At 45.1% G+C, this 57,006-nt stretch carries 56 protein-coding genes (2 of these 56 cut by a window edge); 31 read left to right on the top strand and 25 right to left on the bottom strand.

The window, feature by feature from the left end:
- Together nfuA and R7R24_RS11750 are read right to left on the bottom strand one after the other, a co-directional pair.
- Nucleotides 1-581, bottom strand: partial view of a Fe-S biogenesis protein NfuA gene (gene nfuA / locus R7R24_RS11755; RefSeq protein WP_005379313.1) — the 5' portion only. 4 nt of this gene lie to the left of the window's left edge; only the first 581 of its 585 coding nucleotides appear in the window; the start codon lies at nt 579-581; the stop codon falls past the left edge of the window.
- Between the two features lie 97 nt (nt 582-678).
- Complete coding sequence (locus tag R7R24_RS11750) at nt 679-1,404, bottom strand: amidophosphoribosyltransferase (RefSeq protein ID WP_033905914.1); 726 nt, start codon at nt 1,402-1,404, stop codon at nt 679-681.
- Between the two features lie 84 nt (nt 1,405-1,488).
- On the opposite strand from R7R24_RS11750, the gene bioH reads away from it, so the two are divergent.
- Nucleotides 1,489-2,256, top strand: a complete 768-nt coding sequence (gene bioH / locus R7R24_RS11745) for a pimeloyl-ACP methyl ester esterase BioH (protein ID WP_005384724.1) — start codon at nt 1,489-1,491, stop codon at nt 2,254-2,256.
- A gap of 124 nt (nt 2,257-2,380) precedes the next feature.
- Entirely contained in the window at nt 2,381-2,845 is a 465-nt protein-coding gene (locus R7R24_RS11740) for a hypothetical protein (protein WP_005379316.1), read from the top strand.
- Between the two features lie 104 nt (nt 2,846-2,949).
- Here R7R24_RS11740 and R7R24_RS11735 read toward each other — a convergent pair whose 3' ends face one another.
- On the bottom strand, nt 2,950-5,271 hold the full coding sequence (locus R7R24_RS11735; protein ID WP_005379317.1) for a Tex family protein: 2,322 nt from the start codon (nt 5,269-5,271) through the stop codon (nt 2,950-2,952).
- Nucleotides 5,272-5,500: 229 nt separating this feature from the next.
- Here R7R24_RS11735 and R7R24_RS11730 point away from each other — a divergent pair, with 229 nt between their 5' ends.
- From R7R24_RS11730 to envZ, 5 genes are all read left to right on the top strand, one after another.
- A complete protein-coding gene (locus R7R24_RS11730) occupies nt 5,501-7,381 on the top strand; it encodes an ATP-dependent zinc protease (RefSeq protein ID WP_155486323.1) in 1,881 nt (626 codons plus the stop codon).
- A 117-nt stretch (nt 7,382-7,498) separates the two neighbouring features.
- Complete coding sequence (gene greB / locus R7R24_RS11725; RefSeq protein WP_005379321.1) at nt 7,499-7,990, top strand: transcription elongation factor GreB; 492 nt, start codon at nt 7,499-7,501, stop codon at nt 7,988-7,990.
- Nucleotides 7,991-8,095: 105 nt separating this feature from the next.
- Nucleotides 8,096-8,491: a DUF1090 domain-containing protein gene (locus tag R7R24_RS11720; RefSeq protein ID WP_017635004.1), complete on the top strand. Its 396-nt coding sequence runs from the start codon at nt 8,096-8,098 to the stop codon at nt 8,489-8,491.
- Nucleotides 8,492-8,620: 129 nt separating this feature from the next.
- A complete protein-coding gene (gene ompR, locus R7R24_RS11715) occupies nt 8,621-9,340 on the top strand; it encodes a two-component system response regulator OmpR (protein WP_005379333.1) in 720 nt (239 codons plus the stop codon).
- 102 nt (nt 9,341-9,442) lie between these two features.
- Nucleotides 9,443-10,735, top strand: coding sequence for a two-component system sensor histidine kinase EnvZ (envZ, locus tag R7R24_RS11710; protein ID WP_017820700.1), 1,293 nt, complete (start codon nt 9,443-9,445; stop codon nt 10,733-10,735).
- A gap of 72 nt (nt 10,736-10,807) precedes the next feature.
- On the opposite strand, the gene R7R24_RS11705 is transcribed toward envZ, so the two are convergent.
- From R7R24_RS11705 to R7R24_RS11645, 13 genes are all read right to left on the bottom strand, one after another.
- Nucleotides 10,808-12,196 carry a uracil-xanthine permease family protein gene (locus R7R24_RS11705; protein WP_005379335.1) on the bottom strand — a complete coding sequence of 463 codons (1,389 nt, stop codon included), beginning with the start codon at nt 12,194-12,196 and terminating at the stop codon, nt 10,808-10,810.
- Between the two features lie 228 nt (nt 12,197-12,424).
- Nucleotides 12,425-14,506 (bottom strand): ATP-dependent DNA helicase RecG, encoded by a 2,082-nt coding sequence (gene recG, locus R7R24_RS11700; protein ID WP_182038430.1) that lies wholly within the window; start codon nt 14,504-14,506, stop codon nt 12,425-12,427.
- Between the two features lie 253 nt (nt 14,507-14,759).
- Nucleotides 14,760-15,443: a tRNA (guanosine(18)-2'-O)-methyltransferase TrmH gene (gene trmH / locus R7R24_RS11695; protein WP_017820702.1), complete on the bottom strand. Its 684-nt coding sequence runs from the start codon at nt 15,441-15,443 to the stop codon at nt 14,760-14,762.
- Between the two features lie 52 nt (nt 15,444-15,495).
- On the bottom strand, nt 15,496-17,616 hold the full coding sequence (gene spoT, locus R7R24_RS11690; RefSeq protein WP_005379340.1) for a bifunctional GTP diphosphokinase/guanosine-3',5'-bis pyrophosphate 3'-pyrophosphohydrolase: 2,121 nt from the start codon (nt 17,614-17,616) through the stop codon (nt 15,496-15,498).
- 39 nt (nt 17,617-17,655) lie between these two features.
- Nucleotides 17,656-17,928, bottom strand: a complete 273-nt coding sequence (gene rpoZ / locus R7R24_RS11685) for a DNA-directed RNA polymerase subunit omega (protein WP_005379346.1) — start codon at nt 17,926-17,928, stop codon at nt 17,656-17,658.
- Nucleotides 17,929-18,109: 181 nt separating this feature from the next.
- Nucleotides 18,110-18,733 (bottom strand): guanylate kinase, encoded by a 624-nt coding sequence (gene gmk, locus R7R24_RS11680; protein WP_005379347.1) that lies wholly within the window; start codon nt 18,731-18,733, stop codon nt 18,110-18,112.
- 448 nt (nt 18,734-19,181) lie between these two features.
- On the bottom strand, nt 19,182-20,405 hold the full coding sequence (locus tag R7R24_RS11675) for a tetratricopeptide repeat protein (protein WP_054579406.1): 1,224 nt from the start codon (nt 20,403-20,405) through the stop codon (nt 19,182-19,184).
- Between the two features lie 9 nt (nt 20,406-20,414).
- The gene (locus R7R24_RS11670) at nt 20,415-21,047 is read right to left on the bottom strand and encodes an energy transducer TonB (protein WP_005379353.1); all 633 of its coding nucleotides are present in this window, start codon (nt 21,045-21,047) and stop codon (nt 20,415-20,417) included.
- Nucleotides 21,048-21,051: 4 nt separating this feature from the next.
- A complete protein-coding gene (locus tag R7R24_RS11665) occupies nt 21,052-21,459 on the bottom strand; it encodes an ExbD/TolR family protein (RefSeq protein WP_005379359.1) in 408 nt (135 codons plus the stop codon).
- Between the two features lie 25 nt (nt 21,460-21,484).
- Nucleotides 21,485-22,012 carry a MotA/TolQ/ExbB proton channel family protein gene (locus tag R7R24_RS11660; RefSeq protein ID WP_005379363.1) on the bottom strand — a complete coding sequence of 176 codons (528 nt, stop codon included), beginning with the start codon at nt 22,010-22,012 and terminating at the stop codon, nt 21,485-21,487.
- Between the two features lie 9 nt (nt 22,013-22,021).
- Nucleotides 22,022-23,383, bottom strand: a complete 1,362-nt coding sequence (locus R7R24_RS11655) for a MotA/TolQ/ExbB proton channel family protein (protein ID WP_017634999.1) — start codon at nt 23,381-23,383, stop codon at nt 22,022-22,024.
- A 3-nt stretch (nt 23,384-23,386) separates the two neighbouring features.
- Nucleotides 23,387-24,151, bottom strand: a complete 765-nt coding sequence (locus tag R7R24_RS11650; protein ID WP_047103763.1) for a DUF3450 domain-containing protein — start codon at nt 24,149-24,151, stop codon at nt 23,387-23,389.
- A 65-nt stretch (nt 24,152-24,216) separates the two neighbouring features.
- Entirely contained in the window at nt 24,217-26,817 is a 2,601-nt protein-coding gene (locus R7R24_RS11645) for a TonB-dependent receptor plug domain-containing protein (protein ID WP_017634998.1), read from the bottom strand.
- Nucleotides 26,818-27,637: 820 nt separating this feature from the next.
- On the opposite strand from R7R24_RS11645, the gene R7R24_RS11640 reads away from it, so the two are divergent.
- The 6 genes from R7R24_RS11640 to R7R24_RS11615 all read left to right on the top strand — a co-directional run bounded on the left by R7R24_RS11640 (nt 27,638) and on the right by R7R24_RS11615 (nt 33,908).
- Nucleotides 27,638-28,663 carry an ABC transporter permease subunit gene (locus R7R24_RS11640; protein WP_005384771.1) on the top strand — a complete coding sequence of 342 codons (1,026 nt, stop codon included), beginning with the start codon at nt 27,638-27,640 and terminating at the stop codon, nt 28,661-28,663.
- Nucleotide 28,664: 1 nt separating this feature from the next.
- On the top strand, nt 28,665-29,708 hold the full coding sequence (locus tag R7R24_RS11635; RefSeq protein ID WP_005379369.1) for an ABC transporter permease: 1,044 nt from the start codon (nt 28,665-28,667) through the stop codon (nt 29,706-29,708).
- 37 nt (nt 29,709-29,745) lie between these two features.
- Complete coding sequence (locus R7R24_RS11630) at nt 29,746-31,572, top strand: extracellular solute-binding protein (protein WP_005379370.1); 1,827 nt, start codon at nt 29,746-29,748, stop codon at nt 31,570-31,572.
- 9 nt (nt 31,573-31,581) lie between these two features.
- Nucleotides 31,582-32,439, top strand: a complete 858-nt coding sequence (locus R7R24_RS11625) for an ABC transporter ATP-binding protein (protein ID WP_081008271.1) — start codon at nt 31,582-31,584, stop codon at nt 32,437-32,439.
- 35 nt (nt 32,440-32,474) lie between these two features.
- Nucleotides 32,475-33,314: an ABC transporter ATP-binding protein gene (locus R7R24_RS11620; protein WP_005379372.1), complete on the top strand. Its 840-nt coding sequence runs from the start codon at nt 32,475-32,477 to the stop codon at nt 33,312-33,314.
- Between the two features lie 168 nt (nt 33,315-33,482).
- A complete protein-coding gene (locus tag R7R24_RS11615) occupies nt 33,483-33,908 on the top strand; it encodes a phosphate-starvation-inducible protein PsiE (RefSeq protein WP_025768316.1) in 426 nt (141 codons plus the stop codon).
- A 55-nt stretch (nt 33,909-33,963) separates the two neighbouring features.
- Here R7R24_RS11615 and R7R24_RS11610 read toward each other — a convergent pair whose 3' ends face one another.
- Nucleotides 33,964-34,830 (bottom strand): YicC/YloC family endoribonuclease, encoded by an 867-nt coding sequence (locus R7R24_RS11610; RefSeq protein ID WP_005379378.1) that lies wholly within the window; start codon nt 34,828-34,830, stop codon nt 33,964-33,966.
- A gap of 184 nt (nt 34,831-35,014) precedes the next feature.
- Between R7R24_RS11610 and rph the strand changes: the two genes are divergently transcribed.
- On the top strand, nt 35,015-35,731 hold the full coding sequence (gene rph, locus R7R24_RS11605; RefSeq protein WP_005379382.1) for a ribonuclease PH: 717 nt from the start codon (nt 35,015-35,017) through the stop codon (nt 35,729-35,731).
- A gap of 104 nt (nt 35,732-35,835) precedes the next feature.
- The gene (gene pyrE / locus R7R24_RS11600) at nt 35,836-36,477 is read left to right on the top strand and encodes an orotate phosphoribosyltransferase (RefSeq protein WP_005379384.1); all 642 of its coding nucleotides are present in this window, start codon (nt 35,836-35,838) and stop codon (nt 36,475-36,477) included.
- A gap of 84 nt (nt 36,478-36,561) precedes the next feature.
- Here pyrE and R7R24_RS11595 read toward each other — a convergent pair whose 3' ends face one another.
- From R7R24_RS11595 to coaBC, 3 genes are all read right to left on the bottom strand, one after another.
- Nucleotides 36,562-37,512 (bottom strand): Kdo(2)-lipid IV(A) acyltransferase, encoded by a 951-nt coding sequence (locus R7R24_RS11595; protein WP_005379385.1) that lies wholly within the window; start codon nt 37,510-37,512, stop codon nt 36,562-36,564.
- A 6-nt stretch (nt 37,513-37,518) separates the two neighbouring features.
- Nucleotides 37,519-38,109, bottom strand: a complete 591-nt coding sequence (gene slmA, locus R7R24_RS11590) for a nucleoid occlusion factor SlmA (RefSeq protein WP_005379386.1) — start codon at nt 38,107-38,109, stop codon at nt 37,519-37,521.
- Nucleotides 38,110-38,280: 171 nt separating this feature from the next.
- The gene (gene coaBC / locus R7R24_RS11585) at nt 38,281-39,480 is read right to left on the bottom strand and encodes a bifunctional phosphopantothenoylcysteine decarboxylase/phosphopantothenate--cysteine ligase CoaBC (protein ID WP_005379387.1); all 1,200 of its coding nucleotides are present in this window, start codon (nt 39,478-39,480) and stop codon (nt 38,281-38,283) included.
- A gap of 193 nt (nt 39,481-39,673) precedes the next feature.
- On the opposite strand from coaBC, the gene R7R24_RS11580 reads away from it, so the two are divergent.
- The 8 genes from R7R24_RS11580 to R7R24_RS11545 all read left to right on the top strand — a co-directional run bounded on the left by R7R24_RS11580 (nt 39,674) and on the right by R7R24_RS11545 (nt 46,013).
- Complete coding sequence (locus R7R24_RS11580; RefSeq protein ID WP_054579404.1) at nt 39,674-41,347, top strand: methyl-accepting chemotaxis protein; 1,674 nt, start codon at nt 39,674-39,676, stop codon at nt 41,345-41,347.
- A gap of 114 nt (nt 41,348-41,461) precedes the next feature.
- Nucleotides 41,462-42,136: a RadC family protein gene (gene radC, locus R7R24_RS11575; RefSeq protein ID WP_025768320.1), complete on the top strand. Its 675-nt coding sequence runs from the start codon at nt 41,462-41,464 to the stop codon at nt 42,134-42,136.
- Between the two features lie 302 nt (nt 42,137-42,438).
- A complete protein-coding gene (rpmB, locus tag R7R24_RS11570) occupies nt 42,439-42,675 on the top strand; it encodes a 50S ribosomal protein L28 (RefSeq protein WP_005384783.1) in 237 nt (78 codons plus the stop codon).
- A 13-nt stretch (nt 42,676-42,688) separates the two neighbouring features.
- The gene (gene rpmG, locus R7R24_RS11565) at nt 42,689-42,859 is read left to right on the top strand and encodes a 50S ribosomal protein L33 (protein ID WP_004410866.1); all 171 of its coding nucleotides are present in this window, start codon (nt 42,689-42,691) and stop codon (nt 42,857-42,859) included.
- A gap of 274 nt (nt 42,860-43,133) precedes the next feature.
- Complete coding sequence (locus R7R24_RS11560; protein ID WP_054579415.1) at nt 43,134-43,610, top strand: hypothetical protein; 477 nt, start codon at nt 43,134-43,136, stop codon at nt 43,608-43,610.
- A 102-nt stretch (nt 43,611-43,712) separates the two neighbouring features.
- Complete coding sequence (gene mutM / locus R7R24_RS11555; protein ID WP_047103785.1) at nt 43,713-44,522, top strand: bifunctional DNA-formamidopyrimidine glycosylase/DNA-(apurinic or apyrimidinic site) lyase; 810 nt, start codon at nt 43,713-43,715, stop codon at nt 44,520-44,522.
- An 86-nt stretch (nt 44,523-44,608) separates the two neighbouring features.
- Nucleotides 44,609-45,091, top strand: coding sequence for a pantetheine-phosphate adenylyltransferase (gene coaD, locus R7R24_RS11550; protein WP_017820709.1), 483 nt, complete (start codon nt 44,609-44,611; stop codon nt 45,089-45,091).
- The gene (locus tag R7R24_RS11545; RefSeq protein ID WP_017820710.1) at nt 45,078-46,013 is read left to right on the top strand and encodes a glycosyl transferase family 90; all 936 of its coding nucleotides are present in this window, start codon (nt 45,078-45,080) and stop codon (nt 46,011-46,013) included. Before coaD ends, R7R24_RS11545 begins: the two co-directional genes overlap by 14 nt.
- Nucleotides 46,014-46,044: 31 nt before the next feature.
- Here the strand turns inward: R7R24_RS11545 and R7R24_RS11540 are convergent, their stop codons facing one another.
- From R7R24_RS11540 to R7R24_RS11530, 3 genes are read right to left on the bottom strand one after another with little or no spacing between them, the layout of a single operon-like run.
- Entirely contained in the window at nt 46,045-46,833 is a 789-nt protein-coding gene (locus tag R7R24_RS11540; protein ID WP_017820711.1) for a glycosyltransferase family 2 protein, read from the bottom strand.
- Entirely contained in the window at nt 46,830-47,597 is a 768-nt protein-coding gene (locus R7R24_RS11535; RefSeq protein ID WP_054579414.1) for a glycosyltransferase family 2 protein, read from the bottom strand. Before R7R24_RS11535 ends, R7R24_RS11540 begins: the two co-directional genes overlap by 4 nt.
- Nucleotides 47,598-47,632: 35 nt before the next feature.
- Complete coding sequence (locus tag R7R24_RS11530; protein ID WP_017820712.1) at nt 47,633-48,688, bottom strand: glycosyltransferase family 9 protein; 1,056 nt, start codon at nt 48,686-48,688, stop codon at nt 47,633-47,635.
- A 107-nt stretch (nt 48,689-48,795) separates the two neighbouring features.
- On the opposite strand from R7R24_RS11530, the gene R7R24_RS11525 reads away from it, so the two are divergent.
- From R7R24_RS11525 to R7R24_RS11490, 8 genes are all read left to right on the top strand, one after another.
- Complete coding sequence (locus tag R7R24_RS11525) at nt 48,796-49,203, top strand: diacylglycerol kinase (protein WP_005395798.1); 408 nt, start codon at nt 48,796-48,798, stop codon at nt 49,201-49,203.
- An 11-nt stretch (nt 49,204-49,214) separates the two neighbouring features.
- Nucleotides 49,215-49,925, top strand: a complete 711-nt coding sequence (locus R7R24_RS11520; protein WP_017820713.1) for a 3-deoxy-D-manno-octulosonic acid kinase — start codon at nt 49,215-49,217, stop codon at nt 49,923-49,925.
- Nucleotides 49,926-50,069: 144 nt separating this feature from the next.
- Nucleotides 50,070-51,134, top strand: a complete 1,065-nt coding sequence (gene rfbB / locus R7R24_RS11515; RefSeq protein WP_017820714.1) for a dTDP-glucose 4,6-dehydratase — start codon at nt 50,070-50,072, stop codon at nt 51,132-51,134.
- Nucleotides 51,134-52,018 (top strand): glucose-1-phosphate thymidylyltransferase RfbA, encoded by an 885-nt coding sequence (gene rfbA / locus R7R24_RS11510; RefSeq protein ID WP_054576842.1) that lies wholly within the window; start codon nt 51,134-51,136, stop codon nt 52,016-52,018. Before rfbB ends, rfbA begins: the two co-directional genes overlap by 1 nt.
- A complete protein-coding gene (locus R7R24_RS11505) occupies nt 52,008-53,090 on the top strand; it encodes a DegT/DnrJ/EryC1/StrS family aminotransferase (protein ID WP_054576843.1) in 1,083 nt (360 codons plus the stop codon). The genes rfbA and R7R24_RS11505 overlap by 11 nt, the downstream gene beginning before the upstream one ends.
- Before the next feature lie 21 nt (nt 53,091-53,111).
- Nucleotides 53,112-53,801 (top strand): WbqC family protein, encoded by a 690-nt coding sequence (locus R7R24_RS11500; protein ID WP_054576844.1) that lies wholly within the window; start codon nt 53,112-53,114, stop codon nt 53,799-53,801.
- A complete protein-coding gene (locus tag R7R24_RS11495) occupies nt 53,798-54,598 on the top strand; it encodes a sulfotransferase family protein (protein WP_054576845.1) in 801 nt (266 codons plus the stop codon). Before R7R24_RS11500 ends, R7R24_RS11495 begins: the two co-directional genes overlap by 4 nt.
- Nucleotides 54,599-54,610: 12 nt before the next feature.
- A complete protein-coding gene (locus tag R7R24_RS11490) occupies nt 54,611-55,486 on the top strand; it encodes a glycosyltransferase family 2 protein (protein WP_054576846.1) in 876 nt (291 codons plus the stop codon).
- 37 nt (nt 55,487-55,523) lie between these two features.
- On the opposite strand, the gene cysN is transcribed toward R7R24_RS11490, so the two are convergent.
- Complete coding sequence (cysN, locus tag R7R24_RS11485; RefSeq protein ID WP_054576847.1) at nt 55,524-56,939, bottom strand: sulfate adenylyltransferase subunit CysN; 1,416 nt, start codon at nt 56,937-56,939, stop codon at nt 55,524-55,526.
- 12 nt (nt 56,940-56,951) lie between these two features.
- Nucleotides 56,952-57,006: the 3' portion of an adenylyl-sulfate kinase gene (gene cysC, locus R7R24_RS11480; RefSeq protein WP_054576848.1), read on the bottom strand. It continues 575 nt past the right edge of the window; only the last 55 of its 630 coding nucleotides appear in the window; its start codon lies beyond the right edge, outside the window; it ends in the stop codon at nt 56,952-56,954.

Here is a 57,006-nt window from a genome sequence, read left to right as displayed (position 1 = left end):
TAGTAAGAGTGATCACCACGGTCATGTTCTGTAGCATCACGAACTGCGGTTAGTTCACCAATGAACTGGTTTAGCAGTTCTTTCTCGATGCCTTCTTTTAGTGTTACGTCAACCATAGAACAGCCATTACAACCGCCACCAAATGCAACAATCGCAACACCGTCTTCAGTGATCTCAACCAAGTTTACGTGACCACCGTGGCCAGCAAGCTGTGGGTTGACTTGAGTTTGGATAACGTACTCAACGCGCTCAACCAGTGGTGCGTCGTCCGCAACTTTACGCATTTTAGCGTTAGGTGCTTTTAGCGTTAGCTGAGAGCCCATTTTATCGGTAACAAAATCGATTTCAGCGTCTTCAAGGAACGGCAGGCTCAGCTCATCCACGTAAGCTGAAAAACCGCTGTAAGAGAGTTCAGTGTCGGTCGATTCTACTGCTTCTGGTGGGCAGTAAGACACGCCACACTCAGCGTTTTGTGTACCTGGGTTCACAACAAAAATACGAATGTTAGTGCCTTCAGGTTGTTGACCTAAAAGGTTAGCGAAATGCGTTTGCGCAGTTTCTGTAATAGTAATATTTGACACGACGAATACCCGAGTAAATTTGTAGGTTACTGCTGCTATTCTACTCTTGTTGACGTATGGATCTAGTCTTTTTGATGCTAAGGCATGGCGAAGCGATCTAGAGAGAACGAGGAGCAGGTGTTCTGCAGATGCAGTAAATATCGATGCTTTCTACGCCAACTTCAAGTAGTAAATGACATAATTGTCGGACGGTACTGCCCGTGGTGACTACATCATCGACGATGGCAACATGGGAAGAGTGAGGGCGCTTATTGAGAATAAACGCGCCTTTTAAGTTTTGTTCACGGCTTGTTTTGGTATTACCACGCTGTGATTGGGCGAGCCTTACTCGACGAAAGACCTTCGCATCAAAATTAGTCTGCAATTGCTTGGCGAGGTGTCGGGCTAAAACATCACTTTGATTAAAACCCCGGCGCAGGTAACGCTGCCAGTGCAATGGCACACTGGTAATGATTGGAGCTGGCGTGGTGATGCGCTGTGCCAGTTGCTCGGTTAATGCTTTTACATGCCAAGACTCTCCGTGATCTTTAAAGCGTTGTACTTCCCGTGAAAGGGGAAAGTCGTAATCGCCTAACGTGTATAGCCTTTGCCATGGCGGTGGCTTTGAAAGACATTCACCACAAATACTATCCGTACTCATTTCTTCTTTCTGTAATGATAAACCGCAGCGTTGACATCGTTTTACCGGAGTTAGGTATTTTAAACAGTGCTCGCACCAGCGCAGAGTATTTGTGTGGCTTGGTGTTTGAATAGGGAACCGACACAGGCCGCATTGACTGCTCAATACGCGATGCATGATGTTTTGCCAGTGATGAGATAACATAGCGTTTATTCATGGTGATATTTTACTCAGCCTAACGCTTGGCTGAAGCCGTAGGGAATAAAATAAGTGGGAGAGATTGAGAGCATGAGCACGAAATTACACTGGCAGTCATTTGGTCAGGGACCAGATTTGGTATTACTTCATGGTTGGGGCATGAATGGTGCGGTATGGCAGCAGACAGTCGAGTCTCTTCAACCTTATTTCCGAGTTCATGTGGTTGACCTTCCGGGGTACGGGCATAGCGCCGAATCGCATGCCGAAGATTTAGACCATATTGCTAACCTGGTGGTGCAAGGTGCGCCAGAGAAAGCGATTTGGCTTGGTTGGTCCCTCGGAGGTTTAGTGGCGACGCATGTGGCGTTAAATATGCCCGAGCGCGTGGCTAAGTTGATTACGGTTGCCAGCTCACCAAAATTTGCCGCAGAAAAACCGTGGCGCGGCATTCAACCGAATGTACTGAGTGCGTTCACCTCTCAGTTGCTAGAAGATTTCTCACTAACCATTGAGCGCTTTATGGCGTTGCAAGCGATGGGCAGCCCATCAGCGCGTAAAGATGTTAAACAGCTCAAGCAAGCGGTACTATCGCGCCCTCAGCCAAACCCTGAATCGCTGTTGGTTGGGCTAAACATCCTTGCTGATGTGGATCTGCGCGATGCGTTGACGTCTCTTTCTGTTCCAATGTTGCGTCTTTATGGCCGTTTAGATGGGTTGGTGCCAATTAAAGTAGCTAACGATTTGAGTGAACAGTTGCCTCATACCCAGCAGTTTGTTTTTAATCAGTCCTCTCATGCGCCTTTTATCACCGAACATGACGAATTTTGTGTTCAAATCCGAGAGTTTGCTCACGATTGAGCAAGTGCGAACGGAAATACCTCAAGTTGTTTAAAAAGTGGTCGACATAAAGACTGGTGAGGTTTTATTAGCCAATAAAGCTAAGCCATATTGACGAGTTGGGCGACTCTGAGGAGGGTTCGCAATGATTGTGTCACCGACCAACGTAAGTGTGCCACTGATCGCCCCATCCGTGAATGTGCAGACGGAACAAGCAGCTCGCGACAATAAAGTCCGAGAGCCTGTAACGCCAACGGTCGCATTGGCCAAAACCAATGCAGAGCGAAAAGTAAAAGGTGATGACAAGCGCCGACGTCAGTCTTCTTGGGATCCTTCAGAGCATCCTGATTATGATATGGAAACGGAAGTCGACACGCGTTATCAAGAAGAGCCGGAAGATACACTAGAACGGCTTTTTAGTTTGCTTGCGCTCAAATCGTATAGTGAAGACCAGGGGAAAGGCTACGCGATCCGCTTTCGCTTACCAAAGCGCATTTTGGATGCTGCGATCAATGAAGGATTAATGGAAAAGCGCAGGAAGGTGATCAAGTTTCATTATGGTCATGCAGTCGCTCCCCATACCCCGTCAGAAGTGATAGCAGTATTATGACGACTCAATATCCTACTCAAACAAAAACGCTCCAAGCAGGTTGACTGATTGGAGCGTTTTCTTTTTAGTTATGAAAGCTCGTTAGCGGTGAAGCCTAGGTAAGGTTACTTTTTCGCTTTAGCAAACGCTGCAGCAAACGCACCGCCCATCGCGCTGTTCGATGACGAATCATCACGGCGAGGCTGACGACGCTGCGGTTGGTCATTACGACGTGGCGCTGCTGATGAGCGTTGGCTGCGGTTGTCTTGACCCGGTTCGTCGTTCATACGCATCGATAGACCAATACGCTTACGCTGCACGTCAACTTCCATCACTTTCACTTTGACGATGTCGCCCGCTTTCACCACTTCACGTGGGTCAGACACGTAACGATCTGTCAGTGCAGAGATGTGTACGAGACCATCTTGGTGAACGCCAATATCAACGAAGGCACCGAAGTTGGCTACGTTTGATACCACACCTTCTAGAATCATGCCCGGTTCCAAGTCAGATACCGAGTTTACACCTTCTGCAAAGGTCGCCGTTTTGAATTCTGGACGTGGGTCACGACCCGGCTTGTCTAACTCTTTGATGATGTCTGTAATGGTTGGAACGCCGAAGTTATCGTCGGTGTAATCGACCGCATGCAGACCTTTAAGGAAGCTTGAATCACCAATCAGTGCTTTGATGTCTTTGTTGTTCTTCTCAGAAATTGCTTTGACCACCGGGTACGCTTCTGGGTGAACCGCAGACGCATCAAGTGGGTTCTTACCATCCATGATTCGTAGGAAGCCCGCACACTGCTCGAACGCCTTAGGACCTAAACGAGGTACTTTCTTCAAGGTTGTACGTGCTTCAAAGCGACCGTTTTCATCGCGGAAGTCGACAATGTTCTGCGCGATGGTGCTTGATAAGCCTGCTACGCGTGTTAATAGTGCGGCAGAAGCGGTGTTCACATCAACACCAACCGCATTTACACAGTCTTCCACAATCGCATCTAGGCGTTTTGCCAACATAGATTGGCTTACATCGTGCTGGTATTGACCCACACCAATAGATTTCGGATCAATTTTCACGAGTTCAGCCAATGGATCTTGCAAACGACGTGCAATCGACACTGCACCACGCAGTGATACGTCCATATTCGGGAACTCTTTTGCTGCAAGCTCAGACGCTGAGTAAACCGAAGCCCCCGCTTCACTTACTATGATCTTCTGAACTTTCAGGTTGCCACGTTTGATGACGTCTGCGACAAAGCTGTCGGTTTCACGTGAAGCCGTACCGTTACCAATCGCAATCAAATCCACGTTGTACTTACGCACCAACTGCTCAACGATTTGTGCTGACTTGTCGTATTGTTTTTGTGGTGGGTGAGGGTAGATGGTTTCGGTTGCAAGCACTTTACCTGTTGAGTCGACAACCGCGATTTTTGAACCTGTACGCAGACCCGGATCGAGACCAAGTGTTGCACGAGGGCCAGCCGGTGCTGCCATCAACAAGTCTTTTAGGTTAGTGGCGAATACTTCAATCGCTTCGATTTCAGCGCGCTCTTTCATTGCGCCCATTAGCTCGGTTTCCATGTGCATCGATACTTTGATGCGCCATGCCCAGCTGATCACTTGCTTACGCCAGGTATCCGCAGGTGCGCTGCTTAGCGTTACGCCATAATGGTCGGCGATAATCGTTTCGCAGTAAGACTGACGAGCGCCTTCTTCCTGTTCTGGATCAGCGTTCATCGCCAATGTCAGGAAGCCTTCGTTACGGCCACGCAACATCGCCAGTGCTCGGTGCGATGGCACTTTGCTTAGGGGCTCGTTGTGGTTGAAGTAATCTTTAAACTTCTCGCCTTCTTGCTCTTTGCCTTCAACGACTCGTGAGACCAGTTCCGCATTGCGATTTAAGTGGTTGCGAATTTTTTCCAGTAAGTTTGCGTCTTCTGCGATGCGCTCCATGATGATCGCGCGAGCGCCATCCAATGCAGCTTTGGTGTCTGCGATGCCTTTGTCTGCATCAAGGTATTTGCTTGCTTCGCTTTCTGGCTCGGTTTGTGGGTGATTCCAAAGCTGATCTGCGAGCGGCTCAAGACCAGCCTCAATCGCGATCTGACCTTTCGTACGACGCTTGGGTTTGTAAGGTAGGTATAAGTCTTCAAGACGAGTTTTGCTGTCTGCCTGCGCGATCTCTTGTTCTAGCTCTGGCGTCAGTTTGCCTTGCTCTTGGATTGATTTGAGGATGGTTTGACGGCGATCATCCATTTCACGAAGGTAAGACAGACGGCTGTCCAAAGTACGAAGCTGGGTATCATCAAGGCCCCCCGTCACCTCTTTGCGGTAACGTGCAATAAAAGGGACAGTGTTGCCATCATCAATTAGGGTGACAGCGGCGTTGACTTGCTCTGGGCGAACATTCAGTTCTTGAGCAATCATGCGACAGATAGCTTGGCTCATCCGTGTTTTCTCTTTTAATTCGGTTTTGGTTGTATAGAACATTGGGGTCGTTCGAAGAATTTGCAATGTTTTAAATTAACGAGGCAAAAATTTACCGGGCGCTGGTGGACATCAGTCAGATTTATGTCAAAACTGTAATTAAATTGAGAACTTATATCCGCAGTTATCGACTAACCTAATTCCACGGTTGTTGATATCACTAAATGTACCTCGGCTTATACGGATAATCATGATGAAAAAAATGTCTTTGGCGTTAGCGCTTACGAGTGCCTTACTTGTCGCCCCGCTTAGTTGGGCGCAGTCTATCTCAGGAACCACACAAGCTCCCGTTTATCAGCTCGATAACAAATTGGTACTAGGGCGTGTGGAGAGCGTCTACTACAGTGACATTCCGGAACTAAAAGCGGTGCCATTTATTGGCAAGATTGATACTGGTGCAGATACGACATCGATGCATGCGGAGAATATCCATGTCAGTAGCTCACACCCAGATTACCAAGATTTGAAAGATAACGAGTTACTTTGGGCGATTGTCGATGACTTAGGTGGTACGAAGGCAAAGTGGGACGCCGACAGCTTTAAGCCATATCAAGTAAAGGTTAGCTTTACGGTTCCTCACCCTTATACAGGGAAGGAAATACAGATTACCGATGATCTGGAAAGAGTGAGCGCGATTCGCAGTCGAACAAGCAAAAAGCCCATCCTACGCCCGACAATAAAAATGCCGATGACAATCGCTGGTCACACCGTTGATACGGAAGTGAACCTGACCAAGCGTACGCAATTCTCTTCTCCTATCTTGATTGGTAAAACCTATCTCGATGATAACGCATGGGTCTTCGCTGGTTACGATTACCTTCAAGAACAGCCACTCGCAAAAATGATTGGCAAAAAAGAGACGGTTGAAGTCGAAGGTGTGCCATATAAGATCAGCATCTCAACTTCTAGCCGTTATACCAACGTCCATGCACTGGACATCAAGGTAGACAAAAAGCATAACGAAGTCTCTTTTATGTTAGAGGGCGAGAATGGCAAGCGTCATCCAATGACATTACCCTTGGTACGAATGCTGAAAACGACCAAAAGCGAGCGCCCTTTAGTCTATTTACCCGTCAAAGTCGGCGAAAATGAAACTCAACGTTGGTTGGTGTATCTGCGTGATCGCAGTAAGTTCAGTTCGCAAATTCGCTTAGGTCGGGACGTCGCGAGTCAGCACTTTGTTATTGATACGGACAGAGAAAATCTACTGGGTGGCGTAGAAAAAACGTTCAAAAGCGCACTCAAATCAAAACCTCTTGTCGTTTCACCAGAAGAACAGGTCACCATTGATGGTTATACCGTCCCTGCTTACCCCACTTTTACTGTGAAAACGCCATTACTGCGTGTAAATGGGTTTGAAGTAACAGAAAAAGGTAAGGATGAGTCCGTCACGTTTTATTTAATGAACGATGAGGGGAAAGAAGAAAAAATCACCAAACCAGTGTTGAAAAAGCTCAAGGTTGGCAGCGCGGTTCGCCCTGTTGTCGAAGGAGACTTTCTTCTCGGTAGAAAAGACACATCAATGAAGTTTGCGCTCGATGTGCTTGATGAGGGTGACACTCAACCCTTTTTCGTCTTTGGTCATGACATAGCCAAGGGTGGTGTGTTGCTGAACACTCGCGCAGACCATCTACTAGATGCAAGGCCACTTTTCAAAGCTGGCCATATCGAAGTGGCTGAAGTTGAGGGGATGTCTTTCCCTGTGAAGTTAGACACGGGTGCAGATGTAAGCTCAATCAATGCTAAGAACATCAAGCAGTTTAAGAAAGACGGCAAAGACATGGTGAGCTTTACCTATGAGAACGATCTTGGCATGAAACAGGCGTTTACCAAGCCTGTTGTTGATGTCATGCGTATTAAAGCGAAGAAAGGTGAGAAAGCGAACGTACGCCCTGTGGTTGAAATGCATGTTAAGCTTGGCGAATTAGAGAAGAAGATCCGAGTCAACTTACAGGACCGAGGTCGCTTCCATTACAGCATGATTTTAGGTAAAAACTTCCTAAAACATGGCGCGGTTGTTTCGAGTGATACGAATTACATCGTGACGCAAAAACCGGATTACGAAAAGTAACACTCTGGCCGCCTTATCACCTTGATACCCAAAGCCTGAACAACATTGGATCTTTGGGTATATCATCTCCTTAATGCTGCCAAAGAGCAGCATTTTTTAGTTGAGATAGGAGTTAATTTGAAAACTAAGCTGATTACACGAGAAGGTTACAACAAACTCAAACAAGAGCATGATTACCTTTGGAATGAAAAGCGCCCGGAAATCACCAAGATCGTCACTTGGGCTGCGAGCCTGGGCGATCGCTCAGAAAATGCGGATTACACCTTCAATAAACGTTTACTCCGTCAGATCGACCGTCGTGTCCGCTTCCTTCGTAAATTCCTGCCAGAAGTCACGATCGTTGACTATTCTCCGCAACAAGAAGGCAAAGTCTTTTTTGGTGCATGGGTGGAAATAGAAAATGAGGCAGGAGAAGTGAAAAAGTTTCGTATTGTCGGGCCTGAAGAGATTTACGGCGATGCGAAAGACTACATCTCTATCGATTCACCTATGGCGCGAGCGATGTTGAAAAAACAAGTGGATGAAGAGTTCACGGTACGCACCCCAGAAGGTGAAAAAGAGTGGTTCATCAACTCAATTGAATATACTCAACCGGCCTCGGAAGACTGAGGCTTTATCACCGATTCAAGTCTCATGAAGTTCACTAGAAGTGACTTGGGTCTCAACGTCAGAATATTTGGTATAAAGGCATGGTGCCTTTCTCGGAGAAGTAAAATGAACAAAGCAGTCATGTGTAGTGCTGCACTAACAATAGGATTCTCACTTTCAGTTTTTGCTCAAGATGAAGTGAAAGGCTGTGACGCTAAAGAGTTAGCGGTAGAGCAGCAGCTTGAGTATGCAAAAGCGCAAGGTAATGAGCATCGCATTAAAGGCTTGGAGCAAGCACTTTCCGCTATCCAGAATGAATGCTCGGAAGGTGAGCTGCGCCAAGAGCTGCAAGCAGAAGTGGAAGAAAAGACTAAAGAAGTTGAGGAGCGAGAGGAAGAATTAGTCGAAGCTCAGCATTCAGGGAAAGCAGACAAAATTGAGAAAAAACGTCACAAGCTGGCTGAGGCACAGCAAGAGCTGCTTGAGGCCAAACGTGAACTGGAATGGAATTATGGTCAATAGTAGGTGCTGAAAATACCTGCTAGAGAGAGAATAAAGCGCTTAAGATAAAAAGAGTAACAATTTGCTTGAGCACGTTAGGAAAAACAGTGATACATTTTCGACAATAGACGCTTCTGAAAGGATGTTTCAATGCAAGAAAATCATAAAATTTTAGTGGTTGATGACGATGCTCGTTTACGTGCTCTATTGGAGCGTTACCTTTCTGAGCAAGGTTTTCAGGTACGAAGTGTCGCCAATGGCGAACAGATGGATCGCCTACTAACGCGCGAAAACTTTCACTTAATGGTGCTAGACCTAATGTTGCCTGGTGAAGATGGATTGTCAATTTGTCGTCGTCTACGCCACGCGAACAACATGTTGCCAATTTTAATGCTCACCGCGAAAGGTGATGAAGTGGATCGCATCGTGGGTCTTGAGGTAGGGGCGGATGATTATTTGCCAAAACCGTTTAACCCACGCGAATTGTTGGCTCGCATCAAGGCAGTATTACGCCGCCAAACTGTAGAGTTGCCGGGTGCACCAAGCACGGAAGAAAAAGTGGTGGAGTTCGGGGAATTCCGACTCAATCTAGGCACTCGCGAGATGTTCCGCGGTGATGAGGCAATGCCACTCACCTCTGGAGAGTTTGCTGTTCTCAAGGCGCTCGTGATGAATGCACGTGAGCCAATGTCACGAGATAAATTGATGAACATGGCGCGTGGCCGTGAATATTCTGCAATGGAACGCTCTATTGACGTACAAATCTCACGCTTACGTCGCATGTTAGAAGACGATCCGAGCAAGCCGCGCTACATTCAAACCGTGTGGGGCCTAGGTTATGTTTTCGTCCCAGACGGCAAAGAGGTGTAATCTCTTCACTCCATAGCCAGCACTTGGCTATAGCAACTTCAGCCTTCATTACCTTCCCTTTGAAGGCTGAAATTTCGCGATTAGGACCACTAGGAACGTTCCATGCGCATCCGAAGTTCACTGACACAATCTATTCTGCTGTTCATCTCTTTGCTTCTCGCGAGCCAAGTTTTCTCTTACTACGCCGTTTTTAACTACGCGTTGATGCCGAGTTTGCAGCAGTTCAATAAAATTCTCGCCCATGAGCTCAATTTGGTGCTTGATGATGAAGGACCTTTAAAGTCTGATGCACCGTTAAGGCGTCAATTGTTAGAAAGATTAGGGGTGACGGTTCATAGTCTCGATAGCGATAAGGCGATTGAATTTCATCACGCAATGTCGATTGATTTGATGTCTGAAGAAATGAGCCAAGAGCTGGGTTCGCCCACAGAAGTGCGCTTATTGCTTGGCGATGAAAGTTACATTTTGTGGATGCACATCGAAAAGTTGCCGAACTCCATCATTCGTATTCCGTTATCTGAGCTGCAAGAAGAAGATTTTGCCCCGCTGTTTCGTAACAGCTTGATTATGGCGCTGCTGATCATTGCAGGTGGTTGGTTGTTTATTCGTTTGCAAAACCGTCCACTTTTGGCTTTAGAGAGAGCCGCGAAAGACGTCGGTCGAGGTGAGATCCCGCCCCCCTTAGCAGAGAAAGGCGCATCGGAGATTCGCTCTGTAACTCGAGCCTTTAATCAAATGTCGAAAGGTATTCAAGAGCTAGAAGAAGACCGAGCCTTATTAATGGCAGGGATTAGCCATGACTTACGAACACCTCTGACGCGTATTCGCCTAGCGACAGAAATGATGTCTCCTGAGGACAGCTATCTTGCGGAGGGGATCATTAGCGATACGGAAGAATGTAATGAGATCATCAGTCAGTTTATGGATTACCTCAAACCGGTGAACCAAGAATCGTTTGAAGCGGTTGATATCAGTACGATTGCCAGTGACGTCGCCAGTTCTGAAGGTGGTTATGAGGTTGAAATTGAAACAGATCTTAATCTTAACTTGCCGCCAGCCAAAGGAAGTGCGATTGCGATTAAGCGGGCGATCAGTAACTTAGTTGTGAATGCGCTACGTTATGGCAATGGCTGGGTCAAAATCAGCACTGGTGTGACAGCAGATAAGCAGCTAGTGTGGATTTCAGTAGAGGACAACGGACCGGGTATCGAGCATTCTCAAATCGCGAGGTTATTTGAACCCTTTACGCGTGGTGACACCGCTCGCGGTAGTGAAGGCACTGGGCTAGGGTTGGCGATTGTGAAGCGTATAATCAGCCAGCATTCAGGTTCTGTGGTGATGCGTAATCGCAGTGAAGGCGGTTTAATCGCTCAAATCAGCTTTCCTACCAAGTAAGTCGATGGCCCGCACCCTTTAAAACAAAAAGCCCAACCTAAATAGGTTGGGCTTTTCTTATTCTCAATAATCTTAAGACTCTTTCACTTCCTGAGGAAGTTCATCTTCGTCTTCCAGTTTCTCTGGCAGAAGTAGATTTAAAATGATCGCAGTGATACCACCTGCTGCAACACCAGTTGAGAAAATACTCTTAATAAATTCTGGCATAAATTGCAGGATCTCTGGTTTTTGCGCGATACCAAGTCCCATTGAGAAGGATAAGGCCATGATCAGAATTGCGCGGCGATCGAGCTCAACACGAGAGATAATACGTACACCAGCGGCAGCAATCGTACCAAACATGACAATTGTTGCGCCGCCAAGTACTGGCTCAGGAATCAGCTGAACAAAGCTAGCGACGCCAGGAAACAAGCCAAGAATCACTAACATGCCAGAAATAAAGTAACCCACGTAGCGGCTCGCGACTCCTGTTAGCATGATGATGCCGTTATTCTGGCTAAACGTTGAGTTCGGGAAGCTGTTGAAAACGGCTGCGATTGCAGAGTTTAAGCCGTCTGCTAACACACCGCCCTTAATGCGTTTCATGTACACTGGGCCTTTTACTGGCTCACCAGACACTTCAGATGTTGCGGTAATATCACCGATGGCTTCTAGTGCGGTAATAAAGAAAATCAGTACCAGCGGAATGAACAGAGACCAGTCAAACGATAAGCCATATTGCATTGGTACGGGCAGTGCTACGATCTCGGTTGCGCCTAGCTGAGAAGTATCTACCATCCCCATAAAATACGCCATGATGTAGCCCACTAGCATCGCAATCACGATTGAAGCCACACGGATGTATGGGTTTTTCGAGCGGTTTAAAATCACAATTAATCCAAGTACCGTCCCAGCCAGAGCAAGTTTGTCTAAGCTGCCGAAGGTTCCTTCATTTAATGCTGCGTAGCCACCGCCCATTGATACTAAGCCGACTTGAATCAGTGTGAGACCGATAAGAGTGACGACGATGCCTGAAACAAGCGGAGTGATGATTCGGCGGGCATGCTCCAACACGCGAGATAGAAAAATTTCTGCAAATGATGCGACTAAAATCGTACCAAAAATGGCAGCCATCATGGTACTGATGTCTGCTCCACCGGCTTTCAGCGATAGGCCTGCACCAATAATAGGACCTAAAAAGTTAAAGCTGGTGCCTTGAACAGAGAGCAAACCAGAGCCAATTGGGCCAACGGTGCGAATTTGAATAAACGAAGACACGCCTGACGCAAACAAAGACATGCTGATGATGGTATTCGTTTGGTCTGCTGGTACACCCAAAGACTGACAGATGATCAGTGACGGAGTGATAACCGCGACGAACATCGCCAATAAGTGCTGAAGTGCGGCAAAAATGGTTTGAGGCAAAGGTGGTCGATCGTTGAGTTGATAGACCAGTTCCGAAGATCGGTTTGAAGTTGTCATTGTTTGTCTCGCTAGTCGCAATATTTCCCTAGTTCTCGCTGAATGGGAGAGCAGGGTGGAGTTGACGTCGTTACCTGTGATTGCTGTTAATCAGAGTCAACTCAGGTTGGTGGAGTGTGATCTAACACACTTAAAAATTTTGTGCGCGATTATAGAGAGATTTTCTCAAAAAGCAAACGTTTGCTTTTGGCGTATTAAAAAACGAGCCATTTGGCTCGCTTTCAATCATTACGCTTTGGAGTAAATATCCCGCTCACCCAACCAGCGATCGATAATCGCTGTTGCGTTAGTCGGGTAATTGTCATGAATATGACGCGCAATACGCTGAACTTCGGGAATCAGGCGTTGATCTCGAACTAAGTCTGCGATTTTGAAATCAGCAAGACCTGTCTGCTTTGTACCCAATAGTTCTCCAGGGCCGCGAATTTCTAGGTCTTTCTGCGCAATGACGAAGCCATCGTTACTTTCACGTAGTACTCCGAGACGTTTTTGCGCGGTTTTTGACAGCGGAGAGTGGTACAGCAGCACACAATGGCTAGCAACGGAACCTCGGCCCACGCGACCTCTTAACTGGTGTAATTGTGCCAAACCAAGACGTTCAGGGTTTTCTATGATCATCAAGCTAGAGTTTGGCACATCCACACCAACTTCAATCACTGTCGTTGCGACCAGCAAATGCAGTTTATTGTCTTTGAAATCTTGCATCACCGCTTGTTTCTCTGCCGGTTTCATTCGTCCGTGTACTAGACCAATTTTTACGTCCGGTAGCTTACGTTGAAGCTCTTCTGCGGTATCTGCCGCGGCTTGCGCTTCTAATACTTCCGACTCATCAATCAGGGTACACACCCAATATGCCTGCTTGCCTTCGTTTAAGCAGGCATTTCGGACACGTTCGACGATATCATTGCGTTTGGTATCTGGAATCGCGACAGTCTGGATTGGTGTTCGACCTGGCGGTAACTCATCAATCACCGACGTTTCTAAGTCAGCATAAGCAGTCATGGCTAACGTTCGCGGAATCGGCGTTGCTGTCATGATGAGCTGATGTGGATAGGCGCCTTGTTTTGCGCCTTTTTCACGCAATTCTAATCGCTGATGGACACCGAAGCGGTGCTGTTCATCAATGATGACCAAAGCAAGGTGATGAAATTCAACGTGCTCTTGGAATAGCGCGTGAGTACCCACTACCATTTGCGCTTCACCACTGGCAATACGAGCCAGCTCGGCTTCCTTTGCCTTACCTTTGAGTTTGCCCGCTAACCAACCGACTTGAATGCCCATTGTTTCAAACCAGTTTGCGAAGTTGATAGCGTGTTGCTCGGCCAATAGTTCGGTTGGCGCCATGAGTGCCACCTGATGGCCATGCTCAATGGCTCTAACAGCGGCCAAAGCGGCAACCAATGTTTTCCCCGAACCAACATCGCCTTGCACTAATCGCATCATTGGATGCGGTTTTTCTAGATCGGCTTCAATCTCTTGTACTACTCGGGTTTGAGCGTTTGTAGGAGAGAAAGGCAGTTGGGCTAAAAGCTGCGTTTTTAGTTTATGACAAGGACCGAGAGGTAGCGCTGAATCCTTCTGACCTTTGCTACGCACCGCCAGCATCGATAAGTTTTGTGCGAGCAATTCTTCCATGATCAAGCGGATTTGGGCAGGATGTTTGCCTTCGTCAAACTCATCTAAATTAATGGTTGGTGGTGGGCGATGAATGGTGTGCAGCGCTTGCGACATCGTGATTTGATGGTCATACAACCCAGCTGGAAGTAATTCCTGCACTGCGGTTTTATCAAGCAGGGCTAAAGCTTGTTCGGTAAGGTTGCGCAATGTGATTTGACGTAAACCATCGGTGGTGGGATAAACAGGGGTTAAGCTCTGTTCTACATCGGGCTTTTGCTCGCTAACGTAAAACTTGTAGTCAGGATGAACAATTTCCAAACCCATGCCACCGCGCTTAATTTCACCGTAAGCATGTACTAACTTACCTTGCGTGAAATTGTTCTTCATGGCTGCGGTAAAGTTGAAAAAGCGCAGCGTGATAGTGCCATTACCGTCGCTGATTTTTACCGTTAGCATTTTGCGCTTACCGAAGATGGTGTCGACTGCCATGACCTTACCTTGCACGGCCGCCCAAAGGCCAGCATGCAGTTTGGCAATAGGGTAAATACGAGTACGATCTTCGTAGCGTAACGGAAGGTGAAACAGCAAATCTTGAACGCTATGTAAGCCAACTTTGGCGAGTTTTTCTGCGACTTTCGCGCCAACTCCAGAAAGGGAGGTTAATGGGACGGCAGATAACATTTGGGCGGGCATAGAGGGCTCAAGAAAATGGTTAACATAGCAGTATGTTAACCATGGAGCTGTGTTTTTGTACAGGAAAAAATAGTCATGCTTTAGTTAGTGTCATGATTTGACTGATAACCTATCATTCCGAGGAGCTTTAGCGACATCACGATTCTATTTCCAACAAGTATGTCGCTGAAGTTAACACTATCAGCATCTGTATATTTGAGAATTAGATCCTGAACCACGCTCCTTCGCCGCCGTTCAGGATGACGAAAGTCTGTTACTTGCTTTGCATCTCTTGCCACCACGCGTCATCGGCGATGATTTGACCTTCTTCATCGAGTGGTGGGTAAACGAGCCCTTTTCGTTTCGCGACCTTTGCCAGCACTGGGTGACCACGTTCAAAGAGAATACGGTTGATTGTCTCTTTAGGCAGAGCGCTTTCTTCTCGGTCGTACATGCCTGCGGCTTCACGTTGACGTTGCGCTTCATACAAAATTACGGCACTGGCAACCGATACGTTTAGTGACTGCACCATGCCCACCATCGGGATAATAATGTCTTGATCGGCAAGCTGTTTGGCTTGCTCCGAAGCGCCAACCTTTTCGCTGCCTAAAATGATTGCCGTTGGTTTGGTGTAGTCGATTTCGCGAAAATCGACGGCGGTGTCCGAAAGATTGGTCACCAAAACCTGCATACCTTGCGCTTTGAGTTCGGTAATCGCAGTTTCAATCGAATCGTGAGTATCCACTTCAACCCAGTTACGCGCGCCAGCTGAGGTATGGCTCAGCGTACGCATTTTGTCTGGCCAAATTGCGTGAACTTTGTGTAAGCCTGTCGCGTCAGCGGTGCGGATCACAGCAGAGACGTTGTTTGGCTTATGTACTTCTTCGAGACAAAGTGTCAGATCAGTTTGGCGAGTTTTTAGGACTTGGTGAATACGGTTGTAACGTTCTAGGTTCATATTTATTGAGGTATAAAAAATCGCCACCTAACAGAGTAGGTGGCGATAGAGGTTAGTTCTTTCTGCGTCTGACTCGGGTTGCTTGAGGCATTGCCTTAATCTTACGCATGATACCAGCAAGGTGGACACGATCTTTCGTCGTCAACAGCACAGTCACAGTGTATAGACGACCATCACGTTCTTCCGTTGAAAGGCCATGAATGTTTGATCCTGTTTTCGAGATCACGTTGGTCAGTTCTGCAAGAGCACCTTGGTTGTTAAGCATGTCGACTTTAAGTTCAGCAATGAACTCTTTATCGTAGTCTTCAGACCAAGCGACAGCCATATAACGGTCTGGCTCTTTCTGATAACCACGAACGTTCGGACATGTTTCTCGGTGAACAACCAAACCACGACCAGGCGATACGTGAGCAATAATGTGATCATCTGGGATAGGATGACAACAATTTGCAAACGTCAGCAATAAGCCTTCTGCGCCACGAATCGGAAGCTTCTTCTTCGAGTCCGTTGGGATTGAACTTGTTGTCGTGAGCTCTTCGGTGTCACCAAGGAGACGACGTGCGATCACAATGCTCATCAACTCACCCAATCCAATAGCAGCCAATAAATCATCGATGCTTTCTAGGCGAAGATCATTCAAGACTTCTTGGATATTTTCTGGATAAATTGAATCAATCGAGTGACGGCCAAGTGCGTGATTAAGTAGGCGACGACCTAAAGTAATCGACTCTTCACGACGCATCGTTTTCAGTACTTGTCGAATCTTAGTGCGGGCACGAGAAGTCACGACATAGTTCAGCCATGCCGCATTCGGACGCGCACCAGGGGCACTGATAATTTCCACTGTCTGACCGTTTTTCAATGCCTTACTCAATGGGTAAGGGTTACGATCAACACGAGCACCAACACAAGAGTTGCCTACATCGGTATGTACGGCATAGGCAAAGTCGACAGCCGTTGCGCCTAAAGGTAGTTCAACGATACGACCTTTTGGTGTGAAGACGTAAATCTCATCTGGGAAAAGATCGGATTTTACGTTTTCAATGAATTCGAATGAGTTACCCGCGCTTTGTTGTAGCTCTAACAGGCTTTGCATCCAACGCTGAGCTTTCACTTGCGCAGTGGTACCAGACTTGTCGCCTTTGTCTTTGTAAGACCAGTGTGCCGCGACACCTTTGTCCGCCATTTGATCCATATCTTCAGTACGGATCTGAACTTCAACAGGTACGCCGTGTGGGCCAACCATGGAAGTGTGTAGCGATTGATAGCCGTTCGCCTTTGGTACCGCGATGTAATCTTTCATGCGACCAGGACGTGGCTTATACAAGCTGTGTACTTGGCCTAAAACGCGATAACAAGTATCAGCGGTATCAACAACGACTCGGAACGCATAGATATCCATGATGGTGTGAAAGCGCTGTTCTTTGGTTTTCATCTTGTTGTAGATAGAGAACAGGTTTTTCTCACGACCAACGACGCGAGCATTCAAGCCAAAATCTTGCAGACGGCCTTCTATTTCGCTGTGAATGCGTTGGATCATCTCTTTACGATTACCACGTGCGGCTTTAACCACTTCTTTCAGTACGCGGTAGCGGTTGGGATATAGCGCCTCAAAGCCCAACTCTTCGAGTTCGGTTTTGATATTGTGAATACCAAGACGATGAGCGAGGGGCGCGTAAATTTCTAACGTTTCACGAGCAATACGACGCTTTTTATCTGGTCGAAGCGCGCCAAGCGTACGCATGTTGTGCGTGCGGTCAGCCAGTTTGATCAGAATGACGCGGATATCTTGCACCATGGCCAGAACCATCTTACGAAAGTTCTCAGCCTGAGCCTCTTTCCTATCGCGGAATTTGAGTTTGTCCAGTTTAGATACACCATCAACCAATTCTGCGACAGTGTTGCCGAATTTCTCTTCGAGATCTTCTTTAGTTACATCACAGTCTTCAATGACGTCATGCAGCAAAGCAGCTTGGAGGGTTTCGATATCAAGGCGCATTTCGGCCAAGATACGAGCCACAGCGACAGGGTGGATGATGTATGGTTCACCGCTAGAGCGGGTTTGCCCTTCATGGGCATCTCTCGCTACCACATAAGATTGACGCAGAGCCTCAATCTGAGGCTCTGTTAGGTATTCTTGGGCAACGTCTTTGAGGCTATCGAATAGATACAAATTATAGGCCCGGGAGGTTGTTGAATTCTAAAGTCAGAATTAACGGTTGTGAGCGATGCTGCTTACTGCCGCTAGCTCTGCCGCTTCTTGCTCTTGCTGTTCTTGACGTTCACGAGCGTCTAGAACTTCTTTAGTAATTAAACCTTCTTCGATTTCGCGTAGAGCGATAACCGTTGGCTTATCGTTCTCTTCTGGCACTAGTGCATCTTTACCGCCAGTTTGCATTTGACGAGCGCGGCGAGCCGCAATCAGTACTAGGTCGAAACGGTTGCCAACTTTTTCAACAGCGTCTTGAACAGTTACGCGTGCCATGAGGACTCCAAATAGTTAACTAAAATTTTAGAATGACGAGAAAGTATACAACCTAACTACTTTATTTACTAGCAATTAGACAAGCCACCGTTTGTGGACTTTCTCAGGTAGTTTATTGTGTTTTTCGCACTGGGCAAAAAACGGGAAATTCTTTATGTTTTACAGCGTGACTTTTTTGAAGTTACTCTGCTAACAACGCGTCAAGCATACCTTTATATTTAGCAGCTTGCTTTTCTTCCTTCAATCTTTCAGCACGCAAGATAGCTTTAAAATCCATCAAAGCGGTATCAAAATCGTCGTTTACGATCACGTAGTCGTACTCGTTGTAATGAGAGATTTCCGACTTGGCTTCAGCCATACGCTTTGCGATCACTTCATCGCTATCTTGACCACGAGTGTTCAAGCGACGCTCTAACTCACCGTTTGATGGTGGCAGGATGAAGATGCTTTTGGCTTCTGGCATTTGTTCACGGATTTGGCGTGCGCCTTGCCAGTCGATATCTAGAAAAACGTCGATACCTTTATTTAGTGTTTCTTCAATCCATACACGAGATGTGCCGTAATAATTACCAAACACTTCTGCGTATTCTAGGAAGTCACCTTTAGCGATCAGGGCTTCAAACTCATCTTTCGCTACAAAATGGTAGTGGACACCATTTTCTTCACCAGGTCGCATGTTGCGCGTGGTGTGAGACACAGACACTTTCATTGCGTAGGTTGGGTTGCGTTCCAACATCGCTGAGATCAAGCTAGATTTACCTGCGCCGCTAGGTGCAGATACGATATAGAGAGTACCTTTGCCCATTGTACTGTTCCACTTTTGATTGGATTGATTGAGTGCCGAAGGAAAGTTCGACATTCTTATAACGATAGCACTGGCATTGAGAAATCAACCACCAAAGGGGTGGATATTGGTGATAATCCCGCCAGAAAAATGGAGGCGAAGAGTATCATGATCTCTATTTTGTTACCAGTTGATCTTTCTGTCTGTGATCGTCCCAGATGAAATAGTTACTTACGCCAGAGTGTTCCTAAACAGCGAAGAAGGAGCGTGGTACAGGACTTACCATCCGCGCACTCTGTTATTAAAACCATTTCTACAACCGTTTAGTGTGCTGATTTTAGGTTTAGAGTCCCGATTTGGCTTGCGTGAGTGACTCTGGTTAAAAATAGGGGTTAATAAAGATAAAACGGAAAAAAGGGGAAGCTTTCACTTCCCCAGGCGTGCGACTGACTCACACTTAATCTTCGAATTATCCTTGAGACTCTAGGAAATTTATCCAAGGGCTAACGGTTGACCTGAATTTTGGCGATTGAGCAGCGCCTTTCATCGCCTGCAAGGCCTTTTGTGGTTGCTTAAGCTCGAAATAGGCCATCCCGCGAATGTATTCAAGTTCTGCCTTTTGCTCTTTAGAGGCACTGGATGCCGCGCTTTCTACAAAACGAGTTGCTTCAGAATACTGCTTGTCTTGTATCATTAAGCGAGCAATCTGAATTTGCGTTTTAGCAGAAGGAGCGAGGTTATATGACTTTTTATAAGCGAGAATTGATTTATCTAGCTCTTTAGCTTGCTGCCAGAAACTGGCTAGGCGGTCATAGTTTTCCTTCGTCTTTTCAATGTTTCCAGCTGCCATTTCCTTTTCAAGAGTTTTGGCTGCTTTATATGGAATACCTTGATAAGCCAAGAAGTTTACAAAGCGTAAATATTCCTTCTCTCCTTCTAGTTTCCCCATTTTGTAAACCATTTCTAGGGTGGCTAGAGAGTTTCGCTCTTGACCTAGCTCCATGTAGACACCAGAAAGTTGCATCCAGTAACGCTTTTTCTGAGGGTACTTTGAAGTCAGAGTTTTGAGTACACTGGCAACGCTTTTCAGCTGGCCTAACTCGTAGTGAGATGCAACGAGAATTAAGTACCAAGACTCACTTGGGCTCTTGCTCATCGCGATGGCTTTTTTGGTTGGCGGGATTGCATTTCTGTAATCTTCCAACTGAACATAGGCGCTCGCTAACGTGATATAAGCATGAGCTTGAGGCTTCTCTTTGGTTGTTTCTGCAACCTTGAACCATTCCTTCATCGTTTTTACAGATAACGTATACTTTTCTTCAGCTAGGTAAAGCTGAGCCAAGCTGTAGCGAACTTGTTGAGCAACAGGAACGGGAAGTGCGTCGAGCTGTAATGCTTCGGCAAAGTATTTTGCTGCTTGCACATAATTGTCTTGTAGCGAATACAAAAAGCCAGTCTGCTGAAGTAAAACTGCTCGGTCGTATTTTTTCGAACTTGTGCTTTCTAAAGCGCTTGCTAGTTTTTCTTTCGCTGCTGAATATTTTTCAGTTGCGATCAACTCTTGCACTTTGTTAACGGTTCGAAATGTCCGATCTGATAACTGAGGAGCTTCTTTTGCCATCGTAGGAGCGGCCATTGCCACTCCTACGAAGAGAATTAAAGAAGCCACTTTGCTTTTCCATAAACTTTTCATCGTGACTCCTTAATTGGTTGAGAACTCTATTTCTTGCGATAGGCGCGAGCTAACAGGTTTCCCGTCAACCAATTTTGGTTTAAATGTCCATTTAGAGACTGTTTTTCTTGCCGCTCGACCGAGGCCTAAGCGTCGTGGTTGCTCTTTAAGAACTTTGATGTCCTCTACGGCACCACGTGCGTTGACAGTAAACTCTAATAAGACGACCCCTTTTTCTATTCCTGCTTTCGCAGCTTTCCTAGGCATTTGAGGTTGGAATGTCGCTAGAGGTGTTGGACCTCCGCTACCCGCGAGTTGCGCACCTCCACCCTGGCTATAATGTCCAAGCACCGAACCACCTGTAACATTTACGGGTAGGTCAAGCTTTGGCATATCCATTGGGGTCTGCTCCATCACCGGTTTTACTGTCGCTGTCACTTTCATTTCTGGCGGCGGCGGCGGACGCTTAGGCGGTGGTGGCTTTGGAAGTTCGCGTTTTTTCTCCTGTATTTTTTCGTCTGGTTTAATGCGAATAAACTCGACCATACGCAGGTCATCATTCGACACTAACTCGTGGCGCTCTTTGTTTACTAGCTTGTCCATCCCCCAGAACAACCCGAGGGAGACAATGAGCGCCAGTGCAATTGAGGCCAGATACCGCATAAGCTTAATCCTTATTGGTTGCGGCAATGGAGATGCTTTCTACACCTGCCATTTTGATCTGGTCCATAACCTTCACGACTACGCCAGCATTTGCTTCTGTGTCGGCTTGGATAACAACTGCGCCATCAGGGCTTTCTGCACGAAGACGTTCAATATTCGCGCGAACCGCGTCCACTTCGATGCGGCGTTTATCAACCCAAACATCACCCGCCGCACCAACTGCGACCATGATGTTACCTTTTTTCACGGTTTGCGCAGAGCTTGCCGTCGGGCGGTTTACTTCTAGACCAGCTTCTTTTACGAACGATGTTGTTACGATAAAGAAGATCAACATGATGAATACGATGTCGAGCATCGGTGTCATATCGATAGCGGTTTCATCACTGCTATCACTGCTATAGCGTCTTTTCATGACCTATACCTCTAATTCCATTTACTCAGGCAATATGCTTTAGCTTATCTTCCAGCTTTTGCGTTGTTACTTTGGCTAAATGATCAAGACGTGAACTAAAGAACAGTCCTGATAGAGAAGCCACCATCCCGGCTAACGTTGGGATTGTTGCCTTTGAGATCCCCGAGGCCATTGCTCGAGGGCTTCCTGTTCCTGTTACCGCTAAGATGTCGAATACTTGGATCATGCCAACAACGGTGCCGAGCAAACCCAGTAAGGGACAAAGCGCAATCAACACTTTCACGATTGGCAGGCCCTTTTTATTCTCAATGTCCTGACGAGAAACAATTTCTTGTCGGATCATCTTAGCGTTCCAGCTCTGGTGCTCTGATCGCCCCTGCCATGAGCCAACGGCTTTTTTCATGGCTTTTGGAGCGACGGCAGCAAAATAGAACCAACGTTCTAACAATACTGCCCAAAGCATAAAGCTGAGGATGAAGATGGCGACGAGTACATCGCCACCCATTCCCAAGAAGCGCCTAATTGATTCAAGTTCTCCAACTAACCACCACATAACGCCTCCTTAGCTTTCGGCTTTATGTAGTTTTTCCTGATAGCGAGCGATGAAGCCTGCACTCTGTTCTTCAAGAGTTTGAACCAAACGACGACCTTTACTGTGTACGATGGTGTACAGGAACAGTAGAGGAATTGCGACAACCAGACCAAGCATCGTAGTAACAAGTGCTTCAGAGATACCGCCAGCCATTAGCTTAGGATCACCTGTACCAAATAGTGTGATTGCTTGGAACGTACCGATCATACCCATAACCGTACCCAGTAGACCTAGAAGTGGTGCTACAGAAGCGAACAGTTTGATTGAGCTGATAAAGCGTTCAATGCTCGGTGCGTTACGTAGGATGATTTCGTCCAGTTTCGCTTCCAGATCTTCAAGGTTGTCACCTTTGTGTTCTTGGTAAGCTTGGATAACTTCACCCAGAGGGTTACCAGGAATCACGGTTTCTGATTTCGCTTGCTTACGCATTTTACCGCCAATCACTTGAAGGCGTAGGAAGCAAACTAGAGCAATGATAGCGCCAACTGCACCCATACCAAGGATGACGTAACCTACAATGCCACCTTGATCAATACGTTCTTGAACGGTTGGGCTTTGTACAAGTAGAGACAGAATTACACCACGGGATGGGTCAATAAACAGTGGCTCATAGCTGTTTGACGCTGACTCAAAGCCTGCAACATGACGTGTAATATTGGTGCGAGGTTGTCGAGAGAGTTCTTCGAACTTACCTGTTTGAGGTACATAAGTAACGTACTTACCATCGGCAATCGCGTTAAATTCACCGACAAGAGTAACATCGCGAACCGCTTCTTTACCTTCGCCATAAACAACCGTTGCTTGGGTTGTTGCTGTCTCGCCTGAGGCAACCACTTGTTGAAGAATAGTATGCCAGAATGCTTCTAGCTCTTGCGTTGATGGCAGTTCTTTACTTTCAGCCAGTTTCGTTAGTAGCGCGTCACGCTCTGGGAACTGAACTGCGTTTTGAGAGGCTGCAAATAAGCCCTTAAACTCGCCCGCATATTGGCGGACCACACCAAACATTTCGCCCAAAGTACCAGAGCGAACACGTAAGGTTTCTGTTAGTTCAGTCAGCTGCTTATCGTTTTCATCAAATGTCGCTTTAAGTTGATCGCCCAGTGCTTGCTGTGAAGCTAGCTCTTCACGAGCCTGTTGCAATAATGCTGCTTGCTTATCTCGGTTGTTCTTGAACTCAGCTTCACGGGCTTTGTTCTCTTTTGACTCAACGATGCTTTCTGATTTTACGTTTTTGAGTAGTTCAGATAGGTTTTTAGGCGTTTCTGCTTGTACGCCTGAAGCCATAAATAAGCTCGCTAGTAGACCAGCGGCTAGAGTTTTGAATCCTTTCATCTCTTATTCCTCCCCAGCATATACAGGCAATTTGATTAGCGCTGGTGGCGCTTGCTTCTTCGCGATACGAAGGCCTTGCTGTACCGCTATGCGGTAGCTTTCCGGTAATGTTTCCCATTGACGTGTTTGTTGGTTCCACATACCTGTCTCACCACCGTCTGGAGATTGGAATAAAAGCGCCGTGCGACCAATACGTAGGAAATCGTAAGTCACGGTTTCCCCATTTCTATCTAGGCTAGCTTTGTAAGATTCAATTGAGCGAGAGAAGCCTTCTTCAATTTGGTAGGCTTCCATCACTTTACGGAATTTCTCAGAAGTCGTTACGTCGGCGCGATCCATGAGACGACGCAGTTCTTGGACACGTTTATTACGTTCTTTTTTCTGGAAAGGCAGATCGAGAGTCACAAACTCATCGAGTGCATCGATCATTTTAAGTGTTAGTGGCACTACTTCTGTTGCCGTTTGATCGATCTGAGCAATTTGGTTATTTAATGAGTCCAATTCACTTTGCTGTGATTGAACCATACGGTTAATTTGCTCGTTGTAGACTTTCATGCTGTCGATTTGACGTAGTAAGCCTTTGTATTCTGCCAACATGCCTTCAGTACTTTCGGCATAATTGTCGATTTTTTGTTGCGAAGCTTCTGAAGATTGATTTGCTTTTGCTTGTGTGGAAACGACAGCACCAGAGTTGGCCGCTATAGAGCTACTACTGATAGTAAGCAATGCTGCAGCTATGGCACTGAGACCAAATTCCTTGAATTTCATGGTTGCATCCTTGTCAGTGTTTTAGTCAGTCGAAAAGGGCGCGGAAAACCCGCGCCAAATATTTTTTAGAAGTCGTATGATGCCTCGACGTATAGTTGACGTCCGATTGGATCGTCATACCCAGTTGCATAGAATGGAGAGGTATCGCTTAGAGGATCTGCAGGCGGTACTTTGTCAAACATGTTGATAGCACCAAGAGTTACACGACCACTCTCGTTGAATTGGTAAGAAGCCGTTAGGTTCCACGTTGTCATACTAGCGATTTCTGCTTTGTAACCCGCTTTTTTAGCAGAATCACAGTCATCAAAGTAGTAACGGTTTGCGTAGCTTGAACACATACGGTCGCGGTATTTACCAAATAGGTTGATAGCGACATCTTCATATGCCCAGCCAAGATTTAACGTTGCGGTGTATTCAGGCATGAAATCTCTTTCATCCGTTACAGGCTCGCTGTCGTTTTCTTGATATTCAGCAATCAAGATCTTCGTTACAGCAACACGCGTGTTAAATGAGCCGAACTCATTAGTGTCGTATGCGTATTTGATCGCTAGGTCAATACCAGAACGCTCTTCATACGACTGGTTCACTGGACCATAGGATACCGACTTGATGGTGCCATCTGGGTTACGAACGACTTCAGTACCTGGGTATTTACCTGGATCGTTAATTACGTCTTGGTAAGTTGGTGCTGTTACGACGTCTTCCATCTTGATGTGGTACCAGTCAACGGTTACACCAAGATCATCCACAGGCTCCCACGCTAGACCCAAGTTAATGTTTGTACTTGTTTCTTCTTTCAGCTCTGAGTTAGGTCCATTAAGCGTATCGAAGTACTGAGTATCACACTCTGGGTACTTGTCTTTATCTTGTGGGCCGCTACCACCAGCGTTGGCACAAAGCACAGGGTCAAAACCAGAACCAAAGCCTCGAGTTTGATCACCAAATAGTCGCTTCAAGTCTGGAGCTCGGAAGCCTAGACCGTAGCTACCACGTAGCAATAGGGTGTCAGTAGGACGGTATGCTAGGGCTACTTTAGGAGTGAATGCGCCGCCAGTTGCCGAGTCGTCGAAGTAGTGGTCGTAACGACCAGCGACAGTCATTTCTAAATCTTCAATGATAGGAATAAGAGCTTCAACACCAAGACCAATCTGATCGCGGTCACCGCCGCCTGATGTTCCACCTAGACCAGAGAAACCACCAGCTGCTGTTGTAGCATCAATCGTCTCATTGTAGTCAGTACGGTTCCATTCACCATAAACAGCAAAGCCAGACATACCTGCAGGAAGTTCAACCAAATCACCAGCCAGTGAGCCGTTAACAGAGTAAAGCTTTGAGTAAGCTTCTTTGCTTGAAGTGCCGCTGTATTTGTCTACAACGTCTTGTGAGATAGGCCCTAGAAGATCGACATCACCATTTTGTACAGCTTGGTCGAGAGTTAGAAAGATTGCTGGGTTGCTTGTTTCAACGCTTTGCTCAGAGTAACCAGCGGATAGGTCCCAATCATACGTATCAGCAAGCAGGCCGTTCAAGCCTAAGGTTAAGCCAAAAGAATCGGCTTCAGTGTTACTTTCGCGTGGTCCAAATTCGACCATACGGCGAGTGTATTCGCCTTCGCCGCGGAAGTGAGTGGCATCAACTTCAACGCTGTAAGGGTTAGGTTCGAATTCAGATTCTGTAGACTTGTAGCCAAAACGGGCTTCTGCCATGGCAGTGACATTGTCGTTAATGTCCATTTCACCACGTAAAAGTAGGTCTACTTGTTTGTTTTCTGGTTTTAATGTTCGGTATGCAGAGCGGTTAACACCACACTTTCCATCCGCTCGTTCAATCGCGGCATCACCAACGACTTCTTTACATGAAGAACCAGCATCAGCTGGTGTTAGAAGTGTTCCGTTGGCGCCTTCAAAGTTTGCACCGTAGCTAGAGTAGCCACTTAGCTGAGAACGGCTAGAACCGTCATCGCCAGCCCAATCATCTCGGTCAGATTGCTTTAGCATTTCGTTGCCCGCAAATTGGCCAACGAAGAGAATACGTTTGTCGTCAAAGTTTTTGCCAGCTACAACGTCTAAACGACCATTTTGGTAACCACCATCCGTCGCGTCACCCGCGCGTACTTTTACAGAAACGCCATCAAAGTCTTTCTTTAAAATGAAGTTTACGACACCACCGATTGCGTCGGAGCCGTAGATAGCAGAACCTGAGTCGGTCATTACTTCAACACGCTCAATAGCGGCGACAGGGATTTGGCCGATATCTTGGAAGTTAGATGTACCATCTTGTGCTAGCGGGTATTGAGGAAGACGACGGCCATCAATAAGAATCAATGTGCGTGACGCGCCAAGGCCACGTAAGTTGACTGACTGCGCTGCTGGTGTAAACGAGAAAGAGTCTGTTTGAGCCATTACACCACCTGTGTTTTGGGTCAAACTGTTCAATACGTCTTGCGCGCTGTTAAAGCCTTTAGACTCAATGTCTTTACTATTAATAACAGTAACTGGTGAAGGACCTTCCATATCCGTCGTGGAGATACGCGAACCAGTAACTTTCATCTTTTGAAGTTTTTCAACTTGCTGCTCTTCTGCCAGTGCTGTTGCTGGGGCTGCAACTGCTGCTGTCCCCAAAGCAAGGCTTATCGCAACAGATAAAGCGGTTGTGTTTTTATACATCCTTGTTGCTCCGATTATTATTATTTCCTATGTCTGGCCGCATAGCGGCCAAATGTGACGTTAATATTTCGTTAACGTTCGGCCAATGTATAACCGAGATGAAAAAAGGAAGTCAAACCAGTGGTAAACGGGGATGCTTAAATGTAAAAAAGATGTAAATAACCAGGCTTTATTTAAAAGGCGGAATAAAAAACCGAATAAGGTTTATGAGTCGAGATTAAATTTCAATAAAACACCGTATTTTGTGTTTCTTATAAACTTTAATGACTTATCTTGCCTATGGTTTTTTAGTGGGTAATTGAATCTGGAAAAAGATATTTTTCCAGTGAATTGTTCTGAGATGAGTTTTATATCGAATCCATACTTTGTTAGCTCGAACTTATTAGGTGGTATCAAAATATGATACCCATTGCGGTTAAAGGGCTCACTCGTATTTTTAGGTCAAATATAACCTTGGATTATGTGTCTATTTATGTGTGTAGGGTGCATTTTTATGTAGGGTTTTGGCTCTAAACAGCCTAGATTGATATTCTGTATGAATTATTTTTGTGGTTTTTTATAATTTTTTACAAAAACATTTCTGTTTTTCGACATCGAAGGAAGTTTGTCATGTTTTGGTTTCAAACACTTGAAGCTGATGTGGATTCAAGATAAATATGACGCTGAAATTATTGCAGTAGTAGAAAAGTCTAGCTCTTGAGGCGCAGGGAGTGTGCTTCAACAGTTTTAGTTACTACGAGATAAATATGCACCATTTTGGGCGGAAAATATCCTCTTTCACTCCGTTTGAACTGGACAGTAGACAAGGAGCAAGTTGTATATGCTGTCGTACTTTTTACGCCGTTTGGCGTTGGTTATCCCAACGTTTCTCGGGATAACTATTCTCATCTTTGCTATCACTCGTTTCGTGCCTGGCGGACCTGTTGAACGCATGTTGTCACAAATGCAGTCTCAGGGAGATGGCGCCGCATCAATGACGTCTGCGGGTGGTAATACGGCCCTTTCTGACGATCAAATCGCGGAGCTGAATGCGTTTTATGGCCTGGATAAACCTGTAACGGAAGCGTACGTCGAGTGGTTAAGTCGTTTGGTAATGCTAGATCTTGGCGAGTCGACGCGTTACTACGAGCCTGTCTCGGATATGATCGCAGAGCGTTTGCCAGTGTCGTTGTTTTATGGCGGCATGACCTTCTTTATTAGTTATTTTATCTCGATTCCTCTTGGTTACTATAAGGCGCTCAAGCACGGTTCTGTGTTTGATTCCGCCTCTTCAGTACTCATTTTCGTAGGCTACGCGCTACCAGGTTATGTGGTGGGTGTATTGCTGATCACGTTATTTAGTTATCACTTGGAATGGTTTCCGATGGGAGGCTTTGTCGGCGATGACTTCGACGATTACGAAACCTTCTTTGAACGCGCTAAAGACATTATGTGGCATGCGGTGTTGCCTTTGATCTGTTACCTCATTGGTGATTTTGCCACGCTGACGATGACAATGAAAAATAACCTGATGGAAAACCTTTCCTCAGATTACATCCGCACCGCAATTGCGAAAGGATTACCTTTCAAAAAAGCAGTTCGTAAGCACGCGTTGCGTAACAGCTTAATTCCGATCGCGAGTCACTTTGGTAACTCTTTGTTGTTCTTCATGACCGGTGCCTTCCTGATTGAAGTTATCTTCAATATTGATGGCATTGGCTTATTGGGTTACGAATCAATCATGGAGCGTGATTACCCTGTTGTTATGGGTATTGTCGCCATTAATGCGCTGTTGCTGCTCATTGGTAACATTATTTCAGATATTTGTGTTGCTTTAGTCGACCCACGTGTGAAGTTTGGAGCGTAACATGATTAAAGTTAGTCCATTAACTCAAAAGAAAATTCGTCACTTTAAAGAGATCAAACGAGGCTATTGGTCGTTTGTTGCTCTTTCTATTATGTTGATCCTTTCTCTATTCGCCGAACTTTTGATTAACAGTAAAGCGCTAGTCGTCAAGTACGATGGTAGCTACTATTTTCCTGTTGTCAGTGACGTACGTTTAGGTAGCGAATTCGGCCAAGAGTCATCCAGCGAAGCGGATTATCGCGTACTGCAAAAAGCGTTTGAGGCCGAAGGGGGCGACAACTTTGTTATTTTGCCGCTTGTGCCATGGAACCCATATGAACAAGATTTTAGTGGTGATTTCCCGCCAACAGCACCTAGCGCCGAAAATAAGCATTATTTAGGTACAGATGTGATAGGTCGCGATATTTTGGCGCGACTCGTCTACGGATTCAGAACGGCGATGGGATTTGCGTTGCTTACGATGGCCATTTCCTACGCGATCGGTACTGCAGTCGGTTGTGCTATGGGTTTTTGGGGCGGTAAATTTGACTTGTTTGTACAGCGACTTATCGAAATCTGGTCAATGGTCCCGTTTTTGTACGTCATTATGATTCTTGTTTCAATCGTTCAACCGACGTTTGCTCTCTTTGTCGCTATTAACGTGCTTTTCACTTGGATGGGGATGACATGGTACATGCGGACCATGACCTATAAAGAAGCGGCACGAGAATATGTAATGGCGGCTCGTGCTTTAGGGGCATCGACCGGACGTATCTTGTTTAATCACATCTTGCCAAATACGATGGTGATGATTGTAACCCTAGCGCCTTTCACTATTGCAGCTAACATCACAGCACTGACTGCTCTCGATTACCTAGGATTAGGCTTGATGCCACCAACGCCAAGTTGGGGTGAACTACTGCAACAAGGTAAGTCAAACTTAGATTCGCCATGGATTGTTGCGTCAGTAGTGACTTCTATTGTTCTGGTTCTGGTAATGGTGACCTTTATTGGTGAAGCCATTCGAGCGGCTTTCGACCCGAAAAAATTCACACGCTATGTTTAAGCGAGCATTGTGAGCAAAACATAAAAAGGGAAGTTTTATGAAGAAATTATTTTTAGCGTCCACGCTGAGCGCCCTGAGTTTTGGTGCAATGTCAGCAACGCTTCCGACTGACTTAAACTGGCAAACAAACTGGGATGAGCCTCAATATGGTTCGCCAGAAGCGAAACGTGGAGGGACTTATCGCACCTTTATGTCAAGTTTCCCGCAGACGTTACGTAGTGTTGGCCCAGATGCTAATGCAGGGCTACGTTCTTTTATCTTAGATGAAACACCAGGCTTGGTGGTCCGCCACCCAGATACTTTAGAGTTCATACCTGAGCTTGCTAACGAGTGGGCGTTAGCAGGTGACAACAAAACGGTCTATTTTAAACTCAACCCTGAAGCCAAATGGTCGGACGGCAAACCTGTGACTGCCGACGATTTCGTGTTCATGCTGAAGTTTTATCGTTCCAAAGACATCTTGGAACCTTGGTACAACGATTACTACAACAAAACGATTGCGGATGTTATCAAGTACGACACTCACACGTTTGCTGTTAAGGCGGCGAAAGAGTTCAATCCGGAAGAATTGCTGTTACGAATGGGGGCTCTGCGCCCACGTCCCGCACATTTTTATGCTAACCCTTCAAAAGATGAAAATGGTGACGGTATACATGACAACTTTGTCCGCTACTACAATTTTAAAAGTGAACCAACGACCAGTGCATACTACCTAGATGACATTAAAAAAGGTAAAAGTGTTACCTTCAAGCATGTCGGTGAAGACTGGTGGGGTTACAGCAATAAGTATTATCAACATCGCTATAATGTCGACAAAATCCGCATCACAGTGATTCGCGACAGTGATATCGCGATGAAGCACTTTGAGAAAGGGAAGCTGGACGCATTTGGTCTTGTTTTACCAAGCTTATGGCATGATAAATCGAATACGGAACCTTACCAAAAGGGATACATTCAAAAGTTCTGGGGTTACAACCAATTTCCAGTTGGGGCTGGTGGTGTATGGATGAACACCGCGATGCCTTTGCTGGATGATTTAAACATTCGCAAGGGCATTACTTACGCGATTGACTTTGATGGCATGATAGAGAATGTCATGCGTGGCGACTATTCCCGTAAACCGAACCCGACCGGTTATGGTCATGGTAAATACACCCTACCAGATGCTAAGGCACCGAAGTTTGATCCCGCAAAAGCGGCCGAGGCATTCGAAGCGGCAGGCTTTAACAAAATTGGTCCTGATGGTATTCGTGTCAATGATAAAGGTGAGCGCTTAAGCTTCGAGCTGACCTACGGAACACCTGTTCATACTCCTCGTATTGCCTTTTTGCGTGAGCAAGCCAAGCTAGCAGGGCTGGATATTGAGCTCAAGTTAGTTGATGGCTCATCCATGTTCAAATACGTACGTGAGAAAAAGCACGATTTGGCTTTCTTAGATATGGGTACGTCTGAGATCCCAACGTATTGGGAGTATTTCCATTCAGTTAATGCGAACAAGCCGCAAACTAACTCTTTCACAAACTACAGCACGCCTGAACTGGATGAAAAGATCATCGAGTATCGTTTTGGCATGGATATGGATAAAAAGATCCAGCTAGGTCATGAGATTCAGCGTGACATCATTGATGCTCACGTTATCGTCCCAGGCTACATGGTTCCTTATGTCCGCTATGGTCACTGGCGCTGGTTAAAGTTTCCAGATAAGCCAATGAATCGCATGACAGAGGCGCTGTTCAGTGGTGCAATCATAGGCGATGGCACTTACTGGATTGATAGTGATATCAAAAAAGAAACGAAACAAGCGATGAAGTCAGGCAAAGCTTTTGAACCTGTTGTTGTCGTAGATGACACTTATAAGCTGTAAGGATTGGTTATGGAAAACGATGTAATCCTAAGTGTTAAAGATCTCGAAGTTGAATTTACCACCGATGATGGGCCAGTGAAGGTTCTGCATGGTGTGAACTTTGATGTGAGAGCTGGACGTACACTCGGTCTGGTAGGAGAGTCAGGTAGTGGTAAGAGCGTAACCTCAATGTCGATCATGGGGCTATTACCTAAGCCATATGGCAACATTATCAAAGGTGAAGTGAATTATCGCGGCACCAACCTAGTTGATTTGCCTGCGGAAGAGATGTACGCCATGCGTGGCGATCGCATTTCGATCATCTTCCAAGACCCGATGACGGCGCTCAACCCAGTGCACACCATTGGTCGTCAAATATGTGAAGTGCTTGAGCTCCATCGACCTGAGCTCGACAAAAAGAAGCGGGAGGCGTACTCGATTGAAATGCTGGCAAAAGTAAAAATTCCAATGCCAGAGAAGCGATTGAATGAGTATCCCCATAACCTATCTGGTGGTATGCGCCAGCGTGTCATGATCGCGATGGCATTGGCCTGTAAGCCGGATATTCTGATTTGTGATGAACCGACTACAGCGTTGGATGTTACGGTTCAGGCGTCTATCCTTGAACTGATGAACGAGCTTCAGGAAGAAACGGGCATGGCGATGATCTTCATCACTCACGATCTCGGGGTTGTGGCAGAAGTGTGTGATGATGTTGCCGTGATGTATGGCGGGCGTATTGTCGAAAAAGCAGAAATTTTTGAGTTGTTTGATAACCCACAGCACCCATATACAGAGCGTTTGATGGGGTTGATGCCGAGCTTAGATAATGAGCCAAAGCAGATGATCGATATCAAGCCTATTGATGCCAGTATGTTTGCCAGTTAACTGAGCAAAGTGAACCAGTCATAAAAGAGGATGTTATGGCAAAAGAAGTATTAAGAATTGAAAATCTTAAGCAGCACTTTGTTTCTGGTAAAGGGCTGTTCAAGAAAGGCTACACCATCAAAGCGGTAGACGGAGTTTCACTGTCTGTTTCTGAAGGTGAAACACTGGGGCTAGTTGGTGAGTCAGGTTGTGGTAAAAGCACCCTTGGTCGCACGATCTTAAAGTTATACGAGCCAACAGAAGGTAAGATTTTCTTTGAAGGTAAAGACATCACTAAACTGTCTGTTAAAGAGATGCGCTCGCTGCGTAAAGACATGCAAATCGTCTTTCAAGACCCAATGGAGTCACTCAATCAGCGTCATACCATCGGTATGATTCTGGAAGAACCGTTTGTTATTCATAAAATTGGCACGCCAACAGAGCGTAAACAATGGGTAAAAGAGCTTTTAATCAAAGTGGGATTACCAGAAACGGCAGTAAACCGTTATCCACATGAATTTTCAGGCGGACAACGGCAGCGTATCGGTATTGCTCGCGCGATTGCATTGAAGCCTAAACTACTGATTTGTGATGAATCGGTATCTGCGTTAGATGTGTCGGTACAGGCGCAAATCTTGAACCTATTGCTACAGCTGCAACAAGAAATGAACTTGGCGATCATATTTATCTCTCACGATCTCTCTGTGGTGAAACATGTCTCTGACAAAGTTGCCGTGATGTATTTTGGTAAAGTGGTAGAAGCAGGCAGCGCTAAAGAAATTTATGCAAACCCGCAAAACGAATACACCAAAAAACTCCTATCTGCGATTCCGATCACTCACCCTAAATATCGGAAGAAAAAGCGCGTAGCTGAAAAAAAGCAGCAAGTGGCGTAAGTGATGCCACAGGTCCTATAACACAAAAGCGCTCCGACAAATAAGCGGAGCGTTTTTATAAGCAAATGCCAGGACTTGGAGTCGATTCGCACTGATGTTTATTCTGATTGATTGAAGATCGTTGCATGCTAAACTCAAGGCCTATTTTCTTTGTTTGGATAATGGACCATGCCGTCGAATTTACCGAAATCCTTTAGTCGACCTTTCCTGAAAATCTTCCATATTTTGGAGGCGGTGTTATTAGTCTCTATTACCTTGGCGACGTTGTACGCCATGATGCAAGAGTTTGTGCACGTATTTGTAGAGAAGCGTGTCTTACTCACGGATATTCTGTTGATGTTTATCTATCTGGAAGTGCTCGCCATGGTGCAGCAGTTCGTGATGAACGGTAAAATTCCGGTACGCTATCCTATCTATATCGCGATGATGGCAATCGCCCGCTATATCACACTCGGAATGAAAGAGCTGGATGCAGTTTTGGTTGTGTGGTTATCTCTGGCTGCGTTTATTTTGGCTGCGGCTACTTTGCTGATCAGAATTGGGCACCATTATTGGCCCTACGTTGATAACAGTACCTTGGAAAAAGACGAATAAAAGAAAACCCCGTATTAGCGGGGCTTTTTTGTTTCAATACTCGATGACTTTTAGATCATTCAATGTTTTGGATCTGCTCACGCATCTGTTCAATTAGAACTTTCAGTTCAACGCCCGATGCGGTGATGTCGGTGCTGATGGATTTCGACGCTAGCGTGTTCGATTCACGGTTGAACTCTTGCATCATGAAATCTAGACGACGACCCACTGCGCCACCTTTTTTCAGAATGTTCGTGGTTTCTTTTACGTGAGAATCAAGACGGTCTAGCTCTTCTGCTACGTCTGATTTCTGTGCCAGAAGGATAAGCTCTTGCTCGATACGAGATGGATCCAGTTCCACTTTAGCGTCTTCGAACTTCGAGAATAGTCGCTCACGTTGCCACTCTAGTATTTCTGGCATGCGTGCGCGCACTTTCACAACTTCTGATGTGATCGCTTCTAGGCGTTGCTCAATCAGCGCCTTCATGTTCTCGCCTTCACGAGCGCGCGCTTCAATAAATTCATCCATTGCGCCATCAAACGCTTCTAGTAGCACTTTATTTACCGCATCCATGTCTTGCTCTGGCGTTTCCATTACCCCCGGCCATTGCATGACTTGAAATGGATTGATTCGGCTCAGTTCACCAGTCATGTGCATGACTTGTTCAGCGGCTTTAATTACCTGGCTAGCAAGCGCTTCATTGATGCTAAGCTCACCTTTTGCGGCAGGGTTTGCTTCAAAACGCAGATTACATTCTACTTTGCCTCGCGCTAAGCGCTTACGAAAGCGCTCACGTAAAACGGGCTCTAACCCGCGAAATTGTTCCGGCATGCGGAAGTATGTTTCTAAATAACGCTGGTTCACGCTGCGGATTTCCCATACCGCAGAGCCCCAATCGCCTTTTACTTCTTTGCGTGCATACGCTGTCATACTGTAAATCATCGAATTTTCCTGTCTTCATTTTTTGAAAATTACTTCAAGAGTGTATCATGCTGCGTTGATAGGTGCGCGGGATGTATGGATTGTTTATGTTGTGCCAGCGGCGTAACCTATGAATCCGGAATCGATTCCGTTATAATCTTCGCCCAACCAAATCGTCTTCTCCTCATATTTAAGGTAGATGCCCATGCGTCCAAACGATCGCAAGGCGGATCAAGTTCGCCCTATCAAAATTACTCGTAACTACACAGCTTACGCTGAAGGGTCAGTGCTAGTTGAGTTCGGTAACACCAAAGTGTTGTGTAATGCGACCGTCGAAGAATCTGTGCCACGTTGGCTAAAAGGTCAAGGTAAAGGCTGGATTACAGCTGAATACGGCATGCTACCTCGAGCAACACATTCTCGTACTCGTCGTGAAGCGGCAAGTGGCAAACAAGGCGGCCGTACGATGGAAATTCAGCGTCTTATCGCGCGAAGCCTACGCGCTGTGGTCGATCTAAAAGCCATGGGTGAGTTCATGATCACCGTTGACTGTGACGTTATCCAAGCAGACGGCGGCACTCGCACTGCATCTATCAGCGGCGCAAGTGTTGCAATGGCCGATGCATTCCAACACCTAGTGGATAGCGGCAAGCTAAAAGCGAATCCAATGAAAGGCCACGTAGCGGCAGTTTCTGTCGGCTTACTAGGCGACGAAGTATTGTGTGATCTTGAATACGTTGAAGATTCAGCGGCAGACACAGACATGAACGTGGTAATGACCGAAGAAGGCAAGATGATTGAAATTCAGGGCACCGCAGAAGGTGAACCGTTCAGTCACGAACAGCTGATGGCATTGCTCGAGTCGGCGAAAGTCGGCATTACGGAAATTGTCGCAGCGCAGAAGGCGGCGTTAGCCAATTGATTTAGATAGCTCCCATTATGGGGGCTATTTTTTTATCTCGACAATAGAGAAATGAATGATTGTCGAGAAGAGACACAAGAAACCAAGGACATAGAGAGAAAATAATGAAAGCATACCAGCGTGAATTTATTGAGTTTGCACTTGAGAAAGAAGTTCTTAAGTTTGGTGAGTTTACTTTGAAATCTGGCCGTAAAAGCCCTTACTTCTTTAACGCTGGTCTTTTCAATACTGGTCGTGACCTAGCGCGTCTTGGTCGTTTTTACGCAGCTGCGCTCGCTGATTCAGGCATTGAGTTTGATGTGCTGTTTGGCCCGGCGTACAAAGGTATCCCAATCGCGACGACAACAGCGGTCGCGCTGGCGGATCACCACGATATCGACACGCCTTACTGCTTCAACCGTAAAGAAGCGAAAGATCACGGCGAAGGCGGTAACCTTGTAGGCTCTGCGCTTGAAGGTCGCATCATGCTAGTGGATGACGTAATCACAGCAGGTACTGCGATTCGTGAATCGATGGAAATCATTCAAGCAAATGGCGCAGACCTTGCTGGTGTGTTGGTTGCGATTGACCGCCAAGAAAAAGGCAAAGGTGAACTGTCTGCGATCCAAGAAGTGGAGCGTGACTTTGGTTGTGCAATCATCTCAATCGTTAGCCTGACTGACCTTGTGACTTTCCTTGAAGAGAAAGGCACAGACAAAGAGCATCTAGAAGCAGTCAAAGCGTACCGCGCAGAATACGGCATTTAATTGGTTACTTTTTCTGAAAAAGTAAAAAGGGCAGATGGATATTCATCTGCCCTTTTTTGTTTTTGGATTTATCGCCGTGACCACTTACTTATAGCGAATGCCTTTCTCGACATGCTCATCTTGCATGGTTTTATAGCGTTTATGGAGCCACATCCATTGCTCTGGAGCGCGTAGAATGACTTCTTCCACATACTTGTTCATATAAGCGGCAGCGGCGACTTCGTCTTTTTGTGGATAATCGGCTTCAATGCAGTTATCGGCGATGATGTCGTATTTTCCTTCGTCATTGCGAAACCCTGAGCCTGGGATGATCGCACATTTTGAGGTATACGCCAGAATGCTCGTGCCTGTTGTCGTACACGCATCGTCTACGGCAAAGAAGGGCACAAATACTGATTTTTTGCGACCGTAATCGTGATCCGGTAAATAGAACAGACGCTCACCGCTGCGTAAAACACGAATCATCTTTTTTACATCTTTACGATCAATCAGTTTATTGCCGTTATGTGTCCGTCCCCAATACTGGATAAAGTTATAAGCAGGATTATTATGCGGACGAAACGCGCCGTACCCGGCCACGCCTAACACGGCGAAAGCACGCGCAGTGATCTCTAGATTAAGAGCGTGGACACAACAAAGTAGGACGCCTTTACCTTCTTTGGCTTTTTCACGCAGTGCGCCGAGATCTTTCTCGACGATCAGGTTTTTAAAGCGCCAAGTCGGCCAGAACCAAGTGATTCCGGTTTCTATCAGTGCCATACCGGTATTTTTGAAGTTCTCTTCAACAATATGTTGAATCTCTTCAGGTGTTTTGTCTGGAAAGGCCAATTCTAAGTTACGCTGAGCAACGTGGACACGCTTTTTACCGTAGCGCATGCCAAGTTTACCGAGTGAACGACCTAATGAAAGCAGCAGCCGATAAGGAAGAATATTGACGAGGATGGCCAACAGACCAAAACCAAGCCATACGCCCCAGTTACGAGGGTGAAGAAGTGAAAGAGAAAACTCGGGCTGCGTGTATTTGTCTTTACTCATAGTCTTTTACTTTATTTGTGCACTCAAAAGCGCCCAGTACTCGTCAAAGTTTGCAGTCGGCTGGTATTTAAAGTCGCTACGCACAAAGCGGTTTAGGCTCCCCTCAACTTGCCCCAGAATTTGCGCGGCTAGGATGCGCTCTTCGACAGGGAAGGACTTCCCTTCACGAATCTTACGTTCACGCAGGATTTGGCGCAATTGTGTTTCTATACGCTCAAAGAGTTGATTGATGCGTTCACGTAGACGTTCATTTTCAAACATTAGAGCATGACCCGACAAAATGCGTGTCAGACCTGGGTTACGTTCAGAGAACGCCAAAATAAGGTGCATCACCATACGAATACGCTCTAGTGTATCTTTTTCGTCGTCTAGAATACGGTTGATACGTGTCATCAAGGCTTCTTCAATGAACTCAATCAACCCTTCGAACATGCGCGCTTTACTTGGGAAATGACGATACAGCGCGGCTTCTGAAACGCCGACTTGCTTGGCCAGTTTTGCCGTAGTAATGCGTGAAGCGCCATCTGTTGATTCAAGCATTTCTGCCAATGCTTGTAAGATTTCTTCACGACGGTTGGATTTTTTACTGCCGGCCATTAGTTACTTCCTTTCAAAATACAAAGTTGAGCGGAGGGGATTATAAGACGCTATTTCGCCTCAAACTAGACCACTAAGGGTGGAATGGGAGATTTAACACCCTTAGTTGTCATTTTTGTACCAAATTTATGCCAGCTTTTGTAAAAAATTGGCAGGGTTTTCAAACGTTAGTTACATCAATTGATGCATTTTTTCGAGAATTTTAAAGCTCAATGCTTCTTTTGATTCTAAAGCGAGCGCAAGTTCACCTTCAGGCCAGTAAAGGGTAATTGCGTTGTCGTTGCTGTTAAATCCTTGCCCTGCAACCGAAACGTCGTTTGCACAGATCATATCGAGGTTTTTCTTTGTTAACTTGCCTCGAGCATAGGTCTCTACATCATTGGTTTCAGCCGCAAAACCGACGGTAAACGGACGCTTCTCCGTCATTGCTGCCACAGATGCAACAATATCAGGATTTTTAACCATATTAATGACCATTTCTTCGTTGTCTTCTGTCTTTTTCAACTTTTGAGACGCGATCGTTTGTGGGCGGTAGTCGGCAACGGCAGCGCAGCTAATAAAGGCATCATGCTGGTTTGCATGTGTCATAACGGCTTCGTGCATCTCTTGTGCACTGGAAACATTTATGCGCTCAACACCTACGGGCGTATTTAAACTGACAGGACCGCTCACGAGGGTGACTTTTGCTCCCATCTGCGCTGCGGCGCTCGCCAATGCATAGCCCATTTTCCCGGAGCTATGGTTTGTAATGTAACGCACTGGATCAATCGCTTCGCGAGTTGGTCCGGCGGTAATGAGTATCGACTTACCTTCTAGCAATTTTGGTTGAAAGAACTGTTCACATAGATGTACTAGCTGCATTGGTTCCAGCATTCGACCTGGTCCTACATCACCACAGGCTTGCTCTCCTGCCGCAGGGCCCCAGATGTGCATACCACGACGCGCTAACGTAGCGATGTTCTCTTGGGTTGCGATATTGCGATACATCTGTTGATTCATCGCAGGAGAAACAGCAACAGGGGAATCCGTCGCGAGCACGAGCGTAGTAAGTAAATCGTTCCCCATGCCTGCGGACATGCGCGCGATTAAGTCCGCGGTCGCGGGCGCTAATAGCACTAAATCTGCCCATTTGGCCAATTCAATATGGCCCATAGAGGCTTCCGCTGCTGGGTCTAGTAAACTGTCCGAGACAGGACGGCCCGAAACGGCTTGCATGGTTAAAGGGGTAATGAACTCTTTTGCGGCTTTCGTCATTACAACTTGAACTTGCGCTCCTCTCTCTATGAGGCGACGGGTTAGCTCCGCACATTTATACGCGGCAATACCGCCACTGATGCCGAGTAGAATTTTCTTTCCTGCTAGTGTTTGCATGTGAGATCTCCAATTTGATGACCGGATTTTAACACAATTCAAAGTCTGACCGCCCGAGCATATATAACGAGAAGATAATTCACATCAAACTCCAGAGTATTAATCTGACCGAGGAAGGGAAAATTCTCGCCTACCTCACAGACAAGTTGCGCGGAGTTTGCAAGTCTGAAAAGAAAAAGAGGTAGTGGAAACCATGGTGTTGAAAAGTCGAAACAAATTGCTGCTGATAACCCTAATTCCGCTGTTGTTGATCACTACGTTGATCTCAGTGGTGTATTACATCAACAGCAGTAAAAGTTTGGAAGCGGAGCTAGCAAGAGACAGGCAAGAGCTCATCGAAACGAAAAAGAAAGAGTTACAAGCCTACATGATGATGGGCGTGACGGCGATAAAACCGTTATACGACGCGGATGTAAATGGAAGTAATAAAGAGGCAGCAAAAGAAATTCTGAAAGCCATGCGCTTTGAAAGCGATGGTTACTTTTTTGCCTACGACTCTCAAGGTGTGAATACGTTGCACGCCATCAAACCTGCATTAGAGGGTAAAAACCTTTACGACTTAAAAGATGAAAATGGGGTCGCAGTTATTGCGGGCTTGATTGACGCTTCTCAAAAAGGGGATGGGTTCCTCTATTTCTCGTGGCACAAACCGACCATTGACGCACAAGCGCCTAAGTTGGGCTATGCAGAATATCTATCGAAATGGGACTGGGTTTTAGGTACTGGCGTTTATATTGATGACATCGACCAGCAAGTTGCGATGCACAGAGAGTTAAAGACTCAAGAGCTAAAAGAGCATACGTTATCTGCCGTGTTGATTTCCGTTATTGGATTGATCATTACCAGTGTTCTCACCAGTATCGTGGTGTCTAAAGGTATTCAGCCATTACAACATGTCGCGGCTTCATTAAAAGATGTTGCCGCAGGCGGCGGTGACTTAACGGCTCGTTTAAAAGTCGAAAGTCAGGATGAAGTCGGTGAAGTGGCGGCCGCGTTTAATGATTTTATGGATAAGCTGCACCCACTGATGCAGGACATTCATCGCTCTGCGACGACAGTACAGACCGTTTCCCAAAGCCTGAACACTCAGACCAGCCAAGCGAGCGGTCAAATGCAGGATCACTGTTTAGAGACGGACAAAGTCGTGACGGCAGTGACGCAAATGAGCATGACTGCCAAAGAAGTAGCCAGCAATACTAATGCGACCGCGCAGGCAATTGACGATGCCAACAGTCAAGTCACCGCTGCTCAGCATGAGGTCGAGCAAGCAATAGAAGGCATTACCGAACTCGTGACGGAGATAGACAGCACGTCAGATGCAATTTCTGAGTTGAGTTTACAGACTGAAAAAATAACCAAAGTGCTGGATGTGATTGGCGAGATAGCCGAGCAAACGAATTTGTTGGCCCTAAATGCGGCGATTGAAGCGGCTAGAGCCGGTGAGCAAGGTCGAGGGTTTGCCGTCGTTGCGGATGAAGTGCGCTCGTTAGCCAGTCGTACACAAAATAGTACTCATGAAATTGGTGACATGCTTAAGCAGCTACAAAATGGTGTATCAAGAGCGGTCAGTACGATGTCGGTGAGCCAAAAAAGAGGTGTCAAAACGGCGGAAGAATCGGCGCTCATTCAGCAATCTCTTTCTGGTGTTCATAATTCTATCGGTACGATTCGAAATATGGGGATTCAAACCGCGTCTGCCGCCGAAGAACAAAGTGCGGTTGCAGAAGACATCAACCAAAACTTAGTGGCTATTCAACAGATCGTGAACAAAATTAATGAGACGTTGCAGCATGCCGAGTCAATCAGCACGCAGCTATCACAGTCTGGAACGGAAATTCACGGCTTGGTTGGCAACTTTAAACTCTGATGAACTATTAAGTTGCATGGAAAGCACTGATGGTACGAAGAAAGCGAAAGTCATACTCGACTTTCGCTTTTTGTTTTGTGGAATAGGGACACTTTCCATATAAAGAGACATCAGATGATACTGAAAGCTTTGCCAAATGAGTCCATGCCCAGAGAGAAGCTACTGCAACGAGGGCCGCAAGCTTTGACCGATGCCGAACTGCTGGCCATCTTCTTGCGCACAGGCACCCGCGGAATGAACGTGATTGAGCTTGCAGACTTCCTTATTCAAGACTTTGGTTCGCTCAGACAACTATTTTCAGCATCAGAAGAAGAGTTTTGTCGTCACAAAGGATTAGGGCAAGCCAAGTATGTTCAGTTGCAAGCGGTACTAGAAATGACACAACGTTACTTGGCGGAGACGCTAAAGCGTGGTGATGCCTTAACCAGCCCCGACCAAACTAAGTTATATCTGTCTTCTATTTTAAGGGATCGGCAAAGAGAGGCTTTTTATATTCTTTTTCTCGATAACCAGCACCGAGTGATAAAAGATGAAATTTTATTTGAAGGAACGTTGGATGCAGCGTCGGTGTATCCGAGAGAAGTCGTCAAGCGTGCTCTGCATCATAACGCGGCGGCTTTGATTTTGGCGCACAATCATCCTTCAGGGGTTGCTGAGCCGAGCCAAGCTGACAGAAGGATTACAAGGCGTCTCACCGACGCATTAGCATTGGTGGATATTCGTATTTTGGACCATTTCGTCATCGGAGATGGGGAAAGTGTCTCTTTTGCTGAAAGAGGCTGGATATAACTGTGCGTTTTTTAGGTTGTTAGTTGCTAAAAATCTGCTATCATCCACGCCACTAAATTTTTAACTGAATTCAGCTTGGACTGCTAAAAAAATCTGCTGTCTAAAAAAAGATCACGAAAACCTGTAAAAAGGATCTGTTCGGGTCTTGAGCAATGCATATCAAGTTAGTATAATGCGCGACCTTTGATAGCCTTGTATGGATTTTCCATAGCGGTTCTTAACCTCTAACTTCTTTTCGAGAGATAGAGAGGTTCGGCCACCAAGGTTGATATCGAGCTGAAACGATTTTGGAGAAGACATTCATGTCACGAGTATGCCAAGTAACTGGTAAGCGTCCAGTAACGGGTAACAACCGTTCACACGCACGAAATGCTACTAAGCGTCGTTTTCTGCCGAACCTACAAACTCATCGTTTCTGGGTAGAGAGCGAAAAACGTTTTGTTAAACTACGTCTATCTGCTAAAGGTATGCGCATCATCGACAAGAAAGGTATTGATACTGTTCTTGCAGACATGCGTGCACGTGGCGAAAACGTTTAAGAGGAAATAAGCAATGGCAAAGAAAGGCGTTCGTGAGAAAATCCGTCTAGTATCTTCTGCAGGTACAGGCCACTTCTACACAACTGATAAGAACAAGCGTAACATGCCAGGCAAATTTGAGATCAAAAAGTTTGATCCAGTAGTTCGCCAGCACGTTATGTACAAAGAAGCAAAAATCAAATAATTGGTTTCAGTCTCTTTGATGAATTGAAAAACCCAACTTTCGAGTTGGGTTTTTTATTACGTGAATAAAAGTGCTGAAGAAAAGGTTCAGTACGTCATCGGGTTATAAAGCACTGCTGAAGTTATTCTACTGGTCCGACTCTATACTCGAATTTTTGATTGATCGCTCTCTGCCGCTTAGTCACCACTTCCCTACACACTTGGACACCGTTGTTCTAGTCAAGCTCAATACTCTTTGGTAATTTACTCATAACGATAAGAGAGTAGAGATGGTTATGCGTGTGAGTCCGGCTCGTCGCCGCCGATGGAACAATATTCTTATTCTGGGCATTATCGCGTTTATAGTGATCTTAAATGCGCCGATGTGGATCAAAACTTACCTATTAACAGACCAAGCAGACCCTTACCCAAATGTACTTCGCTCCGACTATACCGTGGAGTCTTTGTACTATAGTGGCTGGGAGTTCGAGCTGCATGATGGACGGTGGCAATCCAACATCAAAGTTGATGCACCGATCAGTGAACTTGTATCACGCTGGCAATCATTAGAAGGGACGGAGCTTACCTCAAAACAGTACGATCATTTAAAACCTAACCTGACGGTACCTGAAACGGTAGAAGTCTGGTATCAGGATATCGAAGAGCCGCAGCGGGTGACTTTCTTTCGTTTACCTGATTTTTGGCTATTTAAAACCTGGCAAGACAAATGGGTCGCTATCTCCGTCGATGAAAACTACCTTATGCCAGAGTAGAGCCTTTTTGCGCCTATACCCCTAATAAGCTTCCCTATTTATCGTTTTTCTTTTCGATTATGCTAGCAGCGAGAACTATTAGCCGGTGAATTGGAGAATCTAATGCCTGAGTTGCCAGAAGTTGAAGTCAGTCGTATGGGGATTAGCCCCCACATGGTTGGACAAACGATCCAGTCGTTTACTTTTCGAACGCCTAAATTGCGCTGGGATATTCCTACAGAGCTTAAAAAATTGGAAGGGCAGGTGATCCGTGCGATTAGTCGTCGTGCGAAATACTTACTGATCGAGACAAACACAGGTACAGCCATTGTTCACTTGGGCATGTCGGGGTCTTTACGTGTTCTAGACGCCGACTTTCCGCCAGCAAAGCACGATCATGTGGATCTCAAACTAAGCAGTGGAAAAATACTGCGTTATAACGATCCGCGTCGTTTTGGGGCATGGCTGTGGTGTGCTCCTGGTGAGTCACATGCTGTACTAGCAAACATGGGGCCTGAGCCCTTAACTGAAGAGTTCAATGCGGAATATGTAGTAGAGAAAGCTAAAAATAAGCGTGTTGCCGTCAAGCAGTTCATCATGGACAACAAAGTCGTGGTTGGTGTCGGAAATATCTACGCGAATGAGTCGTTGTTTAAATCTCGAATTCACCCTTCAAGGCCCGCAGGTAAGTTGACTTCTCAAGAGTGGGGGTTACTTGTTGAAAATATCAAAATGACACTTGAGATTGCCATTACGCAAGGTGGGACTACGCTGAAAGATTTTGCGCAAGCCGATGGAAAGCCGGGTTACTTTGCACAAGAGTTATTGGTTTACGGAAAAGCCGGAGAGCCATGCCCAGAGTGCGGCGAACGACTTCAAGAGCTAAAGATTGGCCAACGTAATACCTTCTTTTGTAGTGAGTGTCAGAAGTAAGTCGAGCTATTATCGAGCTTAAGTTGTTGTAATCTTGCGTTCGAGCCTCAATAATTCAATCAGTTTCGAATAACTTAGTAAATTATATGAAAGTCATTTATCCGGGCACTTTTGATCCAGTGACTAATGGTCACCTCAATCTAATAGAACGTACTCACGAAATGTTTGATGAGGTTGTGATTGGCGTAGCCGCAAGCCCATCGAAGAACACTATGTTTTCATTGGAAGAGCGCGTTGCACTGATGCAGGACGTTGTAGCGCATTTACCTGGTGTGACGGTAAAGGGGTTCTCCGGGTTATTAGTGGATTTCGCGAGAAATGAGAAAGCTAAGGTTCTTATTCGTGGTTTACGAACAACGGTAGACTTTGAATACGAGTTTGGACTGACCAACATGTACCGAAAGCTATTACCAGGAATCGAGAGCGTATTTTTAACTCCTGAAGAAGAGTTTGCGTTTTTATCGTCGACTATCGTGAGAGAAGTAGCGATTCATGGCGGAAGTATCGAACAATTCGTTCCCAAGCCAGTAGCCATCGCGATTGGGGAAAAACTGAATGAAAGACAGTAAGTTCCCTTATTATTTCTCAAACGCTCTCTCGATACTTATCCCTCGCTTTGTATATCGAGCACAAGCCAAGCGTTTACTTTCGAATCTGACCGAGGCAGAGCTGCAACGCTGTCTTGAGCGGGTGAACTATTACAATAAGTGTGAAACGCCGTTTTCAGTCGATAGCCGAGAACAAAGTTACTCGACCATCGATACATTCAAAAAAACGAAAGGCTGGACGTATTTTTTCGATCTTCGCCAAGTTGTACGCTATTTCCCTTCCAGTTTTGCGTTTAACTACATCAACGGCGATGTTACACACATCCCCAATGTACCGAGCTTTATAAAAAGCCGCCCTATTTTTGGTAACAACCAAAATTCAGTGGTGTTGAAACTTAATCAAGTTCGTCATTTTAAATTTATTGACGATCCTGTTCGCTATCAAGATAAAAAGGACATGGTAGCGTGGCGCGGCGTGGGTTTTCAGCCGCATCGTAAAAAGGTGATTCATGCGTTTTACAACCATCCGCAATGCAATATTGGCCAGACCCGCCCGGTAGAAGGGAAACCATGGGAAAAGGGCTTTATGAGTATTGAAGAGCAACTGCAGTATAAGTTTTTGCTCTGTATAGAAGGCAATGATGTGGCCACCAACCTTAAGTGGGCTATGTCGTCTAACTCCTTGGTTATTATGTCAAAGCCAAAATATGAGACTTGGTTTATGGAAGGTAAGTTAGAGGCAGGCGTCCACTATGTTGAAGTGAAGGATGACTATTCGGATTTGCCCGAAAAGATGGATTATTACCTAGCGAATGAGCAAGAAGCATTAGCGATCATTGAAAATGCGCACCAGTGGGTTGAGCAGTTCAAAGATAAACGTAAAGAGCGTTTGATCTCATTGATGGTTGCCGATAAGTACTTCGCTTTATCTCAGCAACAATAAAAAAGGGGCGAAACGCCCCTTTTTTATAATCTTAAGCTTCTAGAAATTGATCAACACCATTCTCACAGCGTTTAAGCTTGTTTTTAATGGTGTTTTCTAAAATCTCGTCATTTTGTCCGAGTGACGCGCGAGAGTTTTCTACGTGGTACAAGTGGTAGCCTACACCTGCGAATTTTAGGTAAAGACGTGACTTACCCGCATTCAACATGCGATGAACAAACTCGCTGTCTTCGCGTCCCCATCCAACAAAATCTTGGTTGAAGCCATTCACCTCGATGACATCTTGTCGCCAAAACGCCATGTTGCAACCGCGAGTGGCTTTATCGTTATTGCGCTCGTAAGAGAACCATTTCGATAGCAAAGCGTTGGTGATGCAGTTTTTACGATTGCGAATGCCTTTGCTGAAGATAGAAGGCACTAAGCCGTTTTCCATGATGGCCTTGCTGCAGCTTTCATCCGTTAACACACGTCCGCCCTGCACAAACCAATTTGGTTTTGCGACTTGCTTATGTGATTCAATAAACGTTTGGGACAGCACCATGTCGCCATCAATCATGATGAGGTAGTCACCTGATGCTTTGGCGATCGCGCGGTTGCGGCTCATTGAAAGTTGAAAGCCATTATCTTCGTGCCAGCTATGAATAAGTGGTACTGGAAAGCCGTCACGCAGTTGGTCAACCATTGCTTTGGTGTCTTCTCGAGAGCCATCATCTGCAACAATTACTTCGTCAGGCAAAACGGTTTGACGTTTCACGCTTTCTAACACCGCTTTTAATGCTTCTTTCCAGTTGTAAGTGGTGATAATTAAAGTCGTTTTCATGATTTTTTTGCCTGTTCACGTAAGTAGAGATCGATATATTTTACAAAAGTAGAGTGCATGCTTAGCCAAGCTAGAATGAAGCCATGCTTGCCATCAAGGAAGCCTCGTTTGAGAACATACATCTTCAAAAAGCTAGCAAGAGCGTGAACGATAGCGGTCGTTAAACCCGCTTTCTTTTTACCTTCACGTTCATCCGTCCAGGCCTTGAGGTAGCCAGTGGTTTTATTGATGTAATGATGAAGGTGCTCGTAAGTGTAGTGATGCAGTCGACCATCCAGTTTTTCAGTTTGATAGTTTTTCTCATCAACTTTTTCATGAACGAGCGAATCATTATATTGTGTATATTCGGTGCGATATAAGCGCACAATCCAGTCTGGAGACCAACCAGAATGGTAGATGAACTTACCAAACGCTGAGCTTAGTCGATTAAGTTTGTATAAAACGTTCGGCTTATTGGCTGATACCGCGTGTAAGATACTTTCTTTTAGCTCTGGAGTGACTTGTTCGTCCGCATCAAGCCACAAAACGTAGTCTGCCGTAACGTATTGCTGCGCCAGTTGGCGCTGTTTACCGAATCCTGGCCAATCTAGGTTGGTGTAAAACTTATCTGTGTATTGTCGGGCGATTTCTTCAGTGCGATCAGTGCTGCCCGAGTCTAGAAGGACAATCTCATCGACCCAATCTTTTACTGTGTCTAGACAAGCTTGTAAGTACTTCTCTTCATTTTTTACAATTAAGGCAACGGCTAAGGTTGGTTTGGACAAGGTCATTTCCTTCTTAACAAATCAAGACAGTAAGTTTACTGGTATTGAGGATACAAATCTTCTAAGACTTGATCGAACATGCTCATTACTTGAGTGCTGGTAATGCGGTTCATTGCCGTTTCATCTTTAGCGCGAGTTCGCCAGCTTAACTCGTGACTGTTTTTACCTGTTTCCGCAAAGATCGTTTCTTCATACACTGAGACAACGTATTTTAGATAACGGTAAGGTCCCACTCGCAGCGGATTATGGTGTGCATAGAGCCCGATGATTGGTGTTTTCATTGCATTCGCCATGTGTGCTGGTCCGGTATCGGGGGCGATGACCATTTCAACCTTATCTATTAACGCAAGCATTTGCAGAATTGAACTTTGTCCAACTAAATTTAGACACGGTTCTTCCAAGCGAGATTGAATGGCCTCTGCCAGATCCAATTCTACCTGAGCAGGGCTGCCTGCCAGAATCACGTTCCAGCCTTTTGCTCTGGCGTGATGAATCACATCCACATAACCTTCCGCGTTCCAGTTTTTATAAGCTTTGCTCGCACCAGGCACAATCAGCAGGTTAGGTTTACTACGAGAAATATGAGACTCTGCCCAAGCTTGATCGTGGTCTGAATAAGAAAGTACCCAGTCTAGTCCTGCCTTTGGTACCCCAATTTGATGGGCAAAGGCCATTAAGCCATCTGCGACATGCAGAGATTGCGGGGAAGGCACTTTGACATTGGTAAATAGTGTTTGAAAGTCCTGGCTTCTATCAGAAGAGAAACCAAGTTTGTATTTTGCTTTAATGCCCAACGTTGCGACACTCGCTCGAATCGCGTACTGCATATGCAATAGCGCATCAAACTCTCTGCCTTTCAGCTGTCGCCAAAGTGATTTGTAGCCATCAAGTCCCGCTTTTTTATCAAAAACAATCACTTCTACACCATCGATGGCGGCTAATAACTGGGCTTCAAGTTTACCCGTTATCCAAGTAATCTGGGTCGAAGGCCAGTGTTTCTGAATAGCTTGAATGCTGGCGATAGTATTGCAAACGTCTCCGATAGCGGACAAACGCAAGACGCATAGTGACGATGGGGCAGAAGTGAACATAATTATTGTCTGATTCGATGAATAGAGGCAGGTAAATTATGCAGACATCCCCAATAAATGTAAAATACACGGCTCGAATATAGCTAAGTACTGATAAGTGTTCTGCAATGTCAAAGACAACACCACATCAATCGCAAGAATCTGGCAAGCCGGGTAACACCGGGCTAAAGCGTATCGTTAAAGCGACGGGTTATTCGATCCAAGGATTAAAAGCGGCTTTTAAGCATGAAGCTGCAATTCGACAAGAGTTGGCTCTTTTGAGTATTGCTGTGATTTTGGCTTGGCTAGTGGATGTCGGCATGGTTGAGCGTATCTTAATGATCGGGGTCGTGGTATTAGTCTTGATTGTAGAGCTTGTAAACTCAGCGATTGAGGCGGTAGTGGATCGTATCGGTATTGAACGGCATGAACTCAGTGGTCGAGCTAAAGATATAGGCTCTGCTGCCGTTATGGTTGCTTTGGCGTTTGCTGCATTTACTTGGTTGTATATATTAGCCAGCCGGTATTTAGGCTAGAGGGTGAGCGTATGACTCAACAGTATAAAAACAACAACCAAGTGATCTGGTTTGATGACGAGACCATTACAGACCCTAGCCAACCGATATTTGATGCGGAATACTGGCAGTCCTCCGACAAGGTGGTTGGCAGTGCGACGGGGCGAGGCACGACATGGTTTATCCAACTAGAGAACATGCAAGCGGCACTACGTCATTACCGTCGTGGCGGTTTGTTTGGGAAGTTAATTAACGATCATTATTGGTTCTCTGGCTGGGATAACACCCGTTGTGCGCAAGAGTTTCAGCTTTTGTTGGCGCTAATTGAGGCTGGGGTGCACGTTCCTCGTCCTATTGCAGCAAGAGCCGTAAAGTCAGGACTCTTCTATCAAGCTGATTTATTAAGTGAGCGAATCCCAAACGCCAGAGATCTGGTTAGTATCTTGCAAGAACAGTCTTTATCGGTAGAAATGTATCAGAAAATAGGGCAAGAAATTGCCAAGATGCATCAGGTTGGCGTTAACCATACTGATTTGAATATCCACAATATCTTGATCGACGACAAAGATAAGGTATGGATTATCGATTTTGATAAGTGTCGTTTTGAAACTTCTGGTGACTGGAAGCATCAAAATCTAAATAGACTTCTGCGTTCATTTAATAAAGAGCGTTTAAAGCGACAGATTATTTGGCAAGAATCCGATTTTGAACATTTTCAGGACGGTTATGCTTCTCAATCTTAATTGAGTTTTTTATCATTTTATGTTGATTGCTCTAAGTAAGCCTTCTTGAGTCTAACGATGCTCGAGTGAGTCTATAAACTACAATAATCATAAAGTATTCATGTGTATCTGATGGCACAAAAATTAACGTAGGTAACATTTGTAATGAAAATATTAGTAACCGGTGGAGCAGGCTTTATTGGGTCAGCTGTTGTCCGACATATCATTCGTGACACCCAAGATACCGTCATCAATTTAGATAAACTGACCTACGCAGGGAATCTAGAATCACTGGTTGATGTCTCAGAGAGTGAACGTTACTACTTTGAGCAAGTAGATATCTGTGACCGAGCTGAACTAGATCGCGTGTTTTCAGAGCATCAACCCGATAGGGTGATGCATTTGGCGGCTGAGTCTCATGTCGATCGCTCTATTGATGGTCCTGCTGCTTTTATTGAGACCAACGTGATGGGCACTTACCATTTGCTTGAAGCGGCTCGTCAATATTGGTCGGGCTTAGATGAAGCGCGCCAATCGGCATTCCGTTTTCATCATATTTCTACGGATGAAGTGTATGGTGATTTAGAGGGAACGGATGATTTGTTCACCGAAACCACTTCATACGCGCCGAGCAGCCCATATTCTGCATCTAAAGCTTCGAGCGATCACCTGGTTCGCGCTTGGCAACGTACTTATGGCTTACCAACACTTATCACTAATTGCTCCAACAACTATGGCCCGTACCACTTCCCAGAGAAGTTGATCCCTCTGATGATTTTAAATGCCCTCGATGGCAAGCCGTTGCCTGTGTATGGTGATGGTATGCAGATCCGAGATTGGCTGTTTGTGGAAGACCATGCTCGCGCGCTGTACAAAGTGGTCAACGAAGGTGAAGTCGGTGAAACCTACAACATTGGTGGCCATAACGAAAAAGCCAACATCGAAGTGGTGAAAACCATTTGTGCTTTGCTTGAAGAGCTGCAACCAAACAAACCTGCAGGTGTTGAGTCTTATGAATCTTTGATCACGTATGTGAAAGATCGCCCAGGTCATGATGTGCGTTACGCAATTGATGCCACCAAGATTGCTCAAGAGCTTAACTGGACGCCGGAAGAAACCTTTGAAAGCGGCATTCGTAAAACCGTGGAATGGTACCTAAACAACCCGCAATGGTGGCAACGCGTGCTTGATGGTTCATACAGTTTAGAGCGATTAGGAGCGGGCGAATAATGAAAGGCATTATTTTAGCAGGTGGCTCGGGCACTCGCCTTTACCCTATTACACGCGGTGTCTCTAAGCAGTTACTGCCGGTTTATGACAAACCAATGATTTACTACCCGTTGTCAGTACTCATGCTTGCGGGCATTCGTGAAATCTTGATCATCACCACGCCAGAAGACCAGGAAGGTTTTCAGCGTCTATTAGGTGATGGCTCAGAGTTTGGCATTGAGTTGCAATACGCGATTCAACCAAGCCCAGACGGCTTAGCTCAAGCCTTCATCATCGGTGAAGAATTCATTGGCGATGACTCAGTATGTTTGGTGCTGGGTGACAACATCTTTTATGGGCAAGGGTTCACTCCAAAGTTAAAGAAAGCGGTTGAGACGGCAGAGAGTGGCAATGGGGCTACGGTGTTTGGCTACCAAGTGAAAGACCCTGAGCGCTTTGGTGTGGTTGAGTTTGACGCCGACAGAAAAGCTATCTCTATTGAAGAAAAACCAGCTAAGCCAAAGAGCCACTATGCTGTGACGGGGCTGTACTTCTTTGACAACCAAGTCGTGAGTAGAGCTAAGCAAGTCGAACCATCAGAGCGAGGTGAGCTGGAAATTACCACATTAAATCAAATGTACCTAACAGCAAACGAGCTCAATGTTGAAATGTTAGGGCGTGGTTTTGCCTGGTTAGACACAGGTACTTACGAAAGCTTGCTCGAAGCTGCTCAATTTGTTTCGACGATAGAGAAACGACAAGGTTATAAGATTGCATGTTTGGAAGAAATTGCCTTTAACAATGGTTGGATTAGCAAACAGAAGTTAATGGCGGCAGCTGATGCCCTTAAGAAGAACAATTATGGTATCTACCTATCAAGCATTGTGAGCGAAGATGACAATTAAACTTAACAGTCCATTAGCCCCAGACTTAACTAAGCTTTCTAACTATTTATCTCAAGTAAATGAGAGTGGTTGGTATACTAACTTTGGGCCATTGCATGAAAAGCTTACTAGACGACTTGAAACGTTTTTGGGTGTTAAAAACTTATTGTTAGTTTCTAATGGTACGCTGGCACTTCAGGTGGCATGTAAAGTTTTAGGAATTGAATCCGCGATCTCTACACCATTTAGCTTTGTTGCAACTTCATCAGCGTTGATGTGGCAAGGTATTGATGTGAGCTATTGCGATATCGATTCAAAATCTTATAACTTATCTCCAGATGCTTTGAAAGCAGCTCTTGAAGCAAATTCTCAAGTAGATGGTGTTGTTGCAACACATGTATATGGAAATCCTTGTGAAGTTGAGAGTTTCAAAGAAATTGCAGAGCAATATAAGGTCAAAGTTCTATACGACGCTGCTCATGCATTTGGAGTTAAGGTTGGTCAGGAGTCTCTCTTAAACTTTGGCGATGCTAGTACATTGAGTTTTCATGCCACTAAGATATTCCATACAGTCGAAGGTGGTGCAATTGTATTCAAGCGGCATGAAGATTATTTACGTGCGAAAGAGTTCATTAACTTTGGTCTTCAAGCGAATGGACAATTAGGCGAGCCAGGTATTAATGCAAAGTTGAATGAGTACCAATGCGCAGTAGGATTAACACTACTTGATCAGATTGAAGAGGTAATTGAGCATCGATCCAACCTGTTTAGTTTGTACCGGACGCTTTTAGAACCTTATGTTGAATTACCTCTTTGGCTACCCGAAGCGTCGTATAACGGTGCTTACATGCCAATTTTCGTTAGAGATAAAGACAAGCAGGAAAGACTACTTGATGCTTTGTCTGAGCATGATATTGAACATCGACGATATTTTACACCATCTTTAGATGTTGCTTACCCTGATAATCTGAGCTTTGGATGCCCTATAAGTCAGAAGATATCAAAAGGAATTATTTGTCTACCGCTACATGCCAGTATGTCTTCAAATGATGTTGAAGCAGTATGTAAAGTTATAGAATTGATATTAAATTAACCATGTGAGAGTTCTTATAGTATGAAAATTGCTATTATGCAGCCTTATTTTTTACCATATATTGGCTACTGGCAGCTCTTGGCTTCTGTAGATAAATTTGTTGTTTATGATGATATTCAGTACACCAAGAAAGGGTGGATAAATCGTAACCGTTACTTAAGTGCTTCAGGGAAAGTAGAGACTTTTACCATTCCTATTAAGAAAGACTCTGATTACCTTGATGTTAGAGAGCGTTTTATATCTCCAACATTCTTGAAAGAAAGAACTAAACTATTAAATAAGATTAGAGAGTCTTATCGAAAGTCACCAAATTTTGATGAAGGATATCAGATTTTTAGTGATATTTTGTTGGATGAAGAAGATAATCTATTTCTTTTCATTCTAAACTCTATAGAAAAAATAAAATCTTATTTAGATATTGATACTGAAATTATAATTTCATCGAGTCTGAATAATAAAAATCTTAAAGGACAAGATAGAGTTATAGATACTTGTGTTAAATTAGCTGGTGACACTTATATCAATCCTCCTGGAGGGCGGGATTTATACAGTGAATCGAACTTTCGATCTCAAGGCTTAACTCTAGAATTCCTAAATGTATCATTAAAACCATATACGCATACTCAGACAAGTGATTTTGAGCCAGGACTTTCAATACTTGATATGATTTTTAATGTACCTAAGACCCAGTTGATGGATTATTTAATATGAAAAGATTTGCAATTCACTCTGTGCCAAGATCCGGTTCATCTTGGTTAGGTGAGATTATTAATAGCTCTCCTGATGTTAACTATCTATATCAGCCGCTTTTTTCCTACGAGTTTAAATCATTTCTAGATGAAAATTCTAAAAAAGATGATATCGATGCGTTTTTTAATAACATTGCACAAACCAACTCTTCTTTTATTCGTCAAGATGCTGAACGAAAGGAAGGTCGTAAGCCTATATTCGAAAAGAACAATCATTTGGGTACTATCGTATATAAGGAAGTTAGATACCATCATATCATAGAGAATATGATCAAAAAGTGCCCTGATGTAAAGGTTTTAGGCTTGGTTAGAGACCCGAGAGCTGTAATTAGCAGTTGGTATAATGCAAAGCGAGAATTTAGATCCGATTTAGGCTGGCTTTTGGAAGAAGAGTTGATCTATGCAGGTAAGAAAAACTTAGAGAAAAAAGAAGAATATTTTGGTCTGTCTAAGTGGGTGGAGACTACAAAGTTATTTGAAAAACTTTCTCAGCTGTATCCAGATAACTTTAAACTTGTGCACTATAGTGCGCTGCTAGAAGACCCTCTAGAACAAGTTGAAGATATATTCGCTTTTCTAGGGCTAGAGCTTACCTCACAAACTAAGTCATTTCTTATATCAAAAAAGAAGGTTGATACTACCTACTCTGTATTCAAAAACAAGGATAAAGACATAAGCTGGCAAAATAGCCTTGATGCAGATATTGTAAGTCGTATAGAGGATTTTGTTAAAGAGAGTAAGTTGGAACACTACTTGTAGGTCGGTAATAATATGTCTGTTAAAGTTTCAATTCTTTGTGTTTGTTATAATCACTCTAAATATATTGAAAAAACAATTAATAGCTTTCTCAACCAGTCCTGTGATTTCGAATTTGAAGTTATTGTTTATGATGATCTCTCTACGGACAATAGTAGAGAAATTATTGATGAGATATGTGAAAAGCATTCGAACATAGTTCGAATGTATACTGATGAAAATCTTTACTCTAAAGGCATCCGAACTCTAGCATTGTCACACTTATCACCAAAGGCTAAAGGAGAGTACTTAGCTTTTTGCGAAGGTGATGACTATTGGATAGATAATACAAAGCTACAGAAACAATTTGATGCTTTAGAGGGGAACCCAAATATAGACCTTTGCTTTCACCCAGCATACTCAGAGGACCCAGAAGGCAATAGAGAGCTAGTCTCAAATCATTTTGAGGGGACCCATTACGTTTCTACTGATGAAGTTATACTAGGAGATGGTGATTACTGCCCAACAGCATCTTTATTTATCCGTAAGTCTGCTTTATCCCTAGCTTCATCAAGCACTATTAAATTAATGCCATGTGGGGACTATTTTATGCAGATTATGTCTTCTGTAAAGGGAGGCGGAGTCTACTTACCTGAACCAATGTCTGTATATAGAATTAATCAAAAAGATTCTTTTTCAACAAGGATATCCTCGTCCTCTCACGAAAATCAGAGAGACTTTTTGTTAGCAATGGCCAATAGTTTGGAGTCACTAAAACAAGACTTGGATGGAGTGAACTTAAAGTCATTTAACAATCGAATAAGAAAATATAAACAGAGAGCGCGAAAATCTCAAAGGAAGGCGATAAAGGAGAGGATCAGAAATCTAATATTCTCTAACCCTTCCCAATAAAATAGGTGAGCGATATGTTTATGGCCCACCTATTTATTTAGTTTATTTTTACACAGCCCCACTCTGGGAAGTGCTTACATACATAAGCATTGAGCTCTTTCTCTGCTTCTGAGTAAACACGAGCTGGTTCTTCAGTATGGTTTAATTGTATCGATGACACCATACCCGCGCCGACAGTCACGTTACTAATGCGGTCAATAATGATAAAAGCGCCAGTTTGAGGTAGCTGCTGATAAACATCCATTGCAACTTTATCGGTAAGCTTTATTGAGGCGAGTGCAATCTCGTTTAACTCAAGGCGCGTATTTTTATGATCATGCTGCTTAAGTGTATTGACATCAACCTTATGCTCAATTTGAGAAACCTTACCTGTACAGGTTTTAGTCGCAAATTTGAATAGGTATTCTTTATGCGTTTGCATCGGAGATTCATCCATCCAAACGATATGAGCTTGGTAAGCGTCTACAACCTCCGGAATGTTGTTGGAATGGACAAGCATATCGCCGCGTGACACATCGATTTCATCTTCAAGCGTTAGGGTGATGGCTTGACCCGGCATTGCTTCTTTTAGCTCACCATCGAAGGTAAAGATAGATTTGATGCGAGAAACTTTGTTCGATGGAAGAGCAGTAACCTCATCACCAACCTGTACAATGCCTGAAGCAAGGGTGCCACAAAAACCACGGAAGTTTAGGTTTGGGCGATTGACATATTGCACTGGGAAGCGCATGACTTCAGTGTTGATGTCTTGGTTAATCTTAACTGTTTCAAGCAGCTTCATTAATGTAGCGCCAGGGTACCAATCCATGTTCTCACTTGGAGTGACAACATTGTCGCCTTTTAGAGCAGAGATTGGCACAAAGCGGATATCCTTGATGTTGAAGTTCTTTGCCATATCTCGGTAATCGGCTTTGATTTTCTGATACACCTCTTGGCTGTAGTCCATCAGATCCATTTTGTTAACGGCAACGATAACGTGCTGAATTCCAAGTAGACTACAGATATAGCTATGACGACGTGTTTGCGTCTGGATACCGTGGCGAGCATCAACCATTACAATCGCAAGATCACAGGTAGAAGCACCCGTAACCATATTACGAGTGTACTGTTCATGTCCTGGAGTGTCGGCGATGATGAATTTACGCTTGTCGGTTGAGAAGTAGCGGTAGGCAACATCAATCGTGATGCCTTGTTCACGCTCGGACTGTAGACCGTCGACTAGTAGTGCTAAGTCGAACGCTTCATCTGTCGTATTGAACTTTTGAGAATCTTTTTCGATCGCAGCCATTTGATCTTCATAAATCAGCTTGCTGTCGTATAGCAGGCGACCAATCAGTGTAGATTTGCCGTCATCAACGTTACCACAAGTTAAGAAACGAAGTAGGTCTTTGTTTTCATGTACGTTTAGGTACGCTTCAATGTCTTTAGCGATAAGCTCAGAGCTATGAGACATAATGACTTCCTTTTAAATGTATTCTTTTTCAGTGAGCGCTTGAATCACTTGGTCGGCACACGCTTCG

It is taken from the genome of Vibrio sp. 704, from assembly GCF_033339295.1.
This window is presented reverse-complemented; position numbering and strand designations above follow the sequence as displayed.

What these genes read in the sequence shown, in the direction of transcription:
- R7R24_RS11520 (WP_017820713.1), top strand. Translation starts at nt 49,215, where the DNA reads ATGACTCAACAGTATAAAAACAACAACCAAGTGATCTGGTTTGATGAC.
- bioH (WP_005384724.1), top strand. Translation starts at nt 1,489, where the DNA reads ATGAGCACGAAATTACACTGGCAGTCATTTGGTCAGGGACCAGATTTG.
- R7R24_RS11610 (WP_005379378.1), bottom strand. Translation starts at nt 34,830, where the DNA reads ATGATTTACAGTATGACAGCGTATGCACGCAAAGAAGTAAAAGGCGAT.
- coaBC (WP_005379387.1), bottom strand. Translation starts at nt 39,480, where the DNA reads ATGCAAACACTAGCAGGAAAGAAAATTCTACTCGGCATCAGTGGCGGT.
- recG (WP_182038430.1), bottom strand. Translation starts at nt 14,506, where the DNA reads ATGCCCGCCCAAATGTTATCTGCCGTCCCATTAACCTCCCTTTCTGGA.
- ompR (WP_005379333.1), top strand. Translation starts at nt 8,621, where the DNA reads ATGCAAGAAAATCATAAAATTTTAGTGGTTGATGACGATGCTCGTTTA.
- R7R24_RS11490 (WP_054576846.1), top strand. Translation starts at nt 54,611, where the DNA reads ATGTCTGTTAAAGTTTCAATTCTTTGTGTTTGTTATAATCACTCTAAA.
- R7R24_RS11500 (WP_054576844.1), top strand. Translation starts at nt 53,112, where the DNA reads ATGAAAATTGCTATTATGCAGCCTTATTTTTTACCATATATTGGCTAC.
- R7R24_RS11625 (WP_081008271.1), top strand. Translation starts at nt 31,582, where the DNA reads ATGGAAAACGATGTAATCCTAAGTGTTAAAGATCTCGAAGTTGAATTT.
- pyrE (WP_005379384.1), top strand. Translation starts at nt 35,836, where the DNA reads ATGAAAGCATACCAGCGTGAATTTATTGAGTTTGCACTTGAGAAAGAA.
- R7R24_RS11615 (WP_025768316.1), top strand. Translation starts at nt 33,483, where the DNA reads ATGCCGTCGAATTTACCGAAATCCTTTAGTCGACCTTTCCTGAAAATC.
- R7R24_RS11545 (WP_017820710.1), top strand. Translation starts at nt 45,078, where the DNA reads ATGAAAGACAGTAAGTTCCCTTATTATTTCTCAAACGCTCTCTCGATA.
- R7R24_RS11655 (WP_017634999.1), bottom strand. Translation starts at nt 23,383, where the DNA reads ATGAAAGGATTCAAAACTCTAGCCGCTGGTCTACTAGCGAGCTTATTT.
- R7R24_RS11740 (WP_005379316.1), top strand. Translation starts at nt 2,381, where the DNA reads ATGATTGTGTCACCGACCAACGTAAGTGTGCCACTGATCGCCCCATCC.
- R7R24_RS11670 (WP_005379353.1), bottom strand. Translation starts at nt 21,047, where the DNA reads ATGCGGTATCTGGCCTCAATTGCACTGGCGCTCATTGTCTCCCTCGGG.
- R7R24_RS11660 (WP_005379363.1), bottom strand. Translation starts at nt 22,012, where the DNA reads ATGTGGTGGTTAGTTGGAGAACTTGAATCAATTAGGCGCTTCTTGGGA.
- rpmB (WP_005384783.1), top strand. Translation starts at nt 42,439, where the DNA reads ATGTCACGAGTATGCCAAGTAACTGGTAAGCGTCCAGTAACGGGTAAC.
- R7R24_RS11525 (WP_005395798.1), top strand. Translation starts at nt 48,796, where the DNA reads ATGTCAAAGACAACACCACATCAATCGCAAGAATCTGGCAAGCCGGGT.
- envZ (WP_017820700.1), top strand. Translation starts at nt 9,443, where the DNA reads ATGCGCATCCGAAGTTCACTGACACAATCTATTCTGCTGTTCATCTCT.
- radC (WP_025768320.1), top strand. Translation starts at nt 41,462, where the DNA reads ATGATACTGAAAGCTTTGCCAAATGAGTCCATGCCCAGAGAGAAGCTA.
- R7R24_RS11635 (WP_005379369.1), top strand. Translation starts at nt 28,665, where the DNA reads ATGATTAAAGTTAGTCCATTAACTCAAAAGAAAATTCGTCACTTTAAA.
- R7R24_RS11630 (WP_005379370.1), top strand. Translation starts at nt 29,746, where the DNA reads ATGAAGAAATTATTTTTAGCGTCCACGCTGAGCGCCCTGAGTTTTGGT.
- R7R24_RS11665 (WP_005379359.1), bottom strand. Translation starts at nt 21,459, where the DNA reads ATGAAAAGACGCTATAGCAGTGATAGCAGTGATGAAACCGCTATCGAT.
- R7R24_RS11650 (WP_047103763.1), bottom strand. Translation starts at nt 24,151, where the DNA reads ATGAAATTCAAGGAATTTGGTCTCAGTGCCATAGCTGCAGCATTGCTT.
- R7R24_RS11720 (WP_017635004.1), top strand. Translation starts at nt 8,096, where the DNA reads ATGAACAAAGCAGTCATGTGTAGTGCTGCACTAACAATAGGATTCTCA.
- slmA (WP_005379386.1), bottom strand. Translation starts at nt 38,109, where the DNA reads ATGGCCGGCAGTAAAAAATCCAACCGTCGTGAAGAAATCTTACAAGCA.
- R7R24_RS11580 (WP_054579404.1), top strand. Translation starts at nt 39,674, where the DNA reads ATGGTGTTGAAAAGTCGAAACAAATTGCTGCTGATAACCCTAATTCCG.
- rfbA (WP_054576842.1), top strand. Translation starts at nt 51,134, where the DNA reads ATGAAAGGCATTATTTTAGCAGGTGGCTCGGGCACTCGCCTTTACCCT.
- R7R24_RS11620 (WP_005379372.1), top strand. Translation starts at nt 32,475, where the DNA reads ATGGCAAAAGAAGTATTAAGAATTGAAAATCTTAAGCAGCACTTTGTT.
- R7R24_RS11495 (WP_054576845.1), top strand. Translation starts at nt 53,798, where the DNA reads ATGAAAAGATTTGCAATTCACTCTGTGCCAAGATCCGGTTCATCTTGG.
- coaD (WP_017820709.1), top strand. Translation starts at nt 44,609, where the DNA reads ATGAAAGTCATTTATCCGGGCACTTTTGATCCAGTGACTAATGGTCAC.
- R7R24_RS11595 (WP_005379385.1), bottom strand. Translation starts at nt 37,512, where the DNA reads ATGAGTAAAGACAAATACACGCAGCCCGAGTTTTCTCTTTCACTTCTT.
- R7R24_RS11675 (WP_054579406.1), bottom strand. Translation starts at nt 20,405, where the DNA reads ATGAAAAGTTTATGGAAAAGCAAAGTGGCTTCTTTAATTCTCTTCGTA.
- rpoZ (WP_005379346.1), bottom strand. Translation starts at nt 17,928, where the DNA reads ATGGCACGCGTAACTGTTCAAGACGCTGTTGAAAAAGTTGGCAACCGT.
- R7R24_RS11530 (WP_017820712.1), bottom strand. Translation starts at nt 48,688, where the DNA reads ATGTTCACTTCTGCCCCATCGTCACTATGCGTCTTGCGTTTGTCCGCT.
- R7R24_RS11540 (WP_017820711.1), bottom strand. Translation starts at nt 46,833, where the DNA reads ATGAAAACGACTTTAATTATCACCACTTACAACTGGAAAGAAGCATTA.
- mutM (WP_047103785.1), top strand. Translation starts at nt 43,713, where the DNA reads ATGCCTGAGTTGCCAGAAGTTGAAGTCAGTCGTATGGGGATTAGCCCC.
- cysN (WP_054576847.1), bottom strand. Translation starts at nt 56,939, where the DNA reads ATGTCTCATAGCTCTGAGCTTATCGCTAAAGACATTGAAGCGTACCTA.
- gmk (WP_005379347.1), bottom strand. Translation starts at nt 18,733, where the DNA reads ATGGGCAAAGGTACTCTCTATATCGTATCTGCACCTAGCGGCGCAGGT.
- rpmG (WP_004410866.1), top strand. Translation starts at nt 42,689, where the DNA reads ATGGCAAAGAAAGGCGTTCGTGAGAAAATCCGTCTAGTATCTTCTGCA.
- trmH (WP_017820702.1), bottom strand. Translation starts at nt 15,443, where the DNA reads ATGAACCTAGAACGTTACAACCGTATTCACCAAGTCCTAAAAACTCGC.
- R7R24_RS11505 (WP_054576843.1), top strand. Translation starts at nt 52,008, where the DNA reads ATGACAATTAAACTTAACAGTCCATTAGCCCCAGACTTAACTAAGCTT.
- rfbB (WP_017820714.1), top strand. Translation starts at nt 50,070, where the DNA reads ATGAAAATATTAGTAACCGGTGGAGCAGGCTTTATTGGGTCAGCTGTT.
- R7R24_RS11730 (WP_155486323.1), top strand. Translation starts at nt 5,501, where the DNA reads ATGATGAAAAAAATGTCTTTGGCGTTAGCGCTTACGAGTGCCTTACTT.
- R7R24_RS11735 (WP_005379317.1), bottom strand. Translation starts at nt 5,271, where the DNA reads ATGAGCCAAGCTATCTGTCGCATGATTGCTCAAGAACTGAATGTTCGC.
- R7R24_RS11705 (WP_005379335.1), bottom strand. Translation starts at nt 12,196, where the DNA reads ATGACAACTTCAAACCGATCTTCGGAACTGGTCTATCAACTCAACGAT.
- R7R24_RS11645 (WP_017634998.1), bottom strand. Translation starts at nt 26,817, where the DNA reads ATGTATAAAAACACAACCGCTTTATCTGTTGCGATAAGCCTTGCTTTG.
- R7R24_RS11750 (WP_033905914.1), bottom strand. Translation starts at nt 1,404, where the DNA reads ATGTTATCTCATCACTGGCAAAACATCATGCATCGCGTATTGAGCAGT.
- R7R24_RS11640 (WP_005384771.1), top strand. Translation starts at nt 27,638, where the DNA reads ATGCTGTCGTACTTTTTACGCCGTTTGGCGTTGGTTATCCCAACGTTT.
- R7R24_RS11560 (WP_054579415.1), top strand. Translation starts at nt 43,134, where the DNA reads ATGCGTGTGAGTCCGGCTCGTCGCCGCCGATGGAACAATATTCTTATT.
- rph (WP_005379382.1), top strand. Translation starts at nt 35,015, where the DNA reads ATGCGTCCAAACGATCGCAAGGCGGATCAAGTTCGCCCTATCAAAATT.